We start from the raw sequence: 56745 nt of genomic DNA on the forward strand, positions 1-56745 counted from the left end.
CTCCAGTGCGCGGTAGACCTGAAGCGGTGCCCGGAAGCCGTCGTCACGAAGGCGTTCAAGGATCGTATAGGCGCTGACGGGCTCGTGTGACTTTTCGAGGATGCCGAGCACCAGCGCCTGATTCTTCGTGAGCTTTTCCGGTACGGTCAAATTCTCGTCGCCAATGTTGTTTCTAGCATCCGGTTGTCGCTTGTATCCCTGGATCTACATCAACGAAGCTCCGGGCTCAATCAAGGTGTGGTCGGCGCGACCGGAAATCAATGCCGGACGGTCGACGGTAGCGCCGCAGTTGGCGCTACCGTCGATAGACTATTTCTTCTCCAGTGCGGATGCAATCTGGTTAACGTTATAACGGAACATCTTTACATAAGTGGATGCAGGGCCCTTTTTGTCGGACAGGGCCTCGACATAAAGCTCGCCGCCCGGCTGTGCCTTGGTCGCGGATGCGACCTGCTTGACGAGCTTCGGATCGTTGGAGTTCTCAAAGAAGTAGACCTTGACGTTCTCGGCCTTGATCTGGTCGATGAGTTTGGCGACATCGGCAGCCGATGCCTCGGTCTCTGTCGAAAAGCCGATCGGTGCCAGGAACTTGACCTTGTATTCCCGGCCGAAGTAACCGAATGCGTCGTGGCTTGTGAGAATCTTGCGCTTGTCGTCGGGCACCGGATCAAGCTTTTCATGGGCATAGGCATCGAGAGACTTCAACTGCTTGCGATAGCTCTCTGCGTTCTGCTTGAAGGTCGCAGCGTCTTCCGGATCGGCAGCAGCCAGGGCTTTTTCGATATTATCCACCCAGACCATGACGTTGACCGGGCTGTTCCAGACATGCGGGTCGGTGACGGTCTTGCCGTCTTCTTCCATCGTCCGGGTGTTGATCCCCTCGGAAACGACGATCGGCTTGCCCTTATAGCCGGACGCTGTGATCAGTCGGTCCATCCATCCTTCCAGACCGTCGCCGCTGACGAAGACCAGATCGGCCGCCTTCAGGTTGCGGGCGTCGTCCGGGGATGGTTCGAACTCGTGCGGGTCGCCGTTCGGGCCAACCAGCGTCTTGACCTCGACATTCTTGCCGCCGACCTCGTGGACGACGTCGGCAAGGACCGTGAAGCTTGCAACGACATCCAGCGTCTTTGCCGAAGCCGTTGAGGCCATGGCCGTCAACGCCATCAGCGCTGTGCTGGCGTATGCGATAGTGCGAAGATATGTCACGCTTTCACTCCTGTGTTGGCATCATCAGATGCGGCTCGGAAACAGGCGCCGGACGGCGCCCGAGGGGCAGAACAACAGCGACAGGCAATAGAGGGAGGCGGCGACCAGGATGATCGTCGGTCCCGATGCCAGGCCGAAGTGGAAGGAGACGATCAGTCCGACCAGTCCCGAAAGCGCGGCAACGCATGCCGAAATAGTGAGCATCACCGGCAGGGTTTTCGCCCAGAGCTGTGCGATCGAGGCGGGCAGCATCATCAGGCCGACGGCCATCAGCGTGCCCAGCGCCTGAAAGCCGGCGACGAGATTGAGGACGACAAGAAACAGGAACAACACGTGGTAAAACGACCCGTGGCCACGCACCGAGCGTAGGAAACCGGGATCGAAGCACTCGGCCACCAGCGGTCGGTAGACGATCGCAAGCACGAGGGCTGTGAATGTTGCGATGCCGCCGACGAAGTAGAGAGCAGTGGCATCGATTGCGAGGATAGTACCGAACAGCACATGCAGCAGATCGATGTTCGAGCCGCGGAGCGAAACGATCAATACGCCAAGGGCCAGCGATGTGAGGTAGAAGCTGGCAAAACTGGCATCTTCCTTGAGGACCGTGGTGCGGCTGACCAGTCCCGACAGAAGCGCGACAACGAGGCCTGCAACGATGCCGCCGAGACCCATGGCCGGCAGTGACAGGCCACCGGCAATGAGGAAGCCGATGGCCGCTCCTGGCAGGACGGCGTGGCTCATGGCGTCGCCGACGAGACTCATGCGGCGCAGCATCAACAGGACGCCGACCGGCCCGGAGCCTAGCCCGAGGGCGACGCAGGCAATCAGCGCGCGGCGCATGAAACCGTATTCGACAAAGGGATGGACAAGGGCTTCGTAGAGCATCACAGGGCTACCGGCTCCGGCTGTTCTATGGCGGCGTTTTCAGCCATGGCGCGCGCCTTCTGCAGGTTTCCAGTCGTCATGGTGCTTTCGGTCGGCCCCCAGCTTACGGCCTCGCGGGCCATCAGCAGCGTTTGCGGGAAATGGCTGCGGACCTGCTCGAAATCGTGAAGCACCGCGATGATGGTGCGACCGTCATCGTTCCACTGGTGGATGATCTGCAGCAGGTCACGCGTGGTAGCGGCATCGATGGCGGTGAACGGCTCGTCGAGCACGATCACCTTGGCATCCTGCAGCAGCAATCGCGCAAACAGGACGCGCTGGAACTGGCCGGCAGACAGCGAACCGATATGCTGCCGCTCGAAACCGCCAAGACCGACCGCTTCGAGCGCTGCCCGTCCACGCTCGGCAGTCTCACGCGAAATGCCGCGGAAAGCGCCGCTGTGGTTCCAGGCACCAAGCATGACGGTATCCGCGACGCTCAGGGGAAAATGCCGATCGATCTCGGCCGCCTGCGGCAGGTAACCGAAATCCTTCGGTCGCAGGGCATCGAGATGGATGGCGCCCGACTTGAGCTTGAGGTCGCCCATCAGGCCTTTCAGAAGCGTCGATTTCCCGGCCCCGTTCGGGCCCGCGATGGCGGTCAGGCTTCCCTCTTCGAAGGTCCCGGAGATATTCTTGACCGCCAGGTTCTTTGCATAGGCAATCGAAACGTTTTCAAGGCGGATACGCTGCATCGTCATGGGAGGCTTACCGCCCATCCTATGGCCAGCCAGAGCATGGCAAGCAAAATCGCCACGACTAGCAGCCGAACGACGGAAGAGCGGCCCATCAGCGACCGGCGAAAGGGATCTGAGTTTGGTGACATCGCGATATCCACTAGCATCGATGGTTTGTTATAACATATCATTTTTTCTGTCGACTATAATTTTGGCATCCGAACCGTTTAGCGTGAGCATGCCCGCAAGGTGCGCGTCAGCATTTCATTTCCAGCCGCGTTGCGACGAGCTGCGAGAAGTTAGTGCCCATTGGGTCGTTGAAAAACAGGCTGGTCAGGGTCGCCTGGTTCTGCGCGATGATCTCGTCCGGGTTTGGCCGTACGACCTTGCGGCTGCAGTGGGAAAAGCCGGCGCCCGATGTCGCCATGTCGTTGTCGTTGGCGAAATCGACTGCGGTATAAAGTGTCTGGTCGTAGATCCCGAAGATAGCCGTGCCCACCAGCTTGGTCTTGGTTACGGGCTTTAGAGAAAAGGTCAGTATCAGCGCGCCGTCCTTGTAGTCCGCCTGTATGGACTCCGGCTTGGCCATCGGGACTGCTTTGCCGTTAACGGTGACGTTGGTGTAGTATTTGTATTGCTCGAGCGAGTTTCGCACCGTCTTGCCGACGGCCAGCAACTCTGATTTGTCGAGCGTGTTGTTTTCGTTCTTGTCGAAGTCCAGAAGCACCGAAGACGAGAAGACATCGTCGAATTTCCAGACGTTGCGAAGCTCAGTCAGTGTTCCGTCCGCCGAGGCGACGGCCTCGAACCTGGCGTCGATAAAGATATGCGGATGGGCAAAGGCTTGGGCGGGTACGCATGCGGCAAATGCTGCCATCAAGATCGTCAAGCGGACCACGAGGTCTCTCCGGGCTGACAGGATAGCGAATGACCATCGCCGTCTTTTCAATGTTGCGATTTCGACGCGACCGTTGAGCGTTTCAACACTGCAATGGTGGCGACAAGGAGACGACATGGCCTCCCACGCGAAAAGCATTCTGTGCGACTAAGCAGGTCAGAGAGGGCATGTTCTGCGTCAAGCTCCTCCCAGCACGCGGGAAATTGCCCTTCCGCCGAATTTTCGTTTTCGCGCGCCGTCGGGATTTTCGAGTTCCGGCACGAAAATCTTGGCGACGGTTACCGGCATTTCCGGGCTGGATAGAGTAACGGCAACGGCTCTCCCTATCCCCGCCCGCCTCAGACCGTCGAGTGACCTGGAAAGCAAAACTGCCGGACCACCCGATACCGCTATAGCTTCGATTGGCCGCAAGGCAGGGTCGATCGCAAAGCACTCCAGCGTTTCAACCGGCAGGGGCTGGGTAAAGCAACCGGGATCGATATCGTCGCGGGCGCCGCTGATAAACGTCAAGCGCGATTGCGCGGCTTCGGTAATGGCCCTGATTGCAGCGCGGATCGGATCTGGGTGTGCGCCACTGCCATGGCTGACATCGCGATAAAGCGGCTGGCGTCGCATCGTGATGTCTGCCGGGCCCAAAAGGGCCGAGTAGCAGGGAATTCCGATGTCGCTGGTGATATCGAACATGACGAGTTTCAGCCCGGCTTCGGTGATCTGCCTCTCAAGGCCGGCAATGACGGGGTCGCGGAAGGCGCTGGCGGCGATGCAGCGTCCATGGCGACGCTCGCGGCTTGTCACTTGCCATAAAACATAGGCATCGCGTTCGATCCTTTCCAGCAATCCATGCAGCATGGCTTCATCACCGGTGTTGCCGGAGGCAAGGCCGTCCGATGACTGCCAGAACCGGCCCGACTTGGTTCGGTCGAGCACTGCCGCTTCGTAAGGGACATAGGTTGGCTCTCCTGACAGAAGATCGACGCCGGCGATCCATTCTACCGGCTCATCCGGCGCAATGTCGGCTTGTCCGGTGGCAACAAGACCGTCGAGCCGATCAGCCAACGCGCCAGCAGCCGTGAGCGAATTCCAGCTTCCCACGGATTTCTTAACGTCCGGCATACCGGCGATGGCTCGCTCCAATGCTTCCATGGCAGCCGAGACCTTGGCATCAATATCCGTGATGCCCTTGCCCTGGTTGATGACAATCGAGCGGGCATTGGGTGAGACTGCATTCCAGACGGGAATGCCGATGTTGTCCAGGCCGGTCAGCCTGGAAAGCCGGGTGATGCCGTAGCGCAGCAGCAGCGGCGCAATTCTGCGCAGCGTTTCCTCAGGCGCGCAGCTGCGGTCGGAATAGAGCGATTGCAGGCTTTCGATGTCAAGTGAGCTCGATACCAAGGCAACTCCCGTCAGGTCAGCAGGGCTGCGCCCAGAGGCTGCATGGCAGACATTATCGAAAGTTGATGCTACCAGACACCGTCGTGCAATGCGCTGGCTTCCTCGCAAAGGAGAGGCCCGACGACCACAACTTTCCGCTGGCCGGCCGCAAAGACGGTGCGGCAAGGGAGATCAAGCGTTGGGTTTTCCGGATGGTTTCCGGTGATATCCTTCAGCTGACTTTCGCTGAGGCCATAGACGACACGGCCGACGCCGGCCCAATAGGCTGCACCGGAACACATGGCGCAGGGCTCGGCGGAGGTATACATCGTGCAGTCTGCCAGAAACTGGGGCCGGTAGGCCTGCGACGCCCGTGTCATCAGAACGCGCTCGGCATGGCCGGTCATGTCCTGCGTCGGATTAAAGGCGTTCTCCTGTTCCAACAGCACCGTGCCATCAGGCCCGGCGAGGATTGCCCCGAACGGATGGTTTCCATTGCTCCGGGCCCGGCTTGCAACCGCAAAGGCATGCCGCAGCAGGCGCTCGTCATTGGCTGCCCAGAAGGCTTGGTCTGTCATGCAATATTCCTTCACGAACGATGAAGATACTTTCGGTGATCGTCCGCTGGCTGACAAGAACCCATTTTCGATGCTATCGTGCGAATAAACGCAACGCTCCTGAAGGGGATATCCGCATGCAGCTTATCTCCCAGGCCGCGTTGCTGCTGGACGCCGTGGCGCGTGCAGGCTCTTTTAGACGGGCCGCCGAACGTCTCAACCTTTCTGCATCGGCGATCAACCGGCAGATCCTCCGGCTCGAGGAAGACATTGGACTTCCACTGTTCGAGCGGCTGCCGCGAGGAATCCGGCCAACGGCTGCAGGCGAGCGCTTGCTGGCCGACATCCGGCGATGGCGGCGGGAACAGGAGCGTGCGGAGGGACAATTGCGTGACCTCAAGGGCCAGCGTCGCGGCTCCATCACGATCGGGGCAATGGAGTGCTTCGGCAATACACTTCTTCCGGACGTGATCAAGAAGCTCCACAGCGTCAATCCGCTTATTGAAGTCAGCGTACTGATCGGCGGCACAGACGAACTGCTGCGCAAGCTCAATCTCAAGGAACTCGATTTCGCGCTGCTGTTCAATCCGCCGCACAGGATAGCGTCGGATGCCGTTCGGCTGCTAAATGCACGTCCCGGGCTGGTCATGGCGGCAAACCATCCGCTTGCGCTGTCTCAAAGCCTCCGATTGGCTGACTGCTTGCAGTATGGCTTTGTCTTGCCAGACCAGTCTCTTGGCATCCGCGAATTCATCGACAAGGCTTTCGTCGACCTTGGGGTCGAGTTTGCCGGCATGGTCAGCACCAACTCGATCGCCCTTATCAAGTCTATGGTCAAGCTGGGGCAAACCATGGCTGTGCTGAGCATTTTCGATGTCTACGGAGAGCTGGTGCGCGGAGAGCTGGCTTTCGCCACTATCGAGGACCGCAACATCGAAGACGAGATTCTCGCCATCTGTGCTCCGATCAATCGACCAACCTCGGCAGCGGCCCAGATGATGATCGATCTGGTCGACGAAAGCCTGCGTTCTATCCGCCAGCCCAGTCGGGCGGGCTCGCAGATCTGAGCGTTGCGTTTTTTCGCACGGTGCATGCGCAAATCAATTCTTGTTCAGCACGTATACCGGTGAAATTCTCTTGCTCGCAAGAGTATCCATCGCATCGGAAACACGCGTGCCGCTGAACTTCAGAACTTTGCCCAAGGCAGAGATCCACATTCATCTTGAAGGCTGTTTTGACACGGCGACGATTGTCAGTCTGGCCGCTGAAAACAACGTGCCTCTACCGCGTCCCGAGGCCGAACTGCTTAAGTTCGACGGCCTCTCCGACTTTCTAGACTTTCTCGATTTCATCTGTGGCCTTTGCCGTACGCAGGAGCAGCTGGCGAGGGCGGCCTACGCCTTTTGCGAGCGAATGCGGGATGCAGGCACCGGATATGCCGATGTCATTGTCAATCCGACCCACTGGAGTGCGTGGCAGGGAAACCTCGGTGGCATGATCCACGGGCTTGACGCGGGCTTTGCTGCTGCTGAAGCGGATGGCCTGCCGCCCGTCGGCCTCTGCATCAGCCTGCTGCGCCAGCAGAGTGCGGCGGAGGCTATCGAAGTGGTCGAGGAACTGGGCCGCTTGCGCCACCCACGGGTCGTAGCGCTTTCGGTCGATGGCAACGAGGCTGCGGCGGGCAGGACCGGCGAGAAATTTGCCGAAGCTTTCCGGCTCGCCGGCAGGATCGGCCTGAAGCGCACAGCGCATGCGGGTGAATCCAGCGGCCCTGATGGCGTCAGGGATGCCATTTTCCTGCTGGAAGCCGACCGTATCGACCACGGGGTTCGCGCTATCGAAGATGCGGAACTGATGACGATCCTCGTCGACCGCCAGATCGCGCTGGGCGTATGCCCCACGTCGAACTTGACACTGGGGCTCTATCCCAACCTTGGCGCCCACCCGCTGGAACGGCTGCGCAAGGCCGGCGTCCCCGTCTCTGTCAACACCGACGATCCCGCATTGCTGGCGACAGATCTTCCGGATGAGATAGCTGGCTGTGCGGCGGCCTACGGCTGGGACAAGGAAACCTGCCGGGCCGTGGCTGCAACCTCCATCAATGCTTCCTTCGCCAATACCGACATAAAGGCCCGCCTGCTGAAGGATCTCAGCGCATGGTAGCGCGCGGCGCGGTATTCGGCTTCCTGCTGGCATTTAGCTGCGGACAGGCGCAGGCGGCCGAACTCGATCTTGCCGCATGGGCAAGGGCGCTGCCGCAGCATTTTACATTGTCGGGCGTAAAGAACGAGCCGACCTATCTCGCCGCCATCGATATCGCCCGCGCAGGTAATATTTTCACCATCCGGGGTGGAGCGCCCGCGTGGATGGAGCGTTCTGTGGAGGTGGTCAGTGTCTCTGACGATGGGGTCGTAACTCATGCCATCTGCCCGGTCGGCATGGATTGCCGTCAAGTGAGCCGGCCAGCTGGCTTCCTCTCCGGCGCGGCACTGCTGTCGGCATCGAGACGCGGCCTGCTGCACGGCACCGCCATGCCAGAGGCCTACGGAGCATTTGAGGTCGTCTGCATTCCGGGCGAGCAACTGTCGATCAAGGATCCGATCCTCGATCCCTGCTTCGAAATCCGAAGCGGTGCGGCGATTGCCGAGAAACATCGCACCAGTCACCGTTTCGACGGTCCGTCTCTCGATCCAGTCTCTTTGCGCATCCAGATCACGTCCTCCGAGCCTGCAGCCTCACGATCCTCCCTCCTCCCAAAGGATAACGCTTCATGATTTCCCTTCGCACTCTCGGCCTCGCCGCAGCCCTGACTGTCTCCGGGCTTTTTGCCTCCACCGCCTTTGCTGATCCGCTGAAAGTCGTGTTGCTGGTTCCGGGCCATGCCAATGATGGCTCGTTCAACCAGGTGGCGCGCGAGGCGGCTGAGAAGCTGCAGAAGAGCGGCGACATCAAGTTCGAGTTGCGTGAAGCGATGGCCGATCCGAGCCAGTCCGAGCCGGTGATCCGTCAATACGCCGCGAAGGGCTACGACCTCATCATCGGCCACGGCATCGAGCTCTCCGAGCCGATCCTGAAGATAGCCAAGGATTACCCGAAGGTGCATTTTGCCGCCTCTGGAGGTCCCGATCTCGCCGATCGCCTTTTGCCGAATGCCGATGGCTGGACTTACGACTTCGGCCAGCAGGGTTATCTCGGAGGCTTCATTGCCGGCAAGATGGCCGGCGTCGAGACCGTCGGAATGGTCGGCGGACCGGAGCTCGCTTTCGTCAAGGCGTCGCATAACGGCTTCAAGCAGGGACTGAAGGAAGGTAATCCGGCTGCAAAGACGATCGAAACCTACACTGGCTCGTTCGACGATGCGCAGAAGGCCGCCGAGGTCACCCGCGGCATGATCGCCCAAGGCGCAAAGCTCGTCTGGACGTCCGGCGACGGGATCGGCAATGGCGTGGCTGCCGCCGCCGTGCAGGACGGGGCCGTGACCATCGGCGTCACCGGCGAAGCCGGCGGAAATGCCGCCAAGGTCAATGTCGCCAGCATCGTGCTCGATATGTACCCGACCTACAAGACCTATGTCGACGACATCAAGGCAGGCACTTTCGGAAAGAAATTCCTGGTTTCCGGCATCGCCAACAAGGGTCTGGTCATGACGAAGATCAATGCCGTCGGCGAAAAGCTGCCGGATGACCTCAACAAGCAGGTAGACGCGCTTGTTGCCGATCTTGCCTCCGGCAAGGTGAAGCTGCCGAACTTCTTCCAGTAGGAACGATGCGTTTGACCTCTGCCCCGATCATAGCCAACGCCGTCACCAAGCGCTTCGGCGCGCTGACGGCGCTCGACCAGGCCTCGATCACGCTCCGGCGTGGCGAGGTTTCGGCTATTGTTGGCGAAAACGGGGCAGGCAAATCTACCCTTGCCAAGATCATCGCGGGCATCCTTCCGGCAGACCAGGCAGCTATCATCAGCAATGGTGTGCCGGTTGCCACATGGTCGCGGCGGGAGGCGGTCGGTGCGGGCATTGCGTTCGTGCCGCAGAACCTGTCTTTCATTCCGACATTGACGATCGTTGAAAACCATCTGCTGGCCGAAAAGGGCTGGCGTCTGCAGCGAAAGTCGGCCGCTTACGCGCTTGGGCGTGCAGCCGAGGAAATGGGCGTCTCGCTCAATCTCACTGTCTCGGTCGAGTCATTGAGCCTTGCCGAGCGGCAGATGGGAGAGATCGTCTCTGCCGTTGCCGGCGGGGCAAAGATACTGTTGCTCGACGAGCCGACATCTTCTCTCGGTCCCGTGGAGGTCAGGCAACTCATTGCCACCATCCGTCGTCTCTGTTCAGGTGGAACGACGATTGGCCTGGTGACCCACCGGATCTCGGAGGTGATGGAAGGCGCCGACCATATCACCGTGCTGCGCGCCGGAAGGGTCGTTCTCGACGGCGTCACCGCAGGGCTGAATTCCGATGCGATCGCCCGACTGATGGTAGGCGATCGAGATCGTCGTCCTCCGGCACGTAGGCCTGTGACATCGGACTGGAAGCGCCTTGAAGTCTCGGGTCTCGGCGTCAGGGGAGAGAGCCAGCCTATCCTGACCGAGCTCTCTTTTTCAGTGCGCCAGGGTGAAGTCCTGGCGGTTGCCGGCGTCTCGGGGGCAATGCAGCCGGCATTGGCGCAATGCCTTGCCGGGTTGCGAAAACCCGATGCCGGGACAATCCGCCTCGATGGCACGGACACCACCGGCGATGCCGCGCGTGCTGCGGCATCTGGGCTTGCCTACATTCCGGAAGACCGTCTGGAAGGCGTTGCGCCCGATCTGGCGAATTCTGAAAATGCCAGTCTGTTCCGCCTCGGGCAGCCCGGCTTCCGCCGCTTTGCGATGCGCAACCGCGCTGCCGAGCGTGCGCTTGGTGAGGCCATTATTGCGGATTTCAACGTCCAGCCGCCCAATCCGGATCTCGCATCGGGAGGGCTGTCTGGCGGCAATCTGCAGAAATTGCTGGTTGGACGCGAACTCGAGTGCAAGCCGGGCATCATCATCGCCCACGGCCCGACGCAGGGGCTCGATCTTGCCGCCGCCGCGTCGATCCGGACGGCAATCGTCAAGGCCGCAGCCGAAGGTGCCGCTGTCGTCGTGATTTCGGCCGATCTCGATGAGCTTCTGGAAATGGGCCATCGCATGATCGTGCTTGCCAATGGCCGCGTCACCGCCGAATTCGATCTCGACACTCAGGTGGACATGACTGCGCTCGGGCAGGCGATGATCGATAATAAAACTCTGGAGACCGCCCTATGAGTGATGTGAAGATCGATTTTCCGGCGACCGGAGCTGGCCTTGCCCCGACTGTTGCCGAGCTGATGAGGATGCGCCTTGTCGCCGCCGGCAAGGAAAGGCCGGACATGATTATTCGGGGCGGCAAGGTGCTGGCGCTGCATATTGGCGAAGTCATGGAGCGCGACGTCGTCATTTCCGGCCGTCACATCGCCGCTGTGACGCCGGTCGGCTATTTCGACGCCGACGAGATCGTTGATGCATCAGGGTATTTCGTCGCGCCGACCTTTATCGATACGCATCTGCACATAGAGTATACCAAGTTGGTGCCGGGCGAGCTGGCCCGCCTGTCGGTGCCGCGTGGCACGACGCTGGTCCTGGCCGATGCCAATTGTATTGCCAATGTGCTGGGCGAGGAAGGCCTCGACTTCATGGGCGAGACCAGCACGCCGCTGCGGATCCTCCGCCAAGTCTCCCACAAGGTGCCGCAGGCGCCCGATCTCGAGCTTGGTGGCGCTCATCTGACGACGGAGCAGATCGCCGCCCGCGTCCAGCGTCCGGATGCGGCAACGCTCGGCGAATCCAATCCGTTCAATCTCGATGAGAGTTCCGCGCGGAAGGCCGTTGCAGCGATTACCGCCGGCAAGCGCATCACCGGCCATACGGCACTGCTGGAAAACGAGCCCCTGTGGAGCTATCTCGCCGGCGGCGTCAGCGACGACCACAACGCCCATATGACCAAGGATGTCGTCGAGCGCCTGCGCCTCGGCACCATGCTGACCGTCATGGCCGGCAGCATGAACGACAACGTTCCCCACGTCTTCGCCGATATCCCGGCCCTGAAGGACGGGCTCTTCCACATTTCGTTCTGCGCCGACGACAAGCTGGTCGAGGACCTCGATCGTGAGGGACATATCGACCATCACGTTCGCCAGGCGATTGCCTGCGGCGTCGAGCCGCTGAAGGCGTGGCGCATGGCCACCCTGTCTGCCGCTTCCTATTACCGCCTCGATCACCTGCTGGGGTCGATCACGCCCAGTCGCCTCGCCGATATCCAACTCGTCGCCGATCTCGCCGAAGCACGGCCTCATCTCGTGATCGTCGGCGGCAAGATCGTGGCTCGCGACGGTCAGCCGCTTTTCGAAAATACCGACCCGGTGCCGGCTTTCACGCGCAACACTGTCTACCTGCATCCGGATATCGATGCCCAATCCTTTGCGACGGAAGCAAAGGGCGACAAGGCCTGGGTGCAGGCCATGGAAATGTACGACGGCTACTTCAAGCGTGCCTTTCACGCGGAGCTTGATGTGATCGACGGCATCGTCCAGTGCGATGTCGAGCGGGATATCCTGAAAGTCGCCATTGTCGACCGCCACCACGCCACCGAGACGGTCGGCGTCGGTTTCGTCAAGGGGTTTGGCCTCAAGCGGGGCGCGATTGCCGCCACTACCAATTGCGAAAACCAGAATCTCGTGATTGTAGGCACCTCCGACGAGGAGATGGAGCTGGCGACACGCGCCATCGAGCGGATCGGCGGCGGCTACGTAACAGTTGCCGAGGGCCAGGTCCTGGCCAGCGTGCCGCTGGCGGTGGCCGGCTGCATGAGCGACCAGCCGTGGGAGAAGGTACGGGACCAGTCACTCGCCTGCGACGCGGCAACGCGCACCATCGGCTGCACGATGCAGGCCCCGTTCCTGATCATGTCGTTTATCGGTCTTGTCGGCGTTCCAGATCTGGGGCTGACCGAGCGCGGCCTGGTCGAAACGAAAACGCAGACGTTCACAGATCTGGTCCTGGGTCTCGAGGGCGGCATGGTATGCTGCCGTTGCCCAAGCCATGCTCACGAGGTTCACAGGATGATGGATGCCGTCGGCTTCCAGGCTGTGGAGGTCTGAGGCGCCGTATGCAAAAAGCACCCACAAATCTCCCGCCGCTGCTCGGCGCCGCCTTTCCGCCAAACGGCATCGCGGCGGAATACATCTCCGACCTTCTTACCCTGCAGACGGTGCTGGACGACGAGATCGCACCCTTGGCTGCCGAAACCGACCGGGTAGGTCGGTACCCGACAAAATCCATCGCAGCCTTGAAACGTTCGGGATTTTTGAAATCCGTCGTCCCCGTCGCTTTCGGGGGACGCGCCATGCCCCATCGCGTCTCCATGGAGGCGCAGTTGCGTATCGCCATCGCCGATTCCGCAGTCGCCCAAATCTACAAGGTGCATGACGAGATCGTCCGCGAAATCCTGACCTATTGCCCGGCGGATCTGAAGCCACGCCTGTCACGCGCCATCGTCGAGGATAACGCCATCATCGGGCTTGCCGTGGCGGAGGCCGGCCGCAAGGTCGACGACCCCATGACAACGACGGCAACGCCAGCGACCGACGGCGGATTTATCGTTCACGGACGCAAGATATACACGACTGGCGCGGCTGGAGCCGACTACATCGCAACCTGGGCCTACAATGCGGCAGCTCCGGGCGTTGCCGCCAATCCTCTGGCCGGCATGCAGCTCAACCTGATCCCGCCAACGGCTCCGGGCATTACCATCCACCGCGATTGGGATGCCCTCGGCCAGCGCGGCACCGATTCGGGCACGATCACCTTCGACAACGTCAAGACTGACCCTCTTTGGAACGCTACCATTCCCGGCCTGTTTTCGCCTCCCCACGCATCGCTTCGCTATCAGGTCGGCTTTGCAGCCATCATGATCGGAGTTGGGATTGCCGCCTTGCGCGAGGCGGCGGGCTTTGTGGCCTCAAGCAGTCGCCCGTGGCCATCGGCCGGCGTCGACAATGCTGCCGACGATCCGCACACGCGCAAGATCATGGGCGAATTGACTGCAGGCCTCTCTGCAGCCTACGCACTTATGCTGATGGCGGCCGATCTGCTAGATGCCTTCGAGCGCGGGGAGGTCAGCCGGACGGAACTTGCCATCCCGGTCTATGCGGCAAAGGCCGCCGCCAACAAGGCGGCACTCGAGGCAACATCAGAAATCTTCACGCTGATGGGGACGCGTGCCGCAGGCCGCAAAAATGGTTTCGATCGCCATTGGCGCAATGCCCGCATCCTGTCCCTGCACGACCCGGTATCCTGGAAATATGCCGAGATCGGGCGCCACGTGCTGACCGGATGGGAACCCGATCCGGGCCTTTACCAATGATCTCGCAACTGCTGAAACCGACAACGCTTCAAAAGAGGGCGATCCTTGCTATCGTGCTGGTCGCGGTTGCCCTGGCGCTGTTGATTGCGCTCGCCGGTGCCAATCCGCTCGATGCGATCGCGGCCCTCTTCAGTGGGGCTTTCGGCGAACCCTATGTCCTTGCCGAAACGCTGGTGACGGCGACGCCGCTTGCCATCGTCGCCCTCGGCGTCATGCCGGCGCTCCGATCCGGCTTGTTCACCATCGGCTCGCAGGGCCAACTGGTGGCAGGCGCGGCACTCTCCACGGCGGTCATCCAAGCCAATGCCGGTGCAAGTGCGCCCGTGCTTTTGATCCTGGGCTGCCTGTCCGGCATGGCTGGAGGTTTGCTTTTTGCCCTGTTGCCCGCTCTCTTGCGCGCCTACATGCACGTCAACGAAATCCTGTCGACACTGCTGTTGAATTACATTGCAGGCTATGGGCTTGTCTGGGTGCTGAAAGGGCCGTTGCGTTCATCGATGCAGACCGCGACACCGCGCAGCGATGCGTTGCCGGACAATGCGCTGATCGGGACTCTTGTCGATGGCACGCGGCTGCACCTCGGCGTTTTGGCCGTTCTGGTTCTGGCGGTCGCCCTGTGGTTCTGGACCCGAACGCGTTCCGGCCTTGTCTATTCCCTCTTCGCCAGCCGACCACACCTCGCCGCGCGCCTCGGCCTATCGCCGGCAAGGGCCGTGGTCAGGCCGATGCTGTTTTCGGGCGCTGCCGCCGGGCTTGCCGGCTGGATCCAGGTGGCGGGCGTCGCCCACACACTGTATCCAAGCGTCGATGGCGGGCTCGGATTTTCCGGTATTCTCGTGGCCGTCCTTGGTGGCCTCAATCCACTCGGCATCGTCGTTGCGGCAATCCTCTTCGGCGCTTTATCGACGGGCGCGCAGGGCATGCAGATTGGCACGTCGGTGCCGGCGGCGATTGCCATCGTCGCCCAAGGTTTTGTCCTGCTGGCCGTGACCCTCGCAGTTGGTAAAAATGTCCGTACAGCGAGCGCAGCGCCACCCATGGAAAAGAAACCGGCGTCCGAAGCCGCAGGAGCCAATCCATGAGCTGGTCCGATCTGGTCTTCTGGCAAATCGTCCTTGGCGGCACCCTTCGGCTGGCGACGCCGATCTTCCTCGCGGCGCTCGGCGAGATGATTACTGAACGAAGCGGCACGATCAATCTTGGCATCGATGGCATCATGACTGCCGGCGCCTTCAGCGCGGTGGTCTGCGCCAGTATCGCCGGCTGGCAGGGCGGGCTGCTGGGAGCCGTTATTACGGGCACCCTCTACGGGTCGGTGATCGCCTTGTCCGTGGTCAAAGGTGGGGCCAACCAGATCATCACCGGGATCGCGATTTCGCTGATAGGCTCCGGGCTCACTTCATTTCTGTTCCAGCTTTGGCAGCCTTCAGGCCAGAGCATGATGTTCGTGCCGCTGGCGCCCAATATCACCATACCTTTCCTCAGCGACCTGCCCTTTATCGGCCCCATCCTGTTCAAGCAGAACCTCATAACCTACGCTGCACTGGTCCTTCTCATAGCTGCCATATGGCTGATGAATTTCACGCGCGTCGGCCTCGTCCTGCGAGCTGTCGGCGACGGGGCGGCTGCTTCCGCTGTTCGCGGCATCGATACCGATCGCGTGCGAATGGTTGCCATCATCGTCGGTGCCGCCCTCATGGGGCTCGGTGGCGCAGCGATCACCATCGGCTTTCTCGGCTCTTTCAACGATGGCCTCACCAACGGCCGAGGCTATGTCGCCCTGGCAGTCGTGATCATCGGCCGCTGGTCGCCAGTTGGCGCCGTTCTCGGTGCATTCCTGTTTGCCTTCTTCGATAGCCTTGGCCTCAGGGCCCAGAGCGGTATGGGTTTCCTGCCGAACGAGGTCTTTTCGATCCTGCCATACGCGATGACGCTTCTGGTGCTGATTTTCACGGCCCGCTCGAAGATTGCCCCGCGCGAACTCGGTAGATAATTGGCAGCCTCTGGTGCCGGTCAGAAAACCCAGGTGCTACCTCGCCGGGAGAGTCGTGGCTTTCGCACATCGGGCGTCGATCAAAAATGTGTTAGATCGGCTTGGCGTGAGGGTGCGGCCTTTGAAAATGGGATTTCTTCGGTATAGGAATTGATCGCAAGCGATGCAGGACCGAGGACGATGAAAAGATGACATTTGCGCCCGAGACTGCCGCGACCGAGATGGACCGAAAAGCCCATGGCTTGATCTATACGACGATCTCCAGCCTGCTGTGGCCGTCCTTTTTCATCGGCGGTCTGATCGGCTCCTATTTCGCCTTCAAGACCTCGGTTCCGCTGTTATGGTTCAACGTCGTTTATCTGACGGTCGTTATTCTCATCAGTCTTTCCGAACGCTTGATGCCCTACGAGCAGACCTGGCTGCGTCGGGACGGCGAGACTTTCAACGATTTCGCCCATACGCTGCTCAACAAGGGTGGCGTCCAGATCGTTGCAGCCATCGGCACCTCCTTTCCAATGGCCGTCGCCACCGTCGCCCAGCCTTTGTTCAGTCCGCCGACGTTTCTCTGGCCCCATAATGCACCATTGTTTCTGCAGGTTATTCTCGGGCTGATCGTCGCCGAATTCGGCCTCTACATCGCCCACCGGGTTGCCCACGAAAACCTGTCGCTCTGGCGTTTCCACGCGCTGCACCACAGCGTCGAGCGCCTCTGGGTCATCAACACCGGCCGTTTTCACTTCATCGATTCACTGCTGAAAATCGCGCTCAGCCAGATCCCGCTCTACCTGCTCGGCGCGCCGCTGCCTGTCTTCCTGTGGATCGGTGCGGTCACCGCCTTTGTCGGGCTGCTGACCCATTGCAACATCGATGTCAGAACCGGTCCGCTCGACTGGATACTCAGCACGCCGCGCCTTCACCGCTGGCACCATTCCAGGCTGCTCGCCGAAGGCAACACGAATTACGGCGAAAACCTTGTTCTCTGGGACCAGATCTTCGGCACCTACTATAATCCGCCCCGCCCGTCGTCCGTTGATATCGGCATCAGTGGCAAGGTCGCCAAGGGATTTCGTGCCCAACTCGCCCAGCCCTTTTCCGCCAAGGGACGCCGGCAGATCATCGGCAAGGCGCCGAAGCCCACCGACGTGGTTCCGCCCGTTCTGCAAAGCGACTTTGCCCGGCTGGCAAGAAGGCTGCGACTGATCGGCCGCAAATGAATGGCTGACCCGCAAGATGCGGGTGACGCATTTCTGAATTGTTTTAGATCTGATGCCCTCTAAATAGGCATATTGGGGTCCAGATTACAGCGGCTCTACATTTTATGCATATCAGCCCCGCATATGGCAGTCTTTCCCTTGGCCTAGGGTGGACGCTACTGTCGGCCTTAATCTTGATAGAAGTCCGGGGCGCGAACTTATGGCTTATACGATGACGGCCGGCGGCCAGCGCTTTCGGTTCGACGGTCTGAAGGATGTCCTGGCCGTGGCCTCGCCTGCTCGATCTGGTGATGCTCTTGCGGGGATCGCGGCTCAGTCGGATGTCCAGCGCTTCGCTGCCAAGATGTGCCTCGCCGACCTGCCGCTCCCCATCTTCCTGAACGAGGCCGTCATTCCTTATGAGAATGACGAGATCACGCGGCTGATTATCGACAGCCATGATGCCGATGCCTTTCGACCGATCGCCAGCCTAACGGTGGGCGATTTCAGAAACTGGCTCCTGTCCGAACAGGCGACACCGGCAGCCTTGAAGGCCATCGCGCCTGCCGTGACACCGGAGATGGCAGCGGCAGTCTCGAAGCTGATGCGCAATCAGGATCTGATTCTCGCCGCCAAGAAATGCAACACGCCGACGGCCTTCCGCAATACGCTGGGACTTCCCGGCAGGATGGCAGTGCGCCTGCAGCCCAATCACCCGACAGATGACCTCAAAGGCATCCTCGCCTCGACCATCGACGGGCTCCTCTACGGCTGTGGCGATGCCGTGATCGGTATCAATCCCGCCAGCGACAATCCCGCAGTCCTCTCCGGCATCCTGCGGATGCTCGACGAGTTGATCGAGCGCTTCTCGATCCCGACGCAGACCTGCGTCCTGACGCATGTGACCTCTTCGATAGAGATGATCAATGCCGGCGCGCCGGTCGACCTGATCTTCCAGTCGGTGGCCGGTAGCCAGAAGGCCAACAGCTCGTTCGGCATAGATCTTAAAGTGCTGCAGGAGGGACTGGACGCCGGGCGATCCCTGAACCGAGGCACTGTCGGCAACAATTGCATGTACTTTGAGACCGGCCAGGGGTCGGCTTTGTCTGCGGATGCCCATTTCGGCGTCGACCAGCAGACGATGGAGGCCCGCGCCTATGCCGTCTGCCGGCAGTTCGAGCCACTTCTGGTCAACACGGTGGTCGGTTTTATCGGCCCGGAATATCTCTACAACGGAAAGCAGATCATTCGCGCGGGGCTGGAAGATCATTTCTGCGGCAAGTTGATGGGCCTGCCGATCGGTGCCGACATCTGCTACACCAACCACGCAGATGCCGACCAGGACGACATGGACACGCTGCTGACCCTGCTGGCGACGGCCGGCGTAAATTTCGTCATCGGTGTTCCCGGTGCCGACGATATCATGTTGAACTATCAGTCGACGTCGTTTCACGATCAGCTTTATGTACGCGAACTTCTGGGCCTCAAACGGGCTCCTGAATTCGAGTCATGGCTGCAAAGCAGCGGTATCAGCGATGCCGATGGCCGGCTTCTGTCGCAAAGCGCTTCGAACAACGCGTTGATGTCGCTTGCCGAAGATACGATGATGGGAGCGGCAGCATGAGCAATGGTGACATCCCGGCCGGACGTCGCGCCTCGCTTGCCAACATCGATGGTTGGGCCGGGCTGAAGAGCCACACCACCGCCCGCATAGCGCTCGGCCGCGCCGGCGCGTCGTTGCCGACATCGGAAGTTCTGAATTTCGGTCTGGCCCATGCACAGGCAAAGGACGCGGTGCATCTGGCATTCGACGCCGATGCCGTAGCGGCCATTGTCAAGTCGATGGGGCTCGAGCCGTTGCTCGTGGAAAGTGCTGCGCCCAGCCGCGAAAGTTATCTGCGGCGGCCGCACCTCGGACGGCGGCTTGCAGACGAGAGTCGGGCCATCCTTTTCGCCGATCGGCAAGAAGGCGCGGATATCGGCATCGTCATCGGCGATGGTTTGTCAGCCACTGCCATCCACCGCAATGTCGAACCTTTGCTGAGGGCATTGTCGCCGATATTGCGCGTCAAACAGCTGACGGTCTCGCCGGTTGCCATCGCGCGCAATGCCCGCGTTGCTCTTGGCGACGAGGTCGGGGTGGCGCTCGGTGTCCGCTGCGTGCTGATGCTGATCGGCGAGCGGCCTGGCTTGTCGTCTCCCGACAGCATCGGCGCCTATCTGACCTTCGATCCGCGCGTCGGAAAGAGCGATGCCGACCGCAACTGCGTCTCTAACATCCGGCCCGGCGGTCTGTCTTTCGGGGAAGCGGCCCACAAGCTGGTCTGGTTGATCGAGGAAGCTTTCCGCATGCAGGCGACAGGGGTACAATTGAAAGACAACAGTCCGACATTTGTTCTGCTGGGATAGGCCGCGTACCCCTACGGAGTGTGTGAACGACGCTGGGCTTCCATCAATTGTGAGCTGGCTCCGTGATGGCGCGGAAAGGGAATTTGCGGCCGCAATGGCAGCGGATGATCGAGCTTTCCTGAAATTTCGAGGCACGTTGCTCGTAGAAGCCACGCGGCATCACATCGATCGCAAAACCAGGGGTTTTCCGGTTGCGGTCGTCGTCCTCGGATGCTTCGGCAAAACCGGAATGTCCGCATTGAGGACAGATGAGCTTTTTTGAAAAGCGGTCGCGCGCGGCCATGTCAGTCTCCGATGTCGCCCCCGGCAGCTCGCACCTCACCGGGTATCGACAATGCCATCAATCGAAGGGATGGCGGACAAGGTGGGATTCGAACCCACGGTACGCTTTCACGCACACACGCGTTCCAGGCGTGCGCCTTAAACCACTCGGCCACCTGTCCATCTGCACTTCGCATCCGGTAAAGGAGCAATCGTGGGAACGGCGCGATATATACCGAGGAACGCGCGGGGATCAACCCCATAAGCAAGAGTATTTTCGACTTCTCTGCACAAACCGTCCTCCAATGCATATTGCGCAGATAGCGGCTCTGACATATCCATGGCAGGGGGTGGCCAAGTCGGAGGCAGTAGGCCATTGACCGCTGGATCCGGGCCATTGGAGGAATCGAATGCTTTTTCTGTTGCGCTTGGGAAGCCTCGTCTGCCTGGTCATGGCAACGATCGCAGGAACGATCGATTCCATCCGCTCGGTCGCCTCCTCGTCCCTAGTCATCACATCCTTCGCCGATCTCTGGAAGAGCTTCAGCCCTTCCACCTTCGAGCAGCTGCAATCGGCAATGCCGGCCGGGGACGGCGGTGGAAAATTCTATCTGCCAGCCGTAGAGTGGTCTTTGTCGCAGCCGGCCTTTGCCGTGCTCCTCGCGGCATCGTTGCTGCTGTGGATGGTGGGCTACAGGCGGGTCCCGGCCACGGGCCGGTATTTGGCTTAAGCCGTCCAGAGTAAGCCCGATAAGGCCAAAATCCTCGTTTCATGGATGGTATATCGAAGGCTATGGTCCAGCGCGTTTGGCGTGGAATAGCATCCCAATGACTAGAAAAGCCGCATATTAGCGTCCTCTGCGGTCAAAAATCAGCCAGCCAAGCTGCCTTTTCGGCAGTTCTCACAAATCTTTACCAACTGAAAAATTTCTGATGAATTTTAGATGTCAGCATGCAAGGATGCGCCCAAGCCAGGCCTCGGGGGAGGTCGGCGGTTCCGCAGACATGTCCCGGAAAACGGGCTTGCGGGAGGACCCCATCATAGCAACAACAGGGCTGCGCTAATGAAAAAATCTGTTTTGACCCTTTTTGCCTTGGCCGCGATGTCGGCGTCGGCTCTCGCTGCGGATATCAAGCCGGCAATCGTTTATGGCACAGGCGGCAAGTTCGATAAATCCTTCAATGAAGCGGCCTACAATGGCGCCGAGAAGTTCAAGAAGGAAACCGGCATCGCTTACCGTGACTTCGAGCCAAGCGGCGATACGCAGGGTGAACAGGCATTGCGCAACTTTGCCAGCAAGGGCTTCAATCCGGTTATCGCAGTTTCCTTTGCCTGGTCATCGGCACTGCAGAAGGTCGGCGCAGAATTTCCAAAGACCCAGTTCGTCCTGATCGACGACCAGGTCGACCTGCCGAACGTCCGTTCAGTTATGTACAAGGAAAATGAAGGCTCGTACCTTGCCGGCGTCATGGCTGCCATGTCTTCGAAGACAGGCAAGATCGGCTTCATCGGCGGCATGGATATTCCGCTGATTCGCAAGTTCGAATGTGGCTACGAGCAGGGCGCGCGTGCGACCAATCCGAAGATCGAAGTGTTGCAGAACATGACCGGCACGACAGGCGCAGCCTGGAACGATCCGGTGCGCGGCGGCGAACTGACCAAGAACCAGATCGATCAGGGTGCGGACGTGGTCTACGCGGCTGCCGGTGCCACCGGTCTCGGCGTCCTGCAGACGGCTGCCGACAACAAGAAGCTTTCGATCGGCGTCGACTCGAACCAGAACTACCTGCATCCCGGTTCGGTTCTGACATCGGTCGTTAAGCGCGTCGATCTTGCAGTCTACGACGCCTTCATGGACTCCAAGAACGGCAAGTTCACGCCCGGTGCCCAGCATCTTGGCCTGAAGGAAGACGGCGTCGCCGTTGCCATGGATGACAACAACAAGCCGCTGGTAACCGCTGAAATGCTGGCTGCCGTCGACAAGGCCAAGGCCGATGTCGTATCCGGCAAGGTCACCGTTCACGACTACACGGCCGACAACACCTGCCCGAAATGAGTTGACGGAAGGGCGTATGGCGAGCCGCCATACGCCCTTTTCATATCCGGACGTGCCGTTTCTGGAGCAGTATAGTGAGCCAACCGCCTGCCATCGAGCTTGTGGGTATCGACAAGAAGTTCGGTGCCGTACACGCCAATAAAAACATAGACCTGACCGTCGCCAAGGGCACCATCCACGGGATCATCGGCGAAAACGGGGCAGGGAAATCGACGCTCATGTCGATCCTATACGGATTCTATCAAGCCGATAGCGGCGAGATCCGTGTCAACGGCAAATCGGTCACCATCCGCGACAGCCAAGCCGCCATCGATGTCGGCATCGGAATGGTGCATCAGCATTTCATGCTGGTCGAAAATTTTACGGTCCTCGAGAACGTCATGCTCGGCGCCGAGGGCGGCGCCTTGCTTGCCAAGGGCGTGGCAGCGTCGCGCGCCGAATTGAAGCGGCTGGAGACGGACTATGGCCTTGATGTCGATCCGGATGCGCTGATCGAGGAGCTCCCCGTCGGGCTGCAGCAGCGCGTCGAGATCCTCAAGGCCATGTATCGCGGTGCCGAGATCCTCATTCTCGACGAGCCGACCGGTGTTCTGACGCCGGCAGAGGCTGACCACCTGTTTAGAATTCTCCGCGTCCTGCGCGACCAGGGTAAGACGGTGCTTCTGATCACCCATAAGCTGCGAGAGATCATGGCGATCACTGATACGGTGTCGGTCATGCGTCGCGGCGAGATGGTTGCGACGCGCACGACTGCCGACACCACCGTCGAGGAGCTGGCTGAACTGATGGTCGGCCGCCGCGTCCTCCTGCGGGTAGAGAAAGGCGCCGCCAATCCGGGCGAGATCGTCATGTCGGTGCGCAATCTCACGGTCAAGGACGGTCGTGGCGTTACCATGGTCGACAATGTTTCATTCGATGTCCGTGCCGGTGAGATCGTCGGTATCGCTGGTGTGGCCGGCAACGGCCAGTCGGAGTTGCTGGAGGCGCTGGCGGGGATACGCAAGCCGACTTCGGGCGAAATCCTGCTGCATGGCAAGACCATCGACAAGGTCGACCCGGCCCATCTTAGGGCATTGGGACTGGCGCATATTCCGGAAGACCGCCATCACATGGGCCTGGTGCTGCCGTTCGAGGAGTACCAGAATTCCATCCTGGGGTATCATCGGGACCCGGCCTACAGCACCGGTCCATTCATGAACCTCGAGGCGATCCGCAAGGACGCGGCGCTGAAGATTGAGAAATACGACATCCGACCGCCAAATCCCCGGCTGCGCACCGCCAATTTCTCCGGCGGCAACCAGCAGAAGATCGTGGTTGCTCGCGAGATCGAGCGTGATCCGAAGATGCTCCTGATCGGCCAACCGACACGTGGCGTCGATATCGGCGCCATCGAGTTCATCCATCGCCGCATCATCGAGATGCGCGATGCGGGCAAGGGCGTCTTGCTGGTCTCGGTAGAACTGGATGAAGTCCGCGCACTGTCGGATCGTATCCTGGTGATGTTCGCCGGCCATGTGGTCGGCGAGAAGACGGCTGATGCCGGTGAACAGACCCTCGGCCTGATGATGGCCGGTATTGCCGCGTGAGGCCTGAATGAGTACTGCATCCGTCCGCCTCCCCAGTTGGATCACCTACGGGTTGATTCCAGTCATGAACCTGTTGCTCGCCTTCCTGATTTCCGGGATTGTGGTTTGGATCATCGGCGAAGACCCTGTACAAGCCCTTGTGCTGCTGCTCCAGGGCGCGCTTGGAAACGGCGAGGGCATCGGTTTCACGCTTTTCTATGCGACCAGCTTCATTTTCACAGGGCTGTCCGTCGCCGTCGCTGTCCACACCGGCTTGTTCAATATCGGCTCCGAGGGTCAGGCCTATTTCGGCGGCCTTGGCTGTGCGCTGGTGGCACTGGCGCTCGACCGCTATGTGCCGTGGTACGTAACCATGCCGTTCGCGGTGGTGGGTGCTGCAATTTTCGGCGCAGCCTGGGCCCTCATTCCTGCCTGGCTGCAGGCCAAGCGTGGCAGCCACATCGTCATCACGACCATCATGTTCAACTACATCTGTTCGGCGCTTATGGTCTATCTGCTCGCGCATATTCTTATCGTGCCCGGAAAGATGGCGCCGGAAACGCGCACCTTCCTCGAAGGGGGACAGTTACCGAAGCTCGGATGGCTGATCGAGATGTTCGGCTCGACCATCGGCGCGGCACCCTTCAACGTCTCCTTCCTGATCGCACTGGTGATGTGCTTTCTCGTCTGGCTGCTGATCTGGCGCACAAAGCTTGGCTACGAGATGCGGACCCTCGGCATCAGCCCGTCGGCTGCCATCTACGCCGGCATTCCCTATGCCCGTACGGTCATCATCGCCATGCTAATCTCGGGCGGTCTCGCCGGCATGATGGCGCTAAACCCAGTGATGGGAGCTTCCGCCCGCCTGCAGGTCGAGTTCGTCGGTGGCGCCGGCTTCGTCGGTATTGCCGTGTCGCTGATGGGGCGCAATCATCCCGTCGGCATTATCCTCGCAGCCCTGCTGTTCGGCATCCTCTACCAGGGTGGAGATGCGCTTTCTTTCGACATGCCGAACATCACACGCGAAATGATCCTGGTCATCCAGGGTCTCGTCATCCTGTTTGCCGGTGCGCTGGAATACATGTTCCGCCCGGCGCTGGTGCGCATCTATCAAAAAATCGCCAGGACGGGAGGATAGCATCATGGATTATTACGACGTCCTCATCAGCATCATCGGGTCCACTGTCCGTCTCTCGGTTCCCCTGATCTTCACGGCACTGGCAGGTCTTTTCTCCGAACGGGCCGGCGTGTTCGATATCGGGCTTGAGGGAAAGATGCTGGCCTCTGCCTTTGCGGCCGCTTGCATTGCCTATCTTACCGGCTCGGCCTGGGCCGGCCTGGCCGGCGGCATCACCGCCTCGGTCGCGCTTAGTCTCGTGCACGGCTTTGCCTCGATCACCAACCGGGGCAATCAGATCGTGTCGGGCGTCGCCCTCAACTTCTTTGTCGCAGGTATTACCATCGTTCTCGGCCAGGCGTGGTTCGGCCAGGGCGGGCGTACGCCGCAGGTTTCCGGCGATGGCCGTTTCTCGCCGATCATCCTGCCCGGTGCCGATCAGATCCGCAGCGTCCCGGTGATAGGCCCGCTCTATGCTGACGTCCTGTCCGGCAATAACAGCCTGACCTACCTCGCCTTCGTGGCCGTGCCGGTCTCGTGGTGGATCCTCTATCGCACCCGGTTCGGATTGCGGCTGCGCGCCGTCGGTGAAAATCCCGGTGCCGTCGATACGGCCGGCATTTCGGTGAGTTGGCTGCGCTACCGTGCTGTCATCTGCGCCGGCATTCTCTGCGGCTTTTCCGGCACCTATCTGTCGATTGCCCAGTCCGCAGCCTTCATCAAGGACATGTCGGCCGGCAAGGGTTACATCGCTCTGGCCGCATTGATCTTCGCCAAGTGGAAGCCTGTGCCTGTCATGTTTGCCTGCCTGCTGTTCGGCTTCCTCGATGCTTTCGCCAACTTCATGCAGGGCAAGTCCGTGCCGCTGATCGGCCAGGTGCCGGTACAGATTTTCCAGGCCTTGCCCTACATCCTCACCTGCATCCTGCTTGCAGGCTTCATTGGCGTCGCCCGCCCGCCGAAGGCCGGTGGCGTGCCCTATACCAAGGAGCGATAGAATGTCGCACGATCTGTTTGAAGCCGCCCGCGCGGCCATGACCCACGCTCATGTGCCCTATTCGAAGTTCCCGGTCGGCGCCGCCATCCGTGCCGATGACGGAAAGGTCTATGCCGGCGCCAACATCGAGAACATCTCCTTTCCTCAAGGCTGGTGCGCCGAGCCGACTGCGATCAGCATGATGATCATGGGCGGAGGCAGAAAGATCGTCGAGATGGCGGTGATTGCCGAGAAACTTGCGCTCTGCCCGCCCTGTGGCGGTTGCCGCCAGAAGATCGCCGAGTTTGCCGGCAAGGGGACGAAAATCTACCTCTGCGACGAGGCCGGCGTCCAGAAGACCATGACGATGGAGGAGCTCCTACCCTTCAGCTTCGAGACCGATATCCTCGGATGACCGGCGCCCTTATCAGTCTCTTGCGCGACCGGCTGGGTGGCCAGACACCGCGTACCGGTATCATCCTTGGTTCCGGCCTCGGAGCCCTCGTGGAGGAGCTGGATGATGTCGTGCGGATTGCTTATGGCGATCTGCCGGGCTTCCCGGTCAGCGGTGTCTCCGGCCACGCCGGCGAAGTCGTCGTGGGCTCGCTGGGCGGCAAGCCTGTGATCATGCTCTCCGGTCGTGTCCACTACTATGAAAAGGGCGACGCAAACGCCATGCGCGTGCCCATCGAGGTCCTTGCCGGTCTCGGCATCGAGGAGTTGATCCTGACAAATTCCGCCGGCTCGTTGCGGCAGGAGCTTCCGCCGGGCGCGGTTATGCAGATCACCGACCACATCAATTATTCCGGCATGAACCCGCTTATCGGTGTCGACAGCGACAAGCGATTCGTCGGCATGACCAGCGCTTATGACGCAGAACTGGCGTTGCGCATGCACAGCGCGGCCAAAAAATGCGGCATCCCGTTGGGGCAGGGCGTCTACATGTGGTTCTCCGGACCAAGCTTCGAAACACCTGCAGAGATCCGCATGGCACGGGTTTTGGGCGCCGACGCAGTCGGAATGTCGACAGTGCCGGAAGTCATTCTGGCGCGTTTCTTTGGTCTGCGGGTTGCGGCGGCATCCGTCATAACCAATTATGGGGCCGGCATGACCGGGGGTGAACTCAGTCATGAAGAGACGAAGGATATGGCGCCGATCGGCGGCGCCCGTCTCGCGGCGATCCTGAAGCAGATGATCGCCGGCGGAGGAGATGAGATATGACGGACCACACGCATCGGGAAACGGCCGCTTTCGCACTTTCCCTGCTCGATCTGACCAACCTGAAAGACGATTGCACCGACACGCAGATCGTCACGCTTTGCGCGCGCGCCCAGACGCCTTTTGGCCACAGCGCGGCAATCTGCATCTGGCCCCGCTTCGTTACCCGCGCCCGCAGTATTCTTGGCACAAACCATGCGGTGAAAATTGCCACCGTCGTCAATTTTCCGGCAGGCGACATGGAGGTTGCCGACGTAGCAGCCGAAACGCGGGAGGCAATCGCCGATGGCGCAGACGAGATCGACCTCGTCATTCCCTATCGCAAGCTGATTGCTGGTGACGAGCCGGCGGTGACCGAAATGGTCGCGGCAATCCGTGCCGAATGTGCGAGCCCCATTCTCCTCAAGGTTATCCTCGAAACTGGCGAACTGAAGGACACGGGCCTGATCCGGCGCGCCGGCGAACTGGCGATTGCTGCCGGCGCCGACTTCATCAAGACATCGACCGGCAAGGTCGCCGTCAATGCGACGCTGGAAACGGCGGATGTCATGCTGCGGACCATCCGCGACAGTGGCCGGAAGGTCGGGTTCAAGCCCGCCGGGGGTATCGGTTCGGTTGCCGAGGCTGCCCTTTACCTCCGGCTTGCCGAGACGATCATGGCGCCAGACTGGGCCATGCCGTCGACGTTCCGCTTCGGTGCATCCGGTTTGCTGGACGATATCCTGTCAGTCCTTAGCGGCGGTCCGCCGATCACGCTCGCCGCCGGCTATTAACAGATGATGCCGCAGGAGTTCATCCGGCGGAAACGTGACGGCGAAGCCCTGCGCGCCGCCGATATCGACAGCTTTATCGGTGCACTTGCCCGCGGCGAACTGTCGGAAGGCCAGATCGGTGCTTTCGCGATGGCCGTATGGTTCAAAGGCATGTCGCGAGACGAGACGGTGGCGCTGACGCTGGCGATGGCCCACTCAGGCGATAGCCTGAGCTGGAAGGGCCTCGATAAGCCGGTAGCCGACAAACATTCGACCGGCGGCATCGGTGACAACGTCTCGCTGGTGCTGGCGCCGGTTGCCGCTGCCTGCGGCCTTGCCGTTCCGATGATTTCCGGTCGTGGCCTCGGCCATACCGGCGGCACGCTGGACAAGCTGGAATCGATCCCCGGATACGACATTACGCCGGATGCGGCACGTTTTCGCAAGGTGGTCGAGGAGGCAGGCTGCGCGATCATCGGCCAGACCGCTTCGCTCGCTCCCGCTGACCGACGCCTCTATGCAATCAGGGATGTGACTGCCACAGTCGATTCGGTACCGCTCATCACGGCCTCCATCTTGTCGAAGAAGCTTGCGGCCGGACTTCAGACGCTGGTCCTCGACGTCAAGATTGGCAATGGCGCCTTCATGACATCCCGGGAAGAGGCGGAAGTGCTGGCTCACTCGCTTGTAGAAGTCGCCAACGGCGCCGGCTTGCAGACATCGGCATTGATCACCGACATGAACGAACCCTTGGCCGACGCTGCTGGAAACGTGTTGGAACTGCGCAATGCGATCGAATGCCTGAAAGGCGATAAACCAGGGACCAGGCTTGAAACACTGGTACTGGCTTTCGCCGCCGAGATGCTGGTCGGTGCGAAAATGGCGGCCAGCCTCGAGCTCGGCGAGGAGCTGGCGCGTCAAGCGCTGGCGTCTGGTGCAGCCGCAGAAGCATTTTCACGCATGGTCGAGGGTCTCGGCGGACCGACCGATCTCATGGACCGGCCAGACGCCTATCTCATTGGCTCGCCTGTCCAGAAAGCCGTTCTTGCCACTTCCGATGGCTGGCTTGCAGGCTGCGACGCACGCGCCATCGGTATGGAGGTCATCGCGCTCGGCGGCGGTCGTCTTCGGCCGGAGGATAAAATCGATCATCGGGTAGGTTTCAGCGATTTTCTGCCGCTAGCGTCATTCGTCCGGAAGGGTGACCGCATCGCCACCGTCCACGCAGCAGAGATGTCCGCCGCCGAAAGGGCGGCTTCCATTGTTTCGGCGACATACACAATCACCGAGGAGCGGCCCGATCAGGCACCGCTCATCGTGGCGCGTATTTCAGGCTGAAGAGGCTTACTGTTCCATGCGGAGCGCGCCGTCCTCGACGCTGTAGGAAGCCAGCTTCTTCAAGAAGCTGACTCCGATCAGGGTCGAACTCAAAGCTTCATCCTTCAGGACCAGTGCATCGACGTCACGCACACGGATACCGCCGATATCGAGATGGTCGAGGCGCACATAGGCGGCTTTCGTCTGGCCATTGGCGGTGTTGACCGCATTGCGGAAATCGAGCGATGCCATCGCATAACCGAGATGGCGGGCAGTCGTCTCGTTCAGGGCCACGTAGGTAGCGCCCGTGTCGATCAGGCCCTGCACGGACTTGCCGTTGATCTTGAAATTTCCGCTGTAGTGACCTTGCGCATCTGCCCTGAGCTGCACATTGCCATGGGAATCGACTGCCAGCGGCTGTTGTGAAGGTGCGGAGATGCTGAGAAGGGATGGTACCGGATTTTGGGCGGCGCCGCTCGTTTGGAAGAACGAGGGCACCTGGGTGGCGAGCGTCGCGAAAACGCCAGCAAATACGAGGCTCCGTACAAGCATCGACAAGAATCCTTCCTGTATAAACCTGGCGTCATGCGAGGCGTGATGTGTTGTGACCCTTATCTTAAGATTACTGCCAAGTTACTAACGTCGCTTGGCGTAATCGAGCGGATTTGAGAAACGAAACGCACAAATACAGGCATAGGTTAAGGAAGTATGAAGTCTATTTGGTCCCATACATCCTGTCGCCGGCATCACCAAGGCCAGGGACGATATAGCCCTTCTCGTTGAGGTGACTGTCGATCGACGCAGTGTAGACAGGCACATCGGGATGCGCGTCGGTGAAATTCTTGAGACCTTCCGGTGCGGCCAGCAGGCAGAGGAAGCGGATGTTGTGAGCGCCGCGTTCCTTCAGCTTGTCGATAGCTGCAATCGATGAATTACCGGTCGCCAGCATCGGATCTACAACAATGATCAGTCGTTCGGCAATATCTTCCGGCGCCTTGAAGTAATACTCCACCGGCTGCAGCGTCTCATGGTCACGATAGACGCCGATATGCGAGACACGTGCTGAAGGCACGAGGTCGAGCATACCTTCGAGCAAGCCATTGCCGGCACGCAGGATCGACGCGAAGACGAGCTTCTTGCCTTCGAGGATCGGCGATTCCATCTCCTGCAATGGCGTCTCGATCGTTTCCATCGTCAGTTCGAGGTCGCGTGTGACTTCATAGCAGAGCAGTGTCGAAATCTCGCGCAGCAGGCGTCGAAAGCTGCCGGTCGAGGTGTCCTTGCGCCGCATGATGGTGAGTTTGTGCTGCACAAGCGGGTGATTGATAACCGTAACGCCGTCCATGATTTCAGCCTTCCGCTTGGATTTCAGAATAAAACCTGTTCTTCCACGGAAGTTGCCCTCACCGCAAGAGAACGCGGCGATTCGGTTCCAAGCATCCCCAGTCTCTGATTGCAGACGTGTTTAAATCATGGCTAGCAGCCTTGAACGTGTCTCATCGTCAACAAAGGCTGCCTCCAGACCGGTGCGGGTCATCGCGTTGATCTCGGCCTCGCTGAAGCCGAATGCCGAACGCGCCAACGCATATTCGCGCTCCAGCGACGTCTTGAAAAACGGCGGATCGTCGGAGCTGATTGTGACGCGGACCCCCGCCTCCTTCAAACGGCGTAGCGGATGCGATTCGAAGTCGGGAAAGACATTCAGTGCGATGTTGGAGCCGGGGCAGACCTCCAGGACTGTGCCGAGATCCGCCAGACGCCTGACAAGCTCGCTATCCTCGACCGCGCGAACGCCGTGGCCGATGCGGCTCGGGCGAACGAGATCGAGGGCATCTGACACGCTGAAGGCGCCACAGACTTCGCCGGCATGGATCGTCAGGCCAAGGCCCGCGTCGCGCGCGATATCGAAGGCCCGGGCGTAATCGGCAACACGCCCCATGCGCTCTTCACCTGCCATGTTGAAACCGGTAATCAGCGGATTGTCGCTCCGTGCGGCATATTCCGCAGCCTTGATGACGCGCTCAGGGCCGAAATGCCGTTCCCCGGTGACAATCAGCCGGGCCTCGATCCCGGTTCTCGCCTTTGCCGCGTGAATGCCGGCCGATACTCCGGCAATATAGGCATCGGCACCAAGGCCGATGCGGTCGCCGTGGTCCGGAGATACGATCAACTCGCTGTAAATAGTTCCGATGGCCGCCAGCTCCTCGAGATAGGTCTCGGTCAGGAGGGCATAGTCTTCCTCTGTGCGGTAGACTGACGCGACCTGGTCGTAGGCGACGATAAATTCCGCGAAATCATTCCAGAGATAAGTACCATCGCGCAGGAAGCCGCGGGTATCGACGCCGTATTTCAGCGCTTGTTCTGCCGTGAGGCTCGGCGGAGCGGCACCCTCGAGGTGGCAATGAAGCTCGATCTTTTTCAGGTGCGATGTCACAGAAAGCTCCTCCCGTAGGGTCCAGCGGCAATGCCGAGATGGGCAGCGACGGTCTCGCCGATATCGGCAAAGCTTTGACGAATGCCGATGGCACGCGAGCGGAGGCCGGGTCCGTAGGCGATGATCGGGACGCGCTCGCGGGTATGGTCGGTGCCGCGCCAGGTGGGGTCGCAGCCATGGTCGGCGGTCAGGATCACCAGATCGCCCGCCTTGAGCTTGCGATGCACCTCCGGAAGGCGCGCATCGAATGCCTCGAGTGCGGCAGCATACCCGGCTACATCGCGACGGTGACCATAGACCATGTCGAAATCGACGAAATTGGTGAACACAAGATCGCCGTCCTCGGCATACTCCATTGCCTTCAACGATGCGTCCATCAAAGCGTCGTTGCCGTTTGCCTTGACCTCCGTCGAGATACCCTGATGGGCAAAGATATCGCCGATCTTGCCGATCGCATGGACTTTTCGGCCACCGGCGACCAGCCGATCCAGCAGCGTCGGCTCCGGCGGCAGGACGGAAAAATCACGACGGTTACCGGTGCGCTCGAAATTTGCAGCCGTACTGCCGACGAACGGTCTGGCAATGACACGCCCGATATTGAATTCATCGAGCAGCGCCCGGGCGATGCGACACACATGCAGCAGGCGATCGAGCCCGAAACTCACTTCGTGCGCGGCTATCTGGAATACTGAATCCGAGGACGTATAGCAGATGGGCCTGCCGGTCCGCATATGCTCTTCGCCATGGCGGGCAATGATGTCGGTTCCGGATGCGTGGCAATTGCCGAGGATGCCGGGGATTTCGGCAGCACGGCAGAAGCTCGCCACGAACTCCGGGGGAAACGCGTCGCCCTCCGCTGGAAAATAGCCCCAGTCGAAGGTTACGGGCGTACCGGCGATTTCCCAATGACCGGAGGGTGTGTCCTTGCCGCGCGACACTTCATTGGCGCATCCATAGAGACCATAAATGCGCTCCGGCATCGTCATTCCGGCGGGGTAGGCACCAGCCGCACTCTTGGCGATCTGCATCAGCCCCAGCGCCGACATGTTAGGGAGCGTCAGCGGACCCGCGCGAAGGCCTGCACGGTCTGCCGCTCCTGCGGCGCAAAACTCGGCAATATGGCCAAGCGTATCGGCGCCCTGGTCGCCGTAGGATGCTGCGTCCGGGCCACCGCCGACGCCGAAGGAATCAAGAACGAAGAGAAAAGCGCGCGCCATGAGCTACCCGACAAAGACGATCAGTATCCGCAACGGATCTTCCGGCGGCTTGCAGGCGAGTACCCATATAGTGGCAGTACGCACTTGGCAATTTCGCCGGGTTCTCGTCGTCCTGCGTCAGCGCCTCAGCAATCGTCGCACTTGATCGAAGTTCCGGTGCGCTGACGGTAGAAATATTGCCGCTGCATAGTGATCGAATTCATGCCCGCCGGTAGGAAGTCCGGTCCAAAGCTGATGAGCTTGTAAGGCACCCCAAGCTCGGTTCTGACCAAGAACGAATTTGGTTTGTTGAGTGCGGTCGGCACCCCTGTCACAGCACTATTGACCGCATAGGCAGTCGTCCCGTCCTGCTCCCACGACCAAAGCACCGTAGCCTTGCTGCTGGCATCGATCTGGATGCCGGTGATCTTCAGCGTCATGCCGGTAGTGGCGTAAGGCACAAAGATTGCATTGACGACGGATGGCATGGTCGAGAGAATAGATTTCGATACTGTCGACTGCTGCGTAACGATATCTGCGACAGTTCCTGCCGCGCGGCTCGTTCGCTGGGCAACGCTGAGCGCGACCGTCGTCTGCAGCGCGCCGAGGTACAGAAGCAGCAGGACCGGAACGAGTATGGCGAATTCGATGGCGCCAACACCGCCCTTGTCGCGCACCAGGCGCAAACCGAGGCGCGCAATACGGCTATCGAGCGCCCGTTGCAGCCTCCGGCGCATCCCGTAACTGTGTAGATCCGGGGCGCTCAAGGGTATTTCTCATTTTGAAAGGCCGTTGTGGCGATAATCAGGAAGTCGGTCGGCATCGAACCGTTGGCCGGTCGGATTGTGGTGATATAGGGCCGCACGATATCGGTTGTAATCTTCCAACGATAATAAGCTCGCACCATGTTGATGGAACTTGGGCCGCCTGGCGCAAATTTGAAGCCCGACGGATCTATGTCGGCGTACGCGGCAGTGGAGACGCGAGGAATTTTCACTGGAATGTCGGCGAAGGACGTGTAGGTCTCAACATCAAGATACAATTTCGCCGGTGTGGCGATCTCGCTCGGGGAGCAGCTGATCATAATGGCAATCTCGGCGCAGAATGCGGTCCGAAACTTCGTTTGATCCATGTCGGTCGCGGTGCGTCCCATCGCGTAGGTAATCTGTCCGGTGCGAAGCTTTCTCGACAGCGTATCCGTGGCATTGACCACCAGTTGTTCGGCAGTGAAGGCGACGAATGTCTCGATGATCGCAAAGATTATGATGAAATAGGGGACCGCCAGCAGGGCAAACTCAATTGCCGTCGCCCCATCTTTCGAGCGCACGATGCGTCTGAGGCGCTTCAGGATAGGATGCCGGACTAGCGCGGTGTCACCTTTGTCCTGCCCATCCACCGTCATCATGATTTCCACGCTTCTATCAACGCGCGGACCCTATGCGGACTTCATTGATATTCCGTTGCGTTTTCTCTTAAACTTCCGATGCCAAGACATCGTCTATGGCGTGGCGGCAACCGGTGCGGCAGCGCTGCTTTGCTGAGCGTGAACCTCGCAGTTCGGTGTGCAGGAAAGAACGGAGCGCTCCGTCTGGCGATAGACGCGAACCGTATTGCCTTCGTCGATCGATACAAGAATACGCTCGTCGACAATCGCGTTGCCGTCGGAGTCGAGAAGAACGATGTTCGTCGTGCCGAAACTGCGACCTGTCAAAACGATCGTCTTCGGATCCGCGACTGTCGCATCGGCCACCTGCGAGTTTCCGATGATCACTTTGCTGACCGGGCGATCTAGCCTCAGTATGCGTGCATGATCCATGAACACCCGCAGCATGTTGTCCCCGGCCACGGAGATCCCTGGCAAGAGTCCTGTCGCTGCGACGATGCAGCCGAATAAAACGGATCTGCCTTGCTGGAACATGAAGGGGGGCCTCTCGGGCGAATTCTCGGTGCTCGTACGCGATAGAATGAAAAGTATTAGTAAACTAAGCGTTAATATGCCGAATAATGCGTCGATTGATGAAGGTTGATGGCACCATATGTGTAGAAATGGGAATTTGAAGGTGAGATCTATGTATCGTAAGGAGCCGTTTGATTTACTCTGTGACATGTCTGTCGCTGCTGCTGCCGTGCAATAGATGACTCGAAACAATACTATACGTTAATCACTCTCTTCGTTAACTACCATGATCGCGAAAGCCTATTATCATTTTGTTTACTATTTTTTTTAAGTCGATTGAAACAGCCGTTCGATAATTTCCCCTCATCCGATCAACGGCAAACAGTTGGCGGACTTGCTGTCAACATGTGGAGTAGGAGTTTCCATGACCAAGCTTTTCGCGCGTTTCTTGAAAGACGAATCCGGTGCGACTGCAATTGAATACGGCTTGATCGCTGCTCTGATCTCCGTAGCCCTGATCGCCGGTGCAACCACCCTCGGCGGTGCCTTGAACAACCAGTTCAAGAACATTGCTGGCAAGTTGAACTACGCAGGCTGATAATTCTCGCCGATAAATTTGAATGAAAAGCCGCATCCCCTCAGGGCAGCGGCTTTTTGCCATTTCCGGCGTCATAGACCGGTCATTCTTCCTTAGGCAATGGCTGTTACCATCACAGCGACTTTATGGAGATGAGTATGATCGGGGCCGCAATTTTCTTGATTTTTCCGCTTTGCATGGCGGTTGCTGCATTCTCCGATCTTTTCACTATGACCATCCCCAATCGGGTTTCCGTCATCCTCGTCGGGGCATTTCTGCTGGTCGCCCCCTTCACGGGTCTGCCGCTAGCAGTAATCGGAATGCATTTTCTGGGTGCGCTGATTGTCTTTGCCCTTTGCTTCGGCTTCTTCGCGCTCAACATTATGGGCGGTGGCGATGCCAAGCTCCTGAGCGCCGCCGCATTGTGGTTCGGGTTCGACCAGTCTCTCCTGGAATTCGCCGTATATGTCAGCGTCGTCGGCGGCATCATGACAGTGCTGATCTTCGCCATGCGCGCCCGCGCAGACATCCTTTCCGTCATCGGTATGTCGATACCCCAATCCCTGACACATGCTAAGAAAATACCGTACGGCATCGCGATCGGCATTGGCGGGTTTATCGCTTTCCCGTCGTCTCCCCTGTTTCTGGCTGCTCTCAATCAGTCATGATCTCGGGTTGGAAGGAAGTCTGTATTCATGACTTCTTAAGCTAAGTTGTAAGTCATTCATTAACCATAAGTATACCAATTGCGGTGCATCCTTAGTGGCGAACAGTCTTGTTCCCAAGGATGAATAATGAAACCCGCTCGCCTGATCATTCTCGTTGTTGCAGTTGGCGCGGCAGGTCTTGCCGGCGTACTGGCAATGCGCCTTGCGGGCGGTCGCAATGTCGTTCCGGAAGTTGCAACGGTGATGCAGAGGGAACCCTCCGTCAAGGTTCTGGTCGCAGCCGCCAACTTGCCCATCGGCTCACGCTTGAACGATAGCTCGATCCGCTGGATGGACTGGCCGGAGGCGGGTGTCGTCAAGGGCGTCATCACCGAGACGGACCGTCCCGATGCGTTGAAAGATATGCTCGGCTCAGTCGTTCGCCTGCCGATCTTCGAAGGCGAACCGATCCGCGAGGAAAAGGTCGCCGATTCCAACAGCCGCATCCTTTCCTCGCTGCTGCCCGCCGGCAAGCGGGCCGTGGCCACGGAAATCTCGGTCGCGACAGGCGCGGGTGGCTTCATTCTTCCCAACGACCGCGTCGATATTTTGATGGTTCGCAAGGGCGATTCTGCCAAGTTTCAGACAGAGACGATTCTGAGCAACGTGCGCGTGCTCGCTATCGACCAGCAGATCGAGCAGAAGCCTGATGGCTCGAAGTCAGCCGTCGGTGCGACCGCGACGCTGGAACTTACCCCCGACCAGGCGAAGGTGCTGGCGACGGCACAGCAGATGGCTGACAAATTGTCCATGGCACTGCGCTCGGTCGCAGATGCGCAGGAGCCCGATACGGGCGCTGCCGACTACCTGTTGTCCGGAGACAGTGGTGCATCTGTCGTGCAGGTCATCAAATCCGGCGCCATCGTCCCAAGCGGCGCGGCGGTCAAGGTACAATGAAAGAGGGCGCGACCATGCGGATGACTAAACCAGGGACCAGCCGTTCGCTCTCGGCGCTGCTCGCATTCTCTGTCGCCTTCGGCGGCCTGCCCCTGCAGATCGTGCCGCACTTCCTGTCGGTAGACGAAGCTCTGGCCGAGACGTCCGACAGCATCGTGACCATCGCCGGGATCGGTAACCACAAGCGGCTGAATCTCGGTCTCAACAAGGCATTGGTCGTTGATCTGCCGGCCGATGCCCATGATATCCTCGTCTCCGACCCGACGATGGCCGACGCGGTGACACGCACCTCGCGCCGCATCTACCTTTTCGGCAAGACGGTCGGCCAGACAAACATCTTCGTGTTCGGCGCCAACGGTGAAGAAGTCGCGACCCTCGACATCTCCATCGAGCGCGACATCACAGGTCTGCAGGCCAATCTCAAGCGCTTCATTCCAGACTCTGATATCCATGTCGAAATCGTCTCCGACAACATCGTCCTGACCGGCACCGTCCGCACGCCGATGGATTCGTCGCGCGCCGTCGACCTTGCGCAGGCGTTCCTCAAGGGTGGCGAAGCAACGACCCGAAACACGACCGCCAGCGGCAGCGGATCCAGCAGCGCAGTGGCGATTTTCGCTGAAAACCGGCAGACGTCCTCCATCAAGAACTTTTTGCAGATCGATGGCGAAGACCAGGTAACGCTGAAAGTCACCGTTGCTGAGATCAAGCGGAGCGTCCTGAAGCAGATTGGCTTCGATAACCTTGTCGGAAATTCGTCCGGCCTGACGGTCGCCCAACTTGGAAACATCAACACAAATTCCACCACAGGCCTGATTGGCGGTGATCCTGCTGTCGCGGCCGGCAATGGTGGCTTGGCTGCCCTTTTCAAATTTGCGGTCGGCAAGTACGACATCCACAGCTACATGAACGCATTGGAGCAGGCCAAGGCCATTCGCACCTTGGCGGAGCCGACGCTGACGGCAATTTCCGGGCAGGCGGCCACCTTCAATTCCGGTGGCCAGACCCTCTATTCCTCGACCGACAGCGATGGCAAGGTCACGATCACCCCTTACACCTACGGTATCAGCCTCTCGTTCACGCCCGTGGTGCTCTCTGCCGGTCGCATCAGCTTGCACATCAACACACAGGTTTCCGAACCGGTCGGAACGGCCGGTACAGCGACCTACAATCAGCGCGCTGCCGACACGTCTGTAGAGTTGCCATCCGGCGGCTCCATCGCGCTTGCCGGCTTGCTCAGCGACAACATCCAGCAGACCACCAATGGCACGCCGGGTGCATCCAAAATCCCGATCCTCGGCGCCCTGTTCCGGCAGAAAAGCGTCGAGCGAGACGAAAGCGAACTGGTGATCATCGCCACGCCCTATCTCGTCCGTCCCGTCGCCCGCAACGCGCTGTCACGGCCGGACGATAATTTCTCGCCCGCCAACGATGCAGGCGCCTTCTTCCTCAACCGTGTCAACAAGGTCTATGGCCGCCGTGACACCCCAGTCGCGGATGCCGAATTTCATGGCTCCGTCGGCTTCATCTACAAGTAGGGGCGCGTGATGACGATCCGCCAGTCAACCAACGCCGAGAGAGATGTCGCCATGCCCCGCACCCGACTGCATGTTCTGAACGCAAGCCGCCTGAGGATGTCGTCTGCTGCACTTATGGTCGCTGTCCTTGCCGGCTGCGCCAACCATGACGACATGACGACCGGCTCTGTCCACGACGACTACCGCCAACGTCACCCCATCGTCCTGACGCAGGCCGAGCATAATGTCGACATTCCGGTTGCTGCCAGCGATCGGCGCCTCACCCAGGGCACGCGGGATATGATCCGCGGCTTCGCTCAGGACTACAAGGCCCATGCAACCGGCACTGTCGAAATCATGACGCCGCAGGGCGCAATGAACAGCCAGGCGATTGCCGACGTGCGCCATCAGGTTCGCCAGGAACTGGTGGCCAGCGGCATCCCGTCCCGGCGCATCGCTGATAGCTTCTATCCTGCGGGTGGAGCAGGCGACGCGGCGCCGATCCGGCTGCATTTCATGGCCACCACCGCGGTTACGAACGCTTGCGGGCAGTGGCCTGAAGATCTGGCGGACAAACCCTTCGACAACCAGAATTACTATAACTTCGGCTGTGCGTCTCAAAGCAACCTGGCGGCACAGGTAGCCAACCCTACCGATCTCGTCGCGCCAAGGGCGCAGACACCGATCGATGCGGAACAGCGCGGCAAGGTGATCGAGAGCTATCGCAGCGGCTCCACCCCGACGAGTTCATCGTCGATAGGCGGGTTCAGCGGCAGCGGCGGATGATCTTCAGGCTGGAGGCTCTGACCGGGAAACACGACAGGACACGACCATGAGCGCGATCGATTACGATATCCAGATGGAAAAGGCGGATGCGGCCAGTCCCCGCATCGGCGATCTCGAGAGCATGCGTCCTCTTCCGCGCATCTCCGTGCATGCCTTTTGCGAGAGCGAATCGCTGCAGCAGTTGATGGAGCGTTTTGGCAACGACCGGCGCATGGCAAAGGTCAGCCTGCGCATCACCAGCGGCGGCGCTGCGGCGGCGGCAAACATGTTTTCCAGCGCCCCGACGCCGAACCTGATCATTATCGAGACCCGCTCTCCGCCGGCATCCATCCTGACCGATCTCGCCCCGGTTGCTGCGGTCTGCGACCCCAGCACCAAGGTCGTTATCGTCGGCTACCACAACGACATCACGCTCTATCGCGAACTGATGCGCAACGGCATCTCGGAATACATGGTCCAGCCAGTGGCAATGTCCGACCTGATGGCGGCGATGTCGACGATCTTCATCGATCCTGATGCCGAGCCGATCGGCCGCAGCATCGCGTTCATTGGCGCCAAGGGCGGCGTCGGCGCTTCGACGATTGCTCACAACTGCGCTTTCGGCATCTCCAACCTGTTCTCCACCGAGACTATACTTGCAGACTTGGATCTCCCTTTCGGCACGGCAAATATCGATTTCGATCAGGATCCGGCCCAGGGGATAGCCGAGGCAGTCTTTGCGCCCGACCGTCTGGACGAGGTCTTTCTCGATCGCCTGCTGACGAAGTGCTCGAAGCACCTGTCGCTGCTGGCCGCTCCGTCGATGCTCGACCGCGCCTATGATTTCGAAGGCCATGCCTTCCAGCCCGTGCTGGACGTGTTGCAGCGAAGCGCGCCAGTGACAGTGCTGGACGTGCCGCATATGTGGTCGGAATGGACCCGGGCTGTACTTTCGAGCGTCGACGACGTGGTGATTTGTGCCATGCCCGACCTCGCAAATCTTCGCAACGCCAAGAACATGCTGGATGCTTTGCGCAAGATGCGGCCGAACGACAAGGTCCCACATTTGATCCTCAACCAGGTGGGCATGCCGAAAAGACCGGAAATTGGTATCTCGGAATTCTGCGAGCCACTGGAAGTCGATCCGATCGCTATCATTCCATTCGACGTAGCCCTGTTCGGCAATGCGGCGAACAGTGGCCGGATGATTTCGGAGGTCGACGCGAAGTCGCCGATCGCCGAGACATTCTCCCAGATCTCCCACATCGTTACCGGCCGCATCGCAATGAAGAAGTCGCGCAAGGGAGGCCTGATGGGTCTTCTGAAGCGGAAATAAGACGACGACCGAGAAGAATTGGAACGACCATGTTTGGTAAGCGCGGAAACGATGGGTTTGGAAAAGGCGACGGCGCACCTGCGCCGCTGCAGCCGCGTACGTCGACCGCCGCAGCGTCGGCCTCCACGGTGTTGATGGAGCCCTCCCGCGAAAACACGCAGCGCCAGCAGGTCGCCCCACCACCGATCCAGACGCCGCAGCGCCGGCGCCCGCAGCGTACCGAGGAATATTACGACACCAAGGCGCAGGTCTTCGGTGCTCTGATCGATACCATAGACCTGTCCCAGCTCTCCAAGCTCGATGGCGAAAGCGCGCGTGAGGAAATTCGCGACATCGTCAACGACATCATCACGATCAAGAATTTCGCGATGTCGATCTCCGAGCAGGAAGAGTTGCTCGATGACATCTGCAACGACGTACTGGGGTACGGTCCGCTCGAGCCGCTGCTCGCCCGCGACGACATTTCCGACATCATGGTCAACGGCTCCGGCCAGACCTTTATCGAAGTTGGCGGTAAGACGATCGAATCGGAAATCCGCTTTCGCGACAACAGCCAGCTTCTATCGATCTGCCAGCGCATCGTCAGCCAGGTCGGCCGTCGCGTCGACGAATCCAGCCCCATCTGCGATGCGCGCCTGCCGGATGGCTCGCGTGTCAACGTCATCGCGCCGCCACTGGCGATCGATGGCCCGGCTCTGACAATCCGTAAATTCAAGAAGGACAAGCTGACGCTCGACCAGCTCGTCCGCTTCGGCGCGATCACGCCGGAAGGCGCCATCATCCTGCAGATCATCGGTCGGGTTCGCTGCAATGTGGTTATCTCTGGCGGTACCGGCTCGGGCAAGACGACACTGCTCAATTGCCTGACGCGATATATCGACGAAGACGAGCGGATCATCACCTGCGAAGACACCGCAGAACTGCAATTGCAACAGCCGCACGTGGTACGCCTCGAAACACGCCCGCCGAATATCGAAGGTGAGGGCGAGATCACCATGCGCGACCTCGTCAAGAACTGCCTGCGCATGCGCCCTGAGCGGATCATCGTCGGCGAAGTGCGCGGGCCCGAAGTGTTCGACCTTTTGCAGGCGATGAACACTGGCCATGACGGATCCATGGGAACGATCCACTCGAATACGCCTCGTGAATGCTTGAGCCGTATCGAGTCGATGATCGCGATGGGCGGTTTTACCTTGCCTGCAAAGACTGTGCGCGAAATCATCGCCGGCTCCGTCGACGTCATCATCCAGGCTGCACGCTTGAGAGACGGATCCCGCCGCATCACCCAGATCACCGAGGTCATCGGGATGGAAGGTGATGTCATCATCACCCAGGATCTGATGCGCTACGAAATCGAAGGCGAAGACGCCAATGGCCGCATCGTCGGTCGCCACGTGTCGACCGGCATCGGTAAGCCGCATTTCTGGGATCGCGCCCGTTACTACAATGAGGAAAAGCGATTGGCAGCGGTGCTGGACGAGATGGACAAACAATCGAAGTAGGGTTTGACCGATGTTCGGCATTGATTCCACCATCCTCCTTATCGTGCTGCTAGCAGCCATATCTGCGGCTGCGTTGAGCTACAGCTTCCTGTTTTCGAGTATGGAAACCGACAAGAAGACGGCCAGTCGGGTCAGTCGCGTCAAGGCGACAGAAAGCGAGCTGAACAAGGTCAGTGCGGCGCGGGACCGCGTCCAGGAGTTGTCGAAGCGTCGGAGGTCCGTGCAGGATTCGCTGAAAGACCTCGAAAAGCGGAATCTGGAAAAAAGCAAGAAATCACAGTCCCTGAAGGCCCGACTGGCTCAAACAGGCCTGCCGATCACCATCGGTCGCTTCTATCTGTTCAGCGCTCTTTTTGCTCTTGTCGTCATGCTTGCCGCCTTCATCCTGGGCGCGCCGCTGGCGATCGTCCTGGGATTGCCGTTTACCGCCGGCGTCGGTCTCCCCCGGTGGATCATAGGTTTTCTCGTCAAGCGCCGGCAGAACAAGTTCCTCAACGAGTTTCCGAATGCGCTCGATGTGATCACCCGCTCGCTGCGCTCCGGCCTGCCGCTCAACGACGCGATCCGCCTTGTGTCAGCCGATGCGCGCGAGCCGGTCAAGACGGAGTTTCGCCAATTGGTGGAGGCCCAGCAGGTCGGTCTCAGCATGGCGGATGCTTGCGCCCGCATGGCTGTCGGACTTCCGCTGCAGGAGGTCAACTTTTTCGCCATTGTGATTGCAATCCAGTCGCAGTCCGGCGGCAACCTGTCGGAAGCGCTCGGAAATCTCGCGCGTGTCCTTCGTGAGCGCAAGAAGATGAAGGCGAAGGTGCAGGCCCTGTCGATGGAAGCCAAGGCGTCGGCCTGCATCATTGGTGCCCTGCCGTTCATCGTCGCCACACTCGTCTATCTGACGTCGCCACAATATATCATGGCCCTCTTCACCGATCCGCGCGGCCATCTGATCCTGATGTTTGCCGGAGTTTGGATGGCGCTCGGTATGTTCGTCATGCGCCAAATGATCAATTTCGACATCTGACCGAAGGTTGCCACCATGTCCGACATTGCCAGCCAGTTGACCGATCCCAGCCTGATCCTTGCGGTCGTGGTTTCGATCGCTGTGTTCGCAACGTTCTACACGTTGGCCATTCCCTATTTCGACCGCGGCGATCTGAACAAGCGCATGAAGGCGGTCTCGACCGAGCGCGACCAGATCCGCGCCCGCGAAAGAGCGCGGATGAACGACGGCGGTAAGGCGACGCTGCGCAACCAGAACAACCAGTCGGTCCGCAATATCGCCGAGCGCTTCAATCTGAAAGAGGCGCTGGTCGACGCCAACACCGTCAACCGACTGCGGGCGGCAGGGCTACGCTCCGAAAATGCCTTGAACACATTCCTCGTGGCGCGCTTCCTGCTGCCATTCCTGTTCCTCGCCCTTGCTGGCTTCTGGGTCTTCGGTCTCGGCAATCTCGAAAGCAAGGGCTTCATGATCCGCGTTCTCGCGGTGCTAGGTGTAGGGTATCTCGGCTTTTACGCGCCAAACATCTATATTTCGAACCGCATGGGAAAACGCCAGAAATCCATCAAGCGGGCCTGGCCGGATGCTCTGGATCTGATGCTGATCTGCGTCGAGTCGGGAATTTCGGTGGAAGCCGGCATGCGCCGCGTTTCGGAAGAGCTAGCCGAGCAATCGCCGGAACTCGCAGAAGAAATGGTGCTGACCAACGCGGAACTGTCGTTCCTTCAGGACCGCCGTACCGCACTCGATAACCTGGCTGTCCGCACGCAGTTGGAGAATGTCAAATCGGTCACCCAGGCGTTGATCCAGGCCGAGCGTTACGGCACTCCCGTTGCCCAGGCCTTGCGCGTGCTTGCCCAGGAAGGGCGTGACGACCGGATGAACGATGCCGAAAAGAAGGCCGCCGCCCTGCCGCCGAAACTGACCGTGCCGATGATCGTATTTTTCCTGCCGGTGCTGATCGCCGTCATCCTCGGACCGGCCATCCTCCAGGTCATGGACCGGTTCCACAACTGACGTTTCAGGATCAGCCGGTGCAAGGGCCTATCGTGTCACACCTGGAGGCCGGATAAGGGCTTCCGTCAGTTGACAGGTCTCGGCGCGCCGTCCTTGCTGGCAAGCTTCTGCCAGGAATTCTGCTGGGCCAGCATGGTGCGCAGGTAATTGACGTTGGCATTGGCCTGCTGCTGCGTCAGTTCCGACCGGGCAATCTGCTCGGCCTCGGGAAAGCGCCCCTGGAGGCCGACGACAAGCGCCAGGTTTTGTCGGACGCGACTGTCGGCAGTCGGCTGGGCGACAGCTGAGCGCAGATAGGTCTCGGCCGTCTTCAGATCTCCGGTCAGGACATAGGACATGCCGAGATTGGATAGGATCGAGGGCTCATTCGGTTGCAGGTCCAGTGCGTCGCGATATTTACCCCTTGCTTCGGTGGCGCGGCCGAGCTGATCGAGGATAGCGCCCTGCGCTGAGACCAGCCGCCAGTCTGGCCGGTCAGGTGTCTGGGCGCGCTCGATTGTGGCGAGAGCCTCATTCAATTGTCCTGCAGCCGCCTGTGCCTTTCCGTAGGCAGCCAGAACGCCACGGTCGTTGGGATTGGCGATTGCCACCTGCTGCATGACAGCGAGGGACTGGGCATTGCGACCGCTGGCGCGCAGTGCATTGGCGTAATTGACGCCGACAACGGGGTTCCGCGGGTTTGCGTCGTATGCCTTGCCGAGCGCTGCCGTGCTGCCGGAGAGCTCGCCGGGGCTCATGTCGTCGGCAGACTTCGACATTTTCGGGATTGAGCCTGTGGTAGTCTTGTCCGTCGTCGTCGCGCAGCCGGCGAGCAGCAGTGCTGCCAGCAGGGCGACACTGGCCTGAAGGCTGCGGATTGTCGAAAAAGAGGGTGCCGAAGCGGTCATGGCGCGATCCGTGAAATCGATTGGTCCTGCGCCAGATCCATAAAGACAGCAGATAATAGTGTGGCGCAATCTTCGCTCCAGCAATAATCTGTTAACCCTAACAGATCGTTAATTTACCGACTCAGGCGGATCGAAGGATCATCATGGCCCCCTACCAGTATATCGACCGAGCAACACCCTTTAATACCAAGGGTGGCAAGACCCTCCCGGTCTTCGCAGTCACGCCCGCGCATATCGAAACAGGCACCATCGATCCTATCGCTCTCGATTGGGCTCGAAAGACCGGCTACAAGGCGGATAGCGGCACTTTGCTACTTATCCCGACGGAGGAGGGGCACCTCGGCGGCGCCTTGTTCGGCCTCGGGGCCAACCCCTCGGAACAGCCCTATCTCACCGGCCGTCTTGCCCGCTCGCTGCCGCCCGGCGACTGGCATATCGAAACCGCTCCGCTCACCGCCCATCGTCTTGCGTTGGGGTTCGGCCTCGGCAGCTATCGTTTCGACCGCTACAAGGCGGACAAGACGGTTGCACCGACGCTGATGATCCCGCGCGATGCCGATGCTGTCGATATCAAGCGGCAACTGGCAGGCGTATTCCTTGCCCGCGATCTGATCAACACACCCACCAACGATATGGGCCCGGGCCATCTGGAAGAAGTCTTCCGGGCACTCGCCGCCCACTACAATGCCCAATGCACCGTCATTACAGGCGACGACCTGCTGACGCAGAATTTCCCGCTGGTCCATACTGTCGGCCGCGCCAGCGCCGACGCGCCGCGGTTACTTGAGCTGCGCTGGGGCAAGAAAGGCCATCATCGCATCACGCTCGTCGGCAAGGGCGTGTGCTTCGATACGGGCGGCCTTGACATCAAGCCGTCCGCCTCGATGCTTCTGATGAAGAAGGACATGGGCGGTGCCGCCAATATCCTCGGTCTGGCGCTGATGATCATGGATGCAAAACTCAAGGTCGACCTGCGCGTCATCATACCGGTTGTTGAAAATTCGATTTCCGCCAACGCCTTCCGACCCGGCGACATCTACAAGAGCCGCAAGGGCCTGACTGTCCAGATCGACAATACCGATGCGGAAGGCCGCCTCATCCTGGCGGACGCACTGGCCTACGCCGATGAGGAGGCGCCCGATCTCATGATCGACATGGCCACATTGACGGGGGCTGCGCGCGTCGCACTCGGCCCCGACCTGCCGCCGCTCTTTACCGATGACGAAGGCCTTGCAGACGACCTCGCCGAAGCAAGCCTGGAGACGGACGATCCCCTGTGGCGGATGCCGCTCTACATGGGCTACGATAAGGATATCCGGACCAAGTTTGCCGATATCACCAATGCTCCGGCCGGCGGCATGGCAGGCGCCATCACGGCCGCACTGTTTCTCAAGCGCTTCGTCACCAATACCAAAAGCTGGGCGCATCTCGATATCTATGGCTGGGCACCAAGCGAGCGGCCGCATTCGCCGGGCGGCGGCGAGGCACAGGCTATCCGGGCCCTTTACCATTATATCCGGCAGAAAGTCCGGTAAGGGGCGGGGTCCGGAAACGCCTCTTGAAATGGTCACGAACTCGCAGGACAATGAAAAGGCTGCGTAACGGACCCCGGAGTGCGTCTTGTCCCTTGAACTGACCGCTTCCCAGGCATTGGGCCTCTGGCATGGCGTTACCATGGAGCAGGTTCATCTCGATAAGCGGGATCTCACCTTGCGACAGATGGCGATCCTGCTGCAGATCTATCTGGTCCCGCCGCCCCACACGGTTCGTGGACTGGCGGCGACTTTGGGCGTCAGCAAGCCGGTCATCACCCGCGCCCTCGATACGATGGGGGCGATGGGCCTTGTCGACCGCGTGCGGGACGCCAAGGATCGCCGCAATGTCATCATAAAGCGCACAGTCACGGGCGCGCTTTATCTGGAAAAACTCGGCGATCTGGTCATCGGCCAGAGCCGCCTGCTCACCTCCTGAAGGATAAAAGGATGGAACTTGACCGCCGCCTCAATGCCTATCGTCCGGATATCGCCGACATTGCGCTCGAGGGGATCGTGAATGCCGAGCGCTTTGTCACCGGAAACCCGGCGCTGATCGGCGCACCGGTCATCGGCCTGCGTCCTAGAGCAGACATGGCGGCGGGCATCGACACTGAATTGCTACGCGGCGAGGCGGTGACTGTGTTCGAGCGCAAGGACGGGTGGTGCTGGGTAAGGGCAGCGTCTGACGGGTATGTCGGCTATCTGCCGGAAGATGCCCTGTCGGTCGCCGGAGCCAGTCCGACACATGTCGTCTGGCCCCAACGCAGCCCGCTTTATCCGGAGCCGGAGCTTCGAAAGCCGCACGTCGCTGTATTGTCCATGGGAAGCCGGGTCTGTGTTACGGGCGAGGCAGAAGTCCGGGGAAATCGATATGTCGTTCTGGATGACGGTACTGCGCTCTATGCCAAGCATGTGCGGCTGATCGGCGACGCGGTAGAAAGCGACTATGTTGCCGTTGCGGGCCGCTTTATCGAGACGCCCTACCTCTGGGGCGGCCGTTCCGGGCTGGGCATCGATTGCTCTGGGCTGGTCCAGTTGGCGATGGCCATGGTGGGTAAAGCTGCGCCCCGCGATGCCGACATGCAGGCGGCAGGCCTCGGCGAACCGATCGAGCGGGGCCACCTTCGCCGCGGCGACCTCGTGTTCTGGAAAGGGCACGTCGCAATCATGGAGGATGCCGAGACGATCATCCACGCCAACGGCCATACGATGACGGTTGCCCGAGAGAACTTCGCCGACGCCGTGGAGCGGATCGGCTGGCTCTACGAGCAGCCGACGGGATACCGTCGTCCTCCTGCGTGAAGGTCGTATCAGGCAAGTTTGCGTACCGCACCCTGCCTTGCCACGGCAGGGCCAATGGCCTATCTATAATGTCATAGAGATAGGTCGAAGACATTGGTTCAGCGAACTGCCGTCATTGTTTTCAACGTTTCAATAATGGCTTCCGAGCGGAGCCTTCGTCCCGACCATCTCCGGCTTGCCTCGAACGGTTAGCCTTCTTTCTATGACAGACGAATGCGGCGTCATTGTTCCATCAGGTGATGACGACGCGTATTCGCCCGCCGCTCCAACTCACATCAACGAAGGACACGCGGCATGCCGAAAACTGCAAAAGACTCATTCTTCAAGACGGACAAGACCGGCAAGCGCGACAAGAACGCCGCCGATGCACCTCCCTTTCGCACCATTGCCCACGAGGAGTCCGCCGCGCGCTTGCGCAAAACTGCGCGCCTCAAGGAGCAGCGCCTTTTGAAGGAAGCCGAAGACGCCAAGCTGGAGCCTGTCGAAAAGGTGAAGAAGGCAGCTCCGAAGAGCGTCTGATCGAACAGGCGACCTATCGATAGGTGTCGTGTTCGATGAACGGAAAGCTCTCGTTCAATTCAGTCCCGGTTAAGGCGCGGAAGCGCAATTTACTGGGGATGGTTCGAACGAAAGGTCATCAGATATGCGATACTCTTTGATAGCTTCCGCCGTAGTTTGGACGGGTCTCGCCGTCTCCGCAGCCCAGGCAATGCCCGTTGGCCCGTCTACGTTCAACACGGATAACGCGCCGATCGTTCAAGTCGATTACGCCTGCGGTCGGGGATGGCACGAATCGTGGAATGGCGAATGCCGGCCGAATGAATGGCGTCGCGGTCCGCCGCCTTTCTGGGACCGCGACCGCTGGCCCCCGCATCATCGCCATCATTGGGACGAATATGGCGGCGGCGATGGAGACTGGGGTCGTCCCCCACCGCCCCGCTGGTAAACTCCACCGTTAAAGAGGGACTGCCGTTGCGAGATGGCAGTCCCTTTTTTCACGATATCGTCCGTTTGCGTTCGAGGAAAACGAGATAGCCTGTCATGCCGAACGACATGATCGCCATCCCGAACCACGTGAAGGCATAGACCAGATGGCTGTTCGGGAAAACGATCTGGGTCAGCCCGCCGACCGGTAATCCGCCCGGATTGGGCTCGGAATCCGCATCGATGAAATAGGGCGCCACGTCCGTCAGGCCCCGGGCAGCGGCCATCGCTGCCACGTCACGGGAATACCAGCGCTCGTCTTGCGGCACGTTCGACCGCAGCAAAGTGCCCTTCGGTTCGTTGATGCGCAGAAGGCCGGTGATGGTGGTGGGTGTCGAGATTTCTCCTTCCGGCCTCGTCTTCGGATTGCGCTTGTCCGTCGGAACGAAGCCACGATTGATCCAAGTTATCGTTCCGTCCGCGGATTTCATCGGGGTCAGCACCCAGAAACCGGGACCGAGGTTCGTCACCGCGTAGACCTGGGTCTCCTTGTCGTTCATCAAGGTTCCGGCAATGCGTACATGGCGATATTCGTCGTCATTGGTATTTATCGAAGACCATGTCGATGGACCGGGTGCGGGCTGCGGCGGAGCGTGCACCCGAGCATCGACGCGGGCAATCAAGTCCAGCTTCCAGTGCAGCCGTTTAACCTGCCAGGTTCCAAGCCCGATAAAGACAGCAGTCAATAGCAGCAGGCAGATAACCCACATTACCAAGGCAAATCTTGACCGGTGGGACGTCGAAGGGGGGGCGGAAACAGGTGTCATGGCGCGAGGCTCCATCGGAGGCGCGAAACCGGCGAGCAGGTGCTCAAGCCGGAGAGGCCGAGCGATCCTGGACCGCCCGGCAGTGCTTTACGGCATGTTGCGCATCATGTCCGGGGACATCGGCATCATGTTGACGTTGAGGTTGTGCATGACCCAGAGCGAACCGCTGAGCGCGATCACGACGATCACGACGGTGAAGGTCAGCGCCAGTGCGTTCCAGCCGCCTTCAGACTTGGTGTTCATGTGCAGGAAATAGACCATGTGGACGACGATCTGTACGGCGCCGAGTGCCATGACGATGCCGGCGGTCGTTACCGGGCTTTCGATGACCTTTGCCATCACCAGCCAGAACGGGATGACGGTCAGGATTACCGACAGGACAAACCCGGTCATGTAGCTCTTGAACGTACCGTGAGCCGCTTCGTGCCCGCCATGGCCATGACCATCGTGCCCGTGTGTCGCGTGTCCGTGATCGCTGCCTGCAGTGTGTGGAGTGTGCGTGTTCGAGCTCATCCGAGAACCCCCATGAGATAGACGAAGGAGAAAACGCCGATCCAGACGACGTCGAGGAAGTGCCAGAACATGCTGAGGCACATCAGGCGGCGCTTGTTCTCGTGGATAAGGCCATGTTTGCCGACCTGAACCATGAGGGTGACGAGCCAGACGATACCGCAGGTGACGTGCAGTCCGTGGGTGCCGACAAGCGTGAAGAATGCCGACAGGAATGCACTGCGCTGCGGGCCAGCGCCCTCAAGGATCAGGTGGTAGAATTCGTTGAGCTCGAGCGCAACGAAGGCGACCCCGAAGAGGCCGGTGATCCCCAGCCACAGCAGGGTCGACCGGGTGTTGTTCTTCTCCATGCTCAGCATGGCAAAGCCATACGTGATCGAGGAGAGCAGCAGCATCGTGGTATTGATCGCCACGGTCGACAGCTCGAACAGGTCGGCTGGCGAAGGGCCGGCCGCATAGGAGCGGCCGAGCACGGCGTAGGTTGCGAAGAGCACTGCGAAGATCAGGCAGTCGCTCATGATGTAGATCCAGAAGCCGAGCATCGTGCTCTCTTCCGGGTGGTGCTCTTCCTTCAGGTAGAAGGCAGGCGTTTTGCCATCTGCGGCAGCGTCTGCATGCATTGCTGTCATTGTCTTATACCCGTTCTGCAAGCAGCTTGGTCCGCGCGTTTTCGGTTCTGATCACTTCTTCGACCGGAATGTAGAAGTCACGCTTGTAGTTAAAGGTGTGAGCGATAGTAACGACCACCATGGCGACGAAGCCAAGTGCTGCCATCCACCAGATATGCCACACCATGCCGAAACCGAAGACGATGCTGAGGATACCGAGGATAATGCCGGCGCTCGTGCTTTTCGGCATGTGGATCGGCAGGAAGCCTTCCGTCGGACGAACATGACCGCGAGCCTTCATGTCCCACCACGAGTCGTGATCGTAGACGATCGGGGTGAGGGCGAAGTTATAGCTCGGGGGTGGCGACGAAGTCGACCATTCCAAGGTACGGCCGCCCCAGGGGTCGCCTGTGAAGTCGGCAAGAGCTTCGCGATTCTTGATGCTGACGAAGATCTGGATCAGGAACGAAGCAATACCGATGGCAATTAGGCCGGCACCGAAGGCTGCAATAACGAAGTAGATCTGCAGCGACGGATCCTCGAACTGGCTGAGGCGGCGGGTGACGCCCATCAGGCCAAGGATGTAGAGCGGCATGAAGGCGAAGTAGAAGCCGACCAGCCAGAACCAGAAGGACATCTTGCCCCAGAACGGATCGAGCTTGAAGCCGAATGCCTTCGGGAACCAGTAGTTGATGCCTGCGAACGCGCCGAACACCACGCCGCCGATGATGACGTTATGGAAGTGGGCGATGAGGAAAAGCGAGTTATGCAGCACGAAGTCGGCCGGCGGAACTGCGAGCATGACGCCTGTCATGCCACCGATGACGAAGGTCACCATGAAGCCCATTGCCCACAGCATCGGAACCTCGAAGCGAATGCGACCACGGTACATGGTGAAGAGCCAGTTGAAGATCTTCGCCCCTGTCGGGATCGAGATGATCATCGTGGTGATGCCGAAGAACGAGTTTACGCTGGCGCCGGAGCCCATCGTGAAGAAGTGGTGCAGCCAGACGAGGTAGGAAAGGATGGTGATCACGACGGTGGCGTAGACCATCGACGCATAACCAAACAGGCGCTTGCTGCAGAATGTCGCAACGACTTCCGAAAACACGCCGAATGCCGGCAGGATGAGGATGTAAACTTCCGGGTGACCCCAGATCCAGATGAGGTTGACATACATCATCGGGTTGCCGCCGAGGTCATTGGTAAAGAAGTTTGTTCCGGCGTAGCGGTCGAGCGACAGCAGGGCGAGAACGGCGGTCAGTACCGGGAAGGCGGCGACGATCAGGACGTTGGTGCAGAGAGCCGTCCAGGTGAAGATTGGCATCTTCATCATGGTCATGCCCGGCGCACGCATCTTGACGATGGTGGCAATCAGGTTGACGCCCGACAAAAGGGTACCGATACCCGCGATTTGCAGGCCCCAGATATAGTAATCGACACCGACATCGGGACTATAGGCGCTCTCCGACAGCGGCGGGTAGGCCAGCCAGCCAGTACGTGCGAACTCGCCGATGAACAACGAGATCATGATCAGCATTGAGCCGGCCGTGGTCATCCAGAAGCTGAAGTTGTTCAGGAACGGGAACGACACGTCGCGCGCGCCGATCTGGAGCGGAACCGCAAAGTTCATCAGACCAGTTACCAGCGGCATTGCCACGAAGAAGATCATGATCACGCCGTGCGCGGTAAAGATCTGGTCGTAGTGATGCGGCGGCAGATAGCCTTCGGATCCGTTGAATGCCATTGCCTGCTGCGTGCGCATCAGAAGGGCATCTGAGAAGCCACGCAACAGCATGATGATCGCGAGCACCATGTACATGATGCCGATCTTCTTGTGGTCGATGCTGGTGAACCATTCGTTCCACAGATAGCCCCACAGCTTGAAATAGGTGAGCAAGCCTAGAACGGTGGCGCCGCCGATTGCCACGACGATGAACGTCACGATCAGGATCGGTTCGTGATAGGGGATCGAGTCGAGGGTCAGTCGACCGAAGATGAACTTCAAGAGGTCCGGGTTTGAGAACATGGATTGCCTCTGTCCTTATGAATGTCTTGTTCTGAATACGCAGTCACGGAGATCATTTGCTCGGCGTGGCAGGGGCGGCGGAACCGTTGCCCATGTCCATGCCCGGCATCGATGTGTCGCCGTGGTCCATAGTGGCCGGCGCGACGTCATTGGCGGCATCGCGATTGTCGTGAATCAGTTTTTCGCGGTTTTCATGGCTTTCCTTACCCGCACCACCGCTGGCATCGATATGCATCATCTCGTTCATGCACATTTTGCCTGGAGTAGCGCACATGTTGAGGATGGAATTGTAGAGACCGTCGCCAACGGAGGAAAAGTACTGAACCGGGTCCTTGATGCTCGGCTTGGCGAGCTCGGCGTAGCTGGTCGTATCCAGCGCCTTGCCTTCGCTCTTGGCCTTCTGGACCCATTGGTCGAACGCCGCCTGGTCGAGGCCATGGAATTTGAAGCGCATGTTCGAAAACCCAGCGCCGCTGTAGTTGGCGGAGATGCCCTCGAATTCGCCCGGCTTGTTGATCACGGCGTGCAGTTTCGTTTCCATTCCCGCCATGGCGTAGATCTGCCCAGCCAGCGCCGGGATGTAGAACGAGTTCATGACCGTGCCGGACGTGATCTTGAAGTTGATCGGCGTATTGACCGGTGCTGCCAGCTCGTTGACCGTCGCAATGCCGAGGTCAGGGTAGAAGAACAGCCATTTCCAGTCGAGCGCCACGACCTCGACGGTCATCGGCTTCACGTCCTTGGCAAGCGGCGTTGCGCTGTCAATGCGGTCTAGCGGCCGGTAAGGGTCGAGCTTGTGGGTGCTGATCCACGTGACGGCGCCAAGAGCGATGATGATCACCAGCGGAGCCGACCAGATCATGACCTCGAGACGCGTCGAGTGATGCCAATCGGGATCATACTTGGCATCCGTGTTCGACTGACGGTATTTCCAGCCGAAAAAGAAGATCAGGAAGATCACCGGGATGATGATGAGGAGCATCAGCACCGTGGAAATCACGATGAGGTCGCGCTGCTGAACGGCGATGTCGCCGGATGGCGCCATGACCACCATGTTACAGCCCGCTAGCAGGACCAGCATGGAAAGGGCGGATAAACGGCTGAAGATTTTCGATGCTCTGTGCACGTCGCAAGCTCTTTTTGTTTCGACACTGCCGTGACTTAATTGACGGAGGTCATGAACGATATGAGGTGTTTCGTCGCAGCGCAGCAAGCTTACTGCGTCGCGGCAACGTCGGTATTGCACCTACCGGCAAAAGGTCGAGAAATCCAGACAGATTTACATGCCGAAAGCGTTTCTCGGAAGTGAATATATCCCACCCGTGACAAATCTCCATCGGTTGGTCGAAACAAAGCCTCTGGATCTTCGAAATGGCGTAAATCGTGCGATTTTAACGTCTCGATGATCAGATTAGCAGTTTCTGACTTGATAACGGGCAGAGTTAGGTCGAACATCGCTTTCGGGGCGAGTTCGTGGAGGAGCGAGCCTAGGGGCAGGGAGGTTTCACTATGGCTAATTTTACGCATGTGAGCGCAGAACCGACATCATCCGGACTGGAGCGGGATGCCCGCAAGATACACTCGGACAGACCAGTCGCGGCCGGCAATATCGCCATCGGAGTGATCATTGGTCGCACGTCCGAATTCTTCGATTTCTTCATCTACGGCATCGCCTCGGTACTGGTCTTTCCAAAGCTGTTCTTTCCGTTCGCCGATGCGCTGCAAGGCACGCTTTATTCGTTCCTCATTTTCTCGCTGGCCTTCATTGCCCGGCCAATCGGCTCGGTCATCTTCATGGCGGTCGATCGGACCTACGGGCGCGGTGTGAAGCTGACGATCGCGCTTTTCCTGCTGGGAGGATCGACTGTATCCATCAGCTTCCTTTCCGGTTATGACGAGATCGGCGTTGCCGCCATCTGGCTCTTGGCCGCGTTTCGCATCGGCCAGGGCTTGGCGCTGGGAGGAGCCTGGGACGGTCTTGCGTCGCTGCTTGCGCTGAATGCGCCAGCCAATCGCCGTGGCTGGTATGCGATGATCCCCCAGCTTGGAGCCCCCATCGGCTTCATGATTGCCAGCGCGCTGTTTGCCTATTTCGTCTTCAGCCTGTCGACCGAGGATTTCCTCTCCTGGGGCTGGCGCTATCCGTTCTTCTGCGCTTTCGCCGTCAATGTCGTTGCTTTGTTTGCCCGGTTGCGGCTGGTGGCGACGCCGGAGTTCGGCTCGCTGCTGGAGCGGCACGAGCTTGAAGCAACCAAGGTCGTCGACATGCTGAGTGCTCATGGACGCGATGTCGTCATCGGTGCCTTTGCACCGCTCGCAAGTTTCGCGCTGTTTCACCTGATGACGGTCTTCCCGCTCGGCTGGGTGACGCTTTACAGTGAGCAGGCGCCGGCTTCCTTCCTGATGGTCGAGTTCGTCGGGGCGATCTTTGCCATTGTCGGCATCGTCTGTTCCGGGCTGATTGCCGATCGCATCGGTCGTCGCGGACAACTGGCCGTCTGCGCAGTGCTGATCGCGATCTTCAGCTTTATCGCCCCGCACCTGCTCGATGGTGGCCAGACCGGCCGATACACCTTCGTCATCATCGGCTACTCATTGCTCGGCTTGTCCTTCGGCCAGGCGGCCGGTGCTCTCGCCTCGCGCTTCCGCCAAACCTACCGCTACACGGGCGCTGCAATCACCTCGGACCTCTCCTGGCTGATCGGCGCCGGCTTTGCGCCCTTCGTGGCGCTCAGCCTGTCCAGCCAGTTCGGCATTGCATTTGCCGGCTACTACCTGCTGTCCGGCGCGCTCTGCACGCTCGCTGCCCTGGCGTTCAGCCGCCGCCTGGAAACGCTGGATACCTGATAGGTACTGGCTAATTGCAAAGGCCGCGGCGTCGGAGATGCCGCGGTATTTCTTTGTCGGTCGCAGCTTAGGGTGTGATCGTCACGCTGGCAGTCCGGCCCGCCACCAGCGCAGTGCCTGCAGGCACGTCCGAGAGGGCGACGCGCACCGGCACGCGCTGGGCGAGGCGAACCCAGGTGAAGGTCGGCGTGACGTTGGCCAGCAGGCTGCTCGTTTCCGTGCGCTCCCGGTCCTCGATGCCGCCCGCGATGCCGACAACGCGGCCCTTTAGGGCGTCCTTCGTTCCCATCAGATGCACGACGGCGCCATCGCCGACCTTGATCCGATCCAGCTTGTTTTCCTCGAAATAGCCATCGATGTAATAGGAATCTGCGTCGATCAGCGCGGTGACGGCACTCCCGGCGGTCACATAGTTGCCAGGCTGGAGCGAGAAGTTGCTGAGAATCCCGTTGACCGGTGCCCGGACGGTCGAGCGGTCGATATTCAGCTGTGCGGTGTCGCGGCTGACCACCGCTTCCTCCAGTGCCGCCTGATCCTGTGCGACGGTGGCCTGCGTCTGTTGGATCTTCTGGCGCGTTACCGACCCGTCGCCAAGGCGCTGGTAGAGTTCGAGGTCGCTCTTGGCCATGCCGAGCGCCGCCTGAGCACTGGTGATTTGCGCTTCGGCCTGCCGCAGGGCAAGCGAGAAGCGCGCCTGGTCGATGCGGAAGATAACATCGCCCTTCTTGATGCTCTGGTTGTCCTTGACGTCGACCTCGGTCACGAAGCCCGAGACATCGGCAGCCACCCGCACGACGTCGGCGCGTACCTTGCCATCCCGTGTCCAGGGCGCGTTCATGTAATAATCCCAGAGGTGCCACCCAAGGACGCCAGCCAGGACGACGACAACGGCGGTGAACAGGAAACGACCTGAAAATGCCAGGAACTTCATAGGGGTATCCGATTGATTGTCAGCACGAGGGCGCCGAGCAGGCAGAAATAAAGGGCGGTATCGAACAGCGGCCGATGCCAGACGAGGCGATAGAAGCCGGTTGCTGCCAGCGCCTGCCTGAGGATTGCGTTGATAAAGAAGGCGATGACGGCCATCGCGCCCAGCGTCGGGATATAGACCCCGTAAATGTCGACCTCCGGTCTCATGCCGCTTTCTCCGCGGCGGTCATATCCGGGGCGGCCCGGTTTTCGTTGGCCGCAAAGATCGGTGCGTCGGGAAAGAGGTTGTAGCGCAGCCCGGTCATCGCACGCCGGGCGCCGGCGGCTTCCGTCGATATCGCGTCTGCTCCGAGGATGGCGAGCGAGCGATCAAGCGTTGCCAGAAGGTTGCCGGATGGATCGTCCGCTGCATCTCGCTTCGCCCGGTAGTGGTCCGCCACCGAGACGAGGACAGCATCCACGGCCGCGCTGTCGGTTGCCGACAGCGACGACTTGAGCCGTTGCAGGTCGACCGTATTCAGGCCGTTGCGCAGATCCTTCAGAACATCGTTCGGCGTCAATGCGGCGCTTGCCGGCAAGGAGGCAAGACGT

The 56745-nt window shown here is 59.8% G+C and carries 60 protein-coding genes and 1 tRNA gene (2 of these 61 running past the window's edge); 36 read left to right on the forward strand and 25 right to left on the reverse strand.

Going from position 1 to position 56745, the window contains the following annotated elements:
• The 7 genes from J5274_RS03835 to J5274_RS03865 all read right to left on the reverse strand — a co-directional run.
• A protein-coding gene (locus J5274_RS03835; RefSeq protein WP_142829937.1) for a Fur family transcriptional regulator crosses the window boundary here: on the reverse strand, positions 1–150 show its start. It extends 279 nt beyond the left edge of the window; only the first 150 of its 429 coding nucleotides appear in the window; the start codon lies at positions 148–150; the stop codon falls past the left edge of the window.
• Between the two features lie 159 nt (positions 151–309).
• The gene (locus J5274_RS03840) at positions 310–1167 is read right to left on the reverse strand and encodes a metal ABC transporter substrate-binding protein (protein ID WP_142830238.1); all 858 of its coding nucleotides are present in this window, start codon (positions 1165–1167) and stop codon (positions 310–312) included.
• Between the two features lie 66 nt (positions 1168–1233).
• Positions 1234–2094: a metal ABC transporter permease gene (locus tag J5274_RS03845; protein WP_202617166.1), complete on the reverse strand. Its 861-nt coding sequence runs from the start codon at positions 2092–2094 to the stop codon at positions 1234–1236.
• The gene (locus tag J5274_RS03850) at positions 2094–2834 is read right to left on the reverse strand and encodes a metal ABC transporter ATP-binding protein (protein WP_142829941.1); all 741 of its coding nucleotides are present in this window, start codon (positions 2832–2834) and stop codon (positions 2094–2096) included. Before J5274_RS03850 ends, J5274_RS03845 begins: the two co-directional genes overlap by 1 nt.
• Before the next feature lie 232 nt (positions 2835–3066).
• Positions 3067–3708, reverse strand: coding sequence for a DUF1007 family protein (locus J5274_RS03855; protein ID WP_142829943.1), 642 nt, complete (start codon positions 3706–3708; stop codon positions 3067–3069).
• Between the two features lie 177 nt (positions 3709–3885).
• A complete protein-coding gene (locus J5274_RS03860) occupies positions 3886–5100 on the reverse strand; it encodes a YcaO-like family protein (protein ID WP_224128610.1) in 1215 nt (404 codons plus the stop codon).
• Positions 5101–5168: 68 nt separating this feature from the next.
• The gene (locus tag J5274_RS03865) at positions 5169–5657 is read right to left on the reverse strand and encodes a nucleoside deaminase (protein WP_142829945.1); all 489 of its coding nucleotides are present in this window, start codon (positions 5655–5657) and stop codon (positions 5169–5171) included.
• A gap of 116 nt (positions 5658–5773) precedes the next feature.
• On the opposite strand from J5274_RS03865, the gene J5274_RS03870 reads away from it, so the two are divergent.
• From J5274_RS03870 to eutC, 12 genes are all read left to right on the forward strand, one after another.
• The gene (locus J5274_RS03870; RefSeq protein ID WP_161990959.1) at positions 5774–6703 is read left to right on the forward strand and encodes a LysR family transcriptional regulator; all 930 of its coding nucleotides are present in this window, start codon (positions 5774–5776) and stop codon (positions 6701–6703) included.
• 106 nt (positions 6704–6809) lie between these two features.
• The gene (add, locus tag J5274_RS03875; protein ID WP_224128612.1) at positions 6810–7799 is read left to right on the forward strand and encodes an adenosine deaminase; all 990 of its coding nucleotides are present in this window, start codon (positions 6810–6812) and stop codon (positions 7797–7799) included.
• Entirely contained in the window at positions 7793–8410 is a 618-nt protein-coding gene (locus tag J5274_RS03880; protein WP_142829949.1) for a hypothetical protein, read from the forward strand. Before add ends, J5274_RS03880 begins: the two co-directional genes overlap by 7 nt.
• Positions 8407–9396 carry a BMP family protein gene (locus J5274_RS03885; protein WP_209182261.1) on the forward strand — a complete coding sequence of 330 codons (990 nt, stop codon included), beginning with the start codon at positions 8407–8409 and terminating at the stop codon, positions 9394–9396. Before J5274_RS03880 ends, J5274_RS03885 begins: the two co-directional genes overlap by 4 nt.
• A gap of 11 nt (positions 9397–9407) precedes the next feature.
• Positions 9408–10919, forward strand: coding sequence for a sugar ABC transporter ATP-binding protein (locus J5274_RS03890; protein ID WP_161991066.1), 1512 nt, complete (start codon positions 9408–9410; stop codon positions 10917–10919).
• Positions 10916–12790 (forward strand): adenine deaminase, encoded by a 1875-nt coding sequence (locus tag J5274_RS03895; protein ID WP_142829957.1) that lies wholly within the window; start codon positions 10916–10918, stop codon positions 12788–12790. Before J5274_RS03890 ends, J5274_RS03895 begins: the two co-directional genes overlap by 4 nt.
• A gap of 8 nt (positions 12791–12798) precedes the next feature.
• Positions 12799–14055 carry an acyl-CoA dehydrogenase family protein gene (locus tag J5274_RS03900; RefSeq protein ID WP_142829959.1) on the forward strand — a complete coding sequence of 419 codons (1257 nt, stop codon included), beginning with the start codon at positions 12799–12801 and terminating at the stop codon, positions 14053–14055.
• Positions 14052–15137 carry an ABC transporter permease gene (locus J5274_RS03905; RefSeq protein WP_161990962.1) on the forward strand — a complete coding sequence of 362 codons (1086 nt, stop codon included), beginning with the start codon at positions 14052–14054 and terminating at the stop codon, positions 15135–15137. Before J5274_RS03900 ends, J5274_RS03905 begins: the two co-directional genes overlap by 4 nt.
• On the forward strand, positions 15134–16048 hold the full coding sequence (locus J5274_RS03910; RefSeq protein WP_142829963.1) for an ABC transporter permease: 915 nt from the start codon (positions 15134–15136) through the stop codon (positions 16046–16048). The genes J5274_RS03905 and J5274_RS03910 overlap by 4 nt, the downstream gene beginning before the upstream one ends.
• A 221-nt stretch (positions 16049–16269) precedes the next feature.
• Positions 16270–17262 (forward strand): sterol desaturase family protein, encoded by a 993-nt coding sequence (locus J5274_RS03915; RefSeq protein ID WP_111215833.1) that lies wholly within the window; start codon positions 16270–16272, stop codon positions 17260–17262.
• Positions 17263–17461: 199 nt separating this feature from the next.
• Positions 17462–18865 carry an ethanolamine ammonia-lyase subunit EutB gene (locus tag J5274_RS03920; protein WP_142829965.1) on the forward strand — a complete coding sequence of 468 codons (1404 nt, stop codon included), beginning with the start codon at positions 17462–17464 and terminating at the stop codon, positions 18863–18865.
• Positions 18862–19650: an ethanolamine ammonia-lyase subunit EutC gene (gene eutC / locus J5274_RS03925; protein WP_142829967.1), complete on the forward strand. Its 789-nt coding sequence runs from the start codon at positions 18862–18864 to the stop codon at positions 19648–19650. Before J5274_RS03920 ends, eutC begins: the two co-directional genes overlap by 4 nt.
• A 43-nt stretch (positions 19651–19693) precedes the next feature.
• Here the strand turns inward: eutC and J5274_RS03930 are convergent, their stop codons facing one another.
• Complete coding sequence (locus tag J5274_RS03930) at positions 19694–19933, reverse strand: hypothetical protein (RefSeq protein ID WP_142829969.1); 240 nt, start codon at positions 19931–19933, stop codon at positions 19694–19696.
• 70 nt (positions 19934–20003) lie between these two features.
• Positions 20004–20093, reverse strand: a tRNA-Ser gene (locus J5274_RS03935).
• A gap of 228 nt (positions 20094–20321) precedes the next feature.
• On the opposite strand from J5274_RS03935, the gene J5274_RS03940 reads away from it, so the two are divergent.
• From J5274_RS03940 to deoA, 9 genes are all read left to right on the forward strand, one after another.
• Entirely contained in the window at positions 20322–20642 is a 321-nt protein-coding gene (locus J5274_RS03940; protein WP_142829971.1) for a hypothetical protein, read from the forward strand.
• A 333-nt stretch (positions 20643–20975) separates the two neighbouring features.
• Complete coding sequence (locus J5274_RS03945) at positions 20976–21968, forward strand: BMP family protein (RefSeq protein ID WP_142829973.1); 993 nt, start codon at positions 20976–20978, stop codon at positions 21966–21968.
• A 74-nt stretch (positions 21969–22042) separates the two neighbouring features.
• Entirely contained in the window at positions 22043–23554 is a 1512-nt protein-coding gene (locus tag J5274_RS03950; protein WP_142829975.1) for an ABC transporter ATP-binding protein, read from the forward strand.
• Between the two features lie 7 nt (positions 23555–23561).
• On the forward strand, positions 23562–24671 hold the full coding sequence (locus J5274_RS03955; RefSeq protein ID WP_142829977.1) for an ABC transporter permease: 1110 nt from the start codon (positions 23562–23564) through the stop codon (positions 24669–24671).
• Between the two features lie 4 nt (positions 24672–24675).
• Positions 24676–25647: an ABC transporter permease gene (locus tag J5274_RS03960; RefSeq protein WP_111215846.1), complete on the forward strand. Its 972-nt coding sequence runs from the start codon at positions 24676–24678 to the stop codon at positions 25645–25647.
• Between the two features lies 1 nt (position 25648).
• On the forward strand, positions 25649–26041 hold the full coding sequence (locus J5274_RS03965) for a cytidine deaminase (protein WP_142829979.1): 393 nt from the start codon (positions 25649–25651) through the stop codon (positions 26039–26041).
• Complete coding sequence (locus tag J5274_RS03970) at positions 26038–26847, forward strand: purine-nucleoside phosphorylase (RefSeq protein WP_142829981.1); 810 nt, start codon at positions 26038–26040, stop codon at positions 26845–26847. The genes J5274_RS03965 and J5274_RS03970 overlap by 4 nt, the downstream gene beginning before the upstream one ends.
• Complete coding sequence (deoC, locus tag J5274_RS03975; RefSeq protein WP_142829983.1) at positions 26844–27617, forward strand: deoxyribose-phosphate aldolase; 774 nt, start codon at positions 26844–26846, stop codon at positions 27615–27617. The genes J5274_RS03970 and deoC overlap by 4 nt, the downstream gene beginning before the upstream one ends.
• A gap of 3 nt (positions 27618–27620) precedes the next feature.
• Positions 27621–28934, forward strand: a complete 1314-nt coding sequence (gene deoA, locus J5274_RS03980) for a thymidine phosphorylase (RefSeq protein ID WP_142829985.1) — start codon at positions 27621–27623, stop codon at positions 28932–28934.
• A 6-nt stretch (positions 28935–28940) separates the two neighbouring features.
• Here deoA and J5274_RS03985 read toward each other — a convergent pair whose 3' ends face one another.
• The 7 genes from J5274_RS03985 to J5274_RS04015 all read right to left on the reverse strand — a co-directional run bounded on the left by J5274_RS03985 (position 28941) and on the right by J5274_RS04015 (position 34461).
• Positions 28941–29465, reverse strand: a complete 525-nt coding sequence (locus J5274_RS03985; protein ID WP_219274933.1) for a TIGR02281 family clan AA aspartic protease — start codon at positions 29463–29465, stop codon at positions 28941–28943.
• 163 nt (positions 29466–29628) lie between these two features.
• A complete protein-coding gene (gene upp / locus J5274_RS03990; RefSeq protein ID WP_111215855.1) occupies positions 29629–30258 on the reverse strand; it encodes a uracil phosphoribosyltransferase in 630 nt (209 codons plus the stop codon).
• Between the two features lie 120 nt (positions 30259–30378).
• Positions 30379–31347 carry an adenosine deaminase gene (locus J5274_RS03995; RefSeq protein WP_142829987.1) on the reverse strand — a complete coding sequence of 323 codons (969 nt, stop codon included), beginning with the start codon at positions 31345–31347 and terminating at the stop codon, positions 30379–30381.
• A complete protein-coding gene (locus J5274_RS04000) occupies positions 31344–32564 on the reverse strand; it encodes a phosphopentomutase (protein ID WP_142829989.1) in 1221 nt (406 codons plus the stop codon). The genes J5274_RS03995 and J5274_RS04000 overlap by 4 nt, the downstream gene beginning before the upstream one ends.
• Before the next feature lie 125 nt (positions 32565–32689).
• The gene (locus tag J5274_RS04005; RefSeq protein ID WP_142830245.1) at positions 32690–33280 is read right to left on the reverse strand and encodes a TadE/TadG family type IV pilus assembly protein; all 591 of its coding nucleotides are present in this window, start codon (positions 33278–33280) and stop codon (positions 32690–32692) included.
• A 26-nt stretch (positions 33281–33306) separates the two neighbouring features.
• On the reverse strand, positions 33307–33945 hold the full coding sequence (locus tag J5274_RS04010) for a TadE/TadG family type IV pilus assembly protein (RefSeq protein ID WP_374113740.1): 639 nt from the start codon (positions 33943–33945) through the stop codon (positions 33307–33309).
• 96 nt (positions 33946–34041) lie between these two features.
• Positions 34042–34461: a pilus assembly protein N-terminal domain-containing protein gene (locus J5274_RS04015; protein ID WP_142829991.1), complete on the reverse strand. Its 420-nt coding sequence runs from the start codon at positions 34459–34461 to the stop codon at positions 34042–34044.
• A gap of 403 nt (positions 34462–34864) precedes the next feature.
• On the opposite strand from J5274_RS04015, the gene J5274_RS04020 reads away from it, so the two are divergent.
• The 9 genes from J5274_RS04020 to J5274_RS04060 all read left to right on the forward strand — a co-directional run bounded on the left by J5274_RS04020 (position 34865) and on the right by J5274_RS04060 (position 43755).
• Positions 34865–35038, forward strand: a complete 174-nt coding sequence (locus J5274_RS04020) for a Flp family type IVb pilin (protein WP_142829993.1) — start codon at positions 34865–34867, stop codon at positions 35036–35038.
• A gap of 137 nt (positions 35039–35175) precedes the next feature.
• On the forward strand, positions 35176–35685 hold the full coding sequence (locus J5274_RS04025) for a prepilin peptidase (RefSeq protein WP_142829995.1): 510 nt from the start codon (positions 35176–35178) through the stop codon (positions 35683–35685).
• A 126-nt stretch (positions 35686–35811) separates the two neighbouring features.
• A complete protein-coding gene (gene cpaB / locus J5274_RS04030; RefSeq protein ID WP_142829997.1) occupies positions 35812–36621 on the forward strand; it encodes a Flp pilus assembly protein CpaB in 810 nt (269 codons plus the stop codon).
• Positions 36618–38159 (forward strand): type II and III secretion system protein family protein, encoded by a 1542-nt coding sequence (locus J5274_RS04035; RefSeq protein WP_374113733.1) that lies wholly within the window; start codon positions 36618–36620, stop codon positions 38157–38159. The genes cpaB and J5274_RS04035 overlap by 4 nt, the downstream gene beginning before the upstream one ends.
• Positions 38160–38168: 9 nt before the next feature.
• Positions 38169–38924 carry a CpaD family pilus assembly protein gene (locus tag J5274_RS04040; RefSeq protein WP_142829999.1) on the forward strand — a complete coding sequence of 252 codons (756 nt, stop codon included), beginning with the start codon at positions 38169–38171 and terminating at the stop codon, positions 38922–38924.
• Between the two features lie 46 nt (positions 38925–38970).
• Positions 38971–40239: a CpaE family protein gene (locus tag J5274_RS04045; protein ID WP_142830001.1), complete on the forward strand. Its 1269-nt coding sequence runs from the start codon at positions 38971–38973 to the stop codon at positions 40237–40239.
• A gap of 29 nt (positions 40240–40268) precedes the next feature.
• Complete coding sequence (locus J5274_RS04050) at positions 40269–41741, forward strand: CpaF family protein (RefSeq protein ID WP_142830003.1); 1473 nt, start codon at positions 40269–40271, stop codon at positions 41739–41741.
• A 10-nt stretch (positions 41742–41751) separates the two neighbouring features.
• Complete coding sequence (locus tag J5274_RS04055; RefSeq protein WP_142830005.1) at positions 41752–42759, forward strand: type II secretion system F family protein; 1008 nt, start codon at positions 41752–41754, stop codon at positions 42757–42759.
• A gap of 15 nt (positions 42760–42774) precedes the next feature.
• Positions 42775–43755, forward strand: a complete 981-nt coding sequence (locus J5274_RS04060; protein ID WP_142830007.1) for a type II secretion system F family protein — start codon at positions 42775–42777, stop codon at positions 43753–43755.
• Positions 43756–43820: 65 nt separating this feature from the next.
• On the opposite strand, the gene J5274_RS04065 is transcribed toward J5274_RS04060, so the two are convergent.
• Positions 43821–44642 (reverse strand): tetratricopeptide repeat protein, encoded by an 822-nt coding sequence (locus J5274_RS04065; protein ID WP_142830009.1) that lies wholly within the window; start codon positions 44640–44642, stop codon positions 43821–43823.
• 143 nt (positions 44643–44785) lie between these two features.
• On the opposite strand from J5274_RS04065, the gene J5274_RS04070 reads away from it, so the two are divergent.
• From J5274_RS04070 to J5274_RS29330, 5 genes are all read left to right on the forward strand, one after another.
• Positions 44786–46177, forward strand: coding sequence for a M17 family metallopeptidase (locus tag J5274_RS04070; RefSeq protein WP_142830011.1), 1392 nt, complete (start codon positions 44786–44788; stop codon positions 46175–46177).
• An 85-nt stretch (positions 46178–46262) separates the two neighbouring features.
• Complete coding sequence (locus J5274_RS04075) at positions 46263–46613, forward strand: MarR family winged helix-turn-helix transcriptional regulator (RefSeq protein ID WP_142830013.1); 351 nt, start codon at positions 46263–46265, stop codon at positions 46611–46613.
• Between the two features lie 11 nt (positions 46614–46624).
• Complete coding sequence (locus J5274_RS04080) at positions 46625–47479, forward strand: NlpC/P60 family protein (protein WP_142830015.1); 855 nt, start codon at positions 46625–46627, stop codon at positions 47477–47479.
• A 294-nt stretch (positions 47480–47773) separates the two neighbouring features.
• Positions 47774–47998 (forward strand): hypothetical protein, encoded by a 225-nt coding sequence (locus J5274_RS04085; RefSeq protein WP_142830017.1) that lies wholly within the window; start codon positions 47774–47776, stop codon positions 47996–47998.
• A gap of 124 nt (positions 47999–48122) precedes the next feature.
• Positions 48123–48425: a GCG_CRPN prefix-to-repeats domain-containing protein gene (locus tag J5274_RS29330; RefSeq protein ID WP_142830019.1), complete on the forward strand. Its 303-nt coding sequence runs from the start codon at positions 48123–48125 to the stop codon at positions 48423–48425.
• A 49-nt stretch (positions 48426–48474) separates the two neighbouring features.
• On the opposite strand, the gene J5274_RS04090 is transcribed toward J5274_RS29330, so the two are convergent.
• The 5 genes from J5274_RS04090 to cyoA form a co-directional block, all read right to left on the reverse strand.
• Positions 48475–49230: an SURF1 family protein gene (locus tag J5274_RS04090; RefSeq protein ID WP_142830021.1), complete on the reverse strand. Its 756-nt coding sequence runs from the start codon at positions 49228–49230 to the stop codon at positions 48475–48477.
• Positions 49231–49317: 87 nt separating this feature from the next.
• Positions 49318–49743, reverse strand: coding sequence for a cytochrome o ubiquinol oxidase subunit IV (gene cyoD / locus J5274_RS04095; RefSeq protein ID WP_142830023.1), 426 nt, complete (start codon positions 49741–49743; stop codon positions 49318–49320).
• Positions 49740–50369, reverse strand: a complete 630-nt coding sequence (gene cyoC, locus J5274_RS04100) for a cytochrome o ubiquinol oxidase subunit III (protein ID WP_142830025.1) — start codon at positions 50367–50369, stop codon at positions 49740–49742. Before cyoC ends, cyoD begins: the two co-directional genes overlap by 4 nt.
• Positions 50370–50373: 4 nt before the next feature.
• Positions 50374–52377 (reverse strand): cytochrome o ubiquinol oxidase subunit I, encoded by a 2004-nt coding sequence (gene cyoB, locus J5274_RS04105; RefSeq protein WP_142830027.1) that lies wholly within the window; start codon positions 52375–52377, stop codon positions 50374–50376.
• A gap of 52 nt (positions 52378–52429) precedes the next feature.
• Complete coding sequence (cyoA, locus tag J5274_RS04110; RefSeq protein ID WP_142830029.1) at positions 52430–53503, reverse strand: ubiquinol oxidase subunit II; 1074 nt, start codon at positions 53501–53503, stop codon at positions 52430–52432.
• Positions 53504–53886: 383 nt separating this feature from the next.
• Here cyoA and J5274_RS04115 point away from each other — a divergent pair, with 383 nt between their 5' ends.
• Positions 53887–55224, forward strand: coding sequence for an MFS transporter (locus J5274_RS04115; RefSeq protein WP_142830030.1), 1338 nt, complete (start codon positions 53887–53889; stop codon positions 55222–55224).
• A 67-nt stretch (positions 55225–55291) separates the two neighbouring features.
• Here J5274_RS04115 and J5274_RS04120 read toward each other — a convergent pair whose 3' ends face one another.
• The 3 genes in view from J5274_RS04120 to J5274_RS04130 are tightly spaced (each overlapping or abutting the next) and all read right to left on the reverse strand, a layout consistent with a single transcriptional unit that may run on beyond the window.
• The gene (locus J5274_RS04120) at positions 55292–56155 is read right to left on the reverse strand and encodes an HlyD family secretion protein (protein ID WP_142830032.1); all 864 of its coding nucleotides are present in this window, start codon (positions 56153–56155) and stop codon (positions 55292–55294) included.
• Positions 56152–56361, reverse strand: a complete 210-nt coding sequence (locus tag J5274_RS04125) for a DUF1656 domain-containing protein (protein ID WP_142830033.1) — start codon at positions 56359–56361, stop codon at positions 56152–56154. Before J5274_RS04125 ends, J5274_RS04120 begins: the two co-directional genes overlap by 4 nt.
• Positions 56358–56745 carry the 3' end of an FUSC family protein gene (locus J5274_RS04130; RefSeq protein WP_142830035.1) on the reverse strand. 1694 nt of this gene lie beyond the right edge of the window, so the window shows 388 of its 2082 coding nt (coding positions 1695–2082); its start codon lies beyond the right edge, outside the window; the stop codon is at positions 56358–56360. Before J5274_RS04130 ends, J5274_RS04125 begins: the two co-directional genes overlap by 4 nt.

Source organism: Rhizobium sp. L51/94 (assembly GCF_019355555.1).
Taxonomy (GTDB): domain Bacteria; phylum Pseudomonadota; class Alphaproteobacteria; order Rhizobiales; family Rhizobiaceae; genus Rhizobium; species Rhizobium rhododendri.

Coding starts and splice junctions, on each gene's coding strand:
- J5274_RS03920 (WP_142829965.1), top strand. CDS start 17,462: ATGGCTTATACGATGACGGCCGGCGGCCAGCGCTTTCGGTTCGACGGT.
- J5274_RS03970 (WP_142829981.1), top strand. CDS start 26,038: ATGACCGGCGCCCTTATCAGTCTCTTGCGCGACCGGCTGGGTGGCCAG.
- J5274_RS03840 (WP_142830238.1), bottom strand. CDS start 1,167: ATGGCGTTGACGGCCATGGCCTCAACGGCTTCGGCAAAGACGCTGGAT.
- J5274_RS03930 (WP_142829969.1), bottom strand. CDS start 19,933: ATGGCCGCGCGCGACCGCTTTTCAAAAAAGCTCATCTGTCCTCAATGC.
- J5274_RS04080 (WP_142830015.1), top strand. CDS start 46,625: ATGGAACTTGACCGCCGCCTCAATGCCTATCGTCCGGATATCGCCGAC.
- upp (WP_111215855.1), bottom strand. CDS start 30,258: ATGGACGGCGTTACGGTTATCAATCACCCGCTTGTGCAGCACAAACTC.
- J5274_RS03965 (WP_142829979.1), top strand. CDS start 25,649: ATGTCGCACGATCTGTTTGAAGCCGCCCGCGCGGCCATGACCCACGCT.
- J5274_RS03900 (WP_142829959.1), top strand. CDS start 12,799: ATGCAAAAAGCACCCACAAATCTCCCGCCGCTGCTCGGCGCCGCCTTT.
- J5274_RS03880 (WP_142829949.1), top strand. CDS start 7,793: ATGGTAGCGCGCGGCGCGGTATTCGGCTTCCTGCTGGCATTTAGCTGC.
- deoA (WP_142829985.1), top strand. CDS start 27,621: ATGATGCCGCAGGAGTTCATCCGGCGGAAACGTGACGGCGAAGCCCTG.
- J5274_RS04000 (WP_142829989.1), bottom strand. CDS start 32,564: ATGGCGCGCGCTTTTCTCTTCGTTCTTGATTCCTTCGGCGTCGGCGGT.
- J5274_RS03905 (WP_161990962.1), top strand. CDS start 14,052: ATGATCTCGCAACTGCTGAAACCGACAACGCTTCAAAAGAGGGCGATC.
- J5274_RS03945 (WP_142829973.1), top strand. CDS start 20,976: ATGAAAAAATCTGTTTTGACCCTTTTTGCCTTGGCCGCGATGTCGGCG.
- J5274_RS03885 (WP_209182261.1), top strand. CDS start 8,407: ATGATTTCCCTTCGCACTCTCGGCCTCGCCGCAGCCCTGACTGTCTCC.
- J5274_RS04045 (WP_142830001.1), top strand. CDS start 38,971: ATGAGCGCGATCGATTACGATATCCAGATGGAAAAGGCGGATGCGGCC.
- J5274_RS03985 (WP_219274933.1), bottom strand. CDS start 29,465: ATGCTTGTACGGAGCCTCGTATTTGCTGGCGTTTTCGCGACGCTCGCC.
- J5274_RS03845 (WP_202617166.1), bottom strand. CDS start 2,094: ATGCTCTACGAAGCCCTTGTCCATCCCTTTGTCGAATACGGTTTCATG.
- J5274_RS04010 (WP_374113740.1), bottom strand. CDS start 33,945: ATGACGGTGGATGGGCAGGACAAAGGTGACACCGCGCTAGTCCGGCAT.
- cyoD (WP_142830023.1), bottom strand. CDS start 49,743: ATGAGCTCGAACACGCACACTCCACACACTGCAGGCAGCGATCACGGA.
- J5274_RS04065 (WP_142830009.1), bottom strand. CDS start 44,642: ATGACCGCTTCGGCACCCTCTTTTTCGACAATCCGCAGCCTTCAGGCC.
- J5274_RS03910 (WP_142829963.1), top strand. CDS start 15,134: ATGAGCTGGTCCGATCTGGTCTTCTGGCAAATCGTCCTTGGCGGCACC.
- J5274_RS04120 (WP_142830032.1), bottom strand. CDS start 56,155: ATGAAGTTCCTGGCATTTTCAGGTCGTTTCCTGTTCACCGCCGTTGTC.
- J5274_RS04125 (WP_142830033.1), bottom strand. CDS start 56,361: ATGAGACCGGAGGTCGACATTTACGGGGTCTATATCCCGACGCTGGGC.
- J5274_RS03940 (WP_142829971.1), top strand. CDS start 20,322: ATGCTTTTTCTGTTGCGCTTGGGAAGCCTCGTCTGCCTGGTCATGGCA.
- J5274_RS04025 (WP_142829995.1), top strand. CDS start 35,176: ATGATCGGGGCCGCAATTTTCTTGATTTTTCCGCTTTGCATGGCGGTT.
- eutC (WP_142829967.1), top strand. CDS start 18,862: ATGAGCAATGGTGACATCCCGGCCGGACGTCGCGCCTCGCTTGCCAAC.
- J5274_RS03955 (WP_142829977.1), top strand. CDS start 23,562: ATGAGTACTGCATCCGTCCGCCTCCCCAGTTGGATCACCTACGGGTTG.
- J5274_RS04055 (WP_142830005.1), top strand. CDS start 41,752: ATGTTCGGCATTGATTCCACCATCCTCCTTATCGTGCTGCTAGCAGCC.
- J5274_RS04115 (WP_142830030.1), top strand. CDS start 53,887: ATGGCTAATTTTACGCATGTGAGCGCAGAACCGACATCATCCGGACTG.
- J5274_RS03960 (WP_111215846.1), top strand. CDS start 24,676: ATGGATTATTACGACGTCCTCATCAGCATCATCGGGTCCACTGTCCGT.
- J5274_RS04060 (WP_142830007.1), top strand. CDS start 42,775: ATGTCCGACATTGCCAGCCAGTTGACCGATCCCAGCCTGATCCTTGCG.
- J5274_RS04020 (WP_142829993.1), top strand. CDS start 34,865: ATGACCAAGCTTTTCGCGCGTTTCTTGAAAGACGAATCCGGTGCGACT.
- J5274_RS03850 (WP_142829941.1), bottom strand. CDS start 2,834: ATGACGATGCAGCGTATCCGCCTTGAAAACGTTTCGATTGCCTATGCA.
- J5274_RS03865 (WP_142829945.1), bottom strand. CDS start 5,657: ATGACAGACCAAGCCTTCTGGGCAGCCAATGACGAGCGCCTGCTGCGG.
- J5274_RS03915 (WP_111215833.1), top strand. CDS start 16,270: ATGGACCGAAAAGCCCATGGCTTGATCTATACGACGATCTCCAGCCTG.
- J5274_RS04035 (WP_374113733.1), top strand. CDS start 36,618: ATGAAAGAGGGCGCGACCATGCGGATGACTAAACCAGGGACCAGCCGT.
- J5274_RS04040 (WP_142829999.1), top strand. CDS start 38,169: ATGACGATCCGCCAGTCAACCAACGCCGAGAGAGATGTCGCCATGCCC.
- J5274_RS03895 (WP_142829957.1), top strand. CDS start 10,916: ATGAGTGATGTGAAGATCGATTTTCCGGCGACCGGAGCTGGCCTTGCC.
- cpaB (WP_142829997.1), top strand. CDS start 35,812: ATGAAACCCGCTCGCCTGATCATTCTCGTTGTTGCAGTTGGCGCGGCA.
- J5274_RS04070 (WP_142830011.1), top strand. CDS start 44,786: ATGGCCCCCTACCAGTATATCGACCGAGCAACACCCTTTAATACCAAG.
- J5274_RS04015 (WP_142829991.1), bottom strand. CDS start 34,461: ATGTTCCAGCAAGGCAGATCCGTTTTATTCGGCTGCATCGTCGCAGCG.
- J5274_RS04050 (WP_142830003.1), top strand. CDS start 40,269: ATGTTTGGTAAGCGCGGAAACGATGGGTTTGGAAAAGGCGACGGCGCA.
- J5274_RS04090 (WP_142830021.1), bottom strand. CDS start 49,230: ATGACACCTGTTTCCGCCCCCCCTTCGACGTCCCACCGGTCAAGATTT.
- J5274_RS04085 (WP_142830017.1), top strand. CDS start 47,774: ATGCCGAAAACTGCAAAAGACTCATTCTTCAAGACGGACAAGACCGGC.
- cyoC (WP_142830025.1), bottom strand. CDS start 50,369: ATGACAGCAATGCATGCAGACGCTGCCGCAGATGGCAAAACGCCTGCC.
- deoC (WP_142829983.1), top strand. CDS start 26,844: ATGACGGACCACACGCATCGGGAAACGGCCGCTTTCGCACTTTCCCTG.
- J5274_RS29330 (WP_142830019.1), top strand. CDS start 48,123: ATGCGATACTCTTTGATAGCTTCCGCCGTAGTTTGGACGGGTCTCGCC.
- J5274_RS04005 (WP_142830245.1), bottom strand. CDS start 33,280: ATGCGCCGGAGGCTGCAACGGGCGCTCGATAGCCGTATTGCGCGCCTC.
- J5274_RS03870 (WP_161990959.1), top strand. CDS start 5,774: ATGCAGCTTATCTCCCAGGCCGCGTTGCTGCTGGACGCCGTGGCGCGT.
- cyoB (WP_142830027.1), bottom strand. CDS start 52,377: ATGTTCTCAAACCCGGACCTCTTGAAGTTCATCTTCGGTCGACTGACC.